This is a genomic window from Paenibacillus sp. FSL H7-0716, from assembly GCF_038002705.1.
Taxonomy (GTDB): Bacteria; Bacillota; Bacilli; order Paenibacillales; family Paenibacillaceae; genus Paenibacillus_AQ; species Paenibacillus_AQ odorifer.
Map to the genome: position 1 here is coordinate 57,672 of NZ_JBBODA010000010.1, position 57,671 is coordinate 115,342.

General features: G+C 43.0%; 40 protein-coding genes and 1 pseudogene (2 of these 41 cut by a window edge). 15 read left to right on the forward strand and 26 right to left on the reverse strand.

Going from position 1 to position 57,671, the window contains the following annotated elements:
* A protein-coding gene (gene zwf / locus MHH60_RS15170; protein WP_076133824.1) for a glucose-6-phosphate dehydrogenase crosses the window boundary here: on the reverse strand, positions 1-1,174 show its 5' portion. Its footprint begins 362 nt before the window's first position; the window shows 1,174 of its 1,536 coding nt (coding positions 1-1,174); the start codon lies at positions 1,172-1,174; its stop codon lies beyond the left edge, outside the window.
* Between the two features lie 1,512 nt (positions 1,175-2,686).
* Between zwf and MHH60_RS15175 the strand changes: the two genes are divergently transcribed.
* Entirely contained in the window at positions 2,687-3,574 is an 888-nt protein-coding gene (locus tag MHH60_RS15175; protein WP_076133825.1) for a fructose bisphosphate aldolase, read from the forward strand.
* A 385-nt stretch (positions 3,575-3,959) separates the two neighbouring features.
* Here the strand turns inward: MHH60_RS15175 and MHH60_RS15180 are convergent, their stop codons facing one another.
* The 3 genes from MHH60_RS15180 to MHH60_RS15190 form a co-directional block, all read right to left on the reverse strand.
* Positions 3,960-4,322, reverse strand: a complete 363-nt coding sequence (locus MHH60_RS15180; RefSeq protein ID WP_076133826.1) for a DUF1304 domain-containing protein — start codon at positions 4,320-4,322, stop codon at positions 3,960-3,962.
* A 162-nt stretch (positions 4,323-4,484) separates the two neighbouring features.
* Entirely contained in the window at positions 4,485-5,318 is an 834-nt protein-coding gene (locus MHH60_RS15185) for a hypothetical protein (protein WP_143766637.1), read from the reverse strand.
* A 92-nt stretch (positions 5,319-5,410) separates the two neighbouring features.
* Positions 5,411-6,994, reverse strand: a complete 1,584-nt coding sequence (locus MHH60_RS15190; RefSeq protein WP_076133828.1) for a glycoside hydrolase family 43 protein — start codon at positions 6,992-6,994, stop codon at positions 5,411-5,413.
* 121 nt (positions 6,995-7,115) lie between these two features.
* Between MHH60_RS15190 and MHH60_RS15195 the strand changes: the two genes are divergently transcribed.
* A complete protein-coding gene (locus MHH60_RS15195; RefSeq protein ID WP_076133829.1) occupies positions 7,116-7,973 on the forward strand; it encodes an AraC family transcriptional regulator in 858 nt (285 codons plus the stop codon).
* A gap of 7 nt (positions 7,974-7,980) precedes the next feature.
* On the opposite strand, the gene MHH60_RS15200 is transcribed toward MHH60_RS15195, so the two are convergent.
* Positions 7,981-9,435: a glycosyl hydrolase family 28 protein gene (locus tag MHH60_RS15200; protein WP_076133830.1), complete on the reverse strand. Its 1,455-nt coding sequence runs from the start codon at positions 9,433-9,435 to the stop codon at positions 7,981-7,983.
* A 212-nt stretch (positions 9,436-9,647) separates the two neighbouring features.
* Between MHH60_RS15200 and MHH60_RS15205 the strand changes: the two genes are divergently transcribed.
* Complete coding sequence (locus MHH60_RS15205) at positions 9,648-10,754, forward strand: glycoside hydrolase family 88 protein (RefSeq protein WP_076133831.1); 1,107 nt, start codon at positions 9,648-9,650, stop codon at positions 10,752-10,754.
* Between the two features lie 64 nt (positions 10,755-10,818).
* Here the strand turns inward: MHH60_RS15205 and MHH60_RS15210 are convergent, their stop codons facing one another.
* From MHH60_RS15210 to MHH60_RS15245, 8 genes and pseudogenes are all read right to left on the reverse strand, one after another.
* Positions 10,819-11,880: a glycoside hydrolase family 76 protein gene (locus tag MHH60_RS15210; protein ID WP_256715065.1), complete on the reverse strand. Its 1,062-nt coding sequence runs from the start codon at positions 11,878-11,880 to the stop codon at positions 10,819-10,821.
* 12 nt (positions 11,881-11,892) lie between these two features.
* On the reverse strand, positions 11,893-12,948 hold the full coding sequence (locus tag MHH60_RS15215; RefSeq protein WP_232061389.1) for a glycoside hydrolase family 76 protein: 1,056 nt from the start codon (positions 12,946-12,948) through the stop codon (positions 11,893-11,895).
* A gap of 33 nt (positions 12,949-12,981) precedes the next feature.
* Positions 12,982-13,869, reverse strand: coding sequence for a carbohydrate ABC transporter permease (locus tag MHH60_RS15220; protein ID WP_076133832.1), 888 nt, complete (start codon positions 13,867-13,869; stop codon positions 12,982-12,984).
* Positions 13,870-13,902: 33 nt separating this feature from the next.
* Complete coding sequence (locus MHH60_RS15225) at positions 13,903-14,790, reverse strand: carbohydrate ABC transporter permease (RefSeq protein ID WP_076133833.1); 888 nt, start codon at positions 14,788-14,790, stop codon at positions 13,903-13,905.
* 64 nt (positions 14,791-14,854) lie between these two features.
* Positions 14,855-16,159 (reverse strand): ABC transporter substrate-binding protein, encoded by a 1,305-nt coding sequence (locus tag MHH60_RS15230; protein WP_076133834.1) that lies wholly within the window; start codon positions 16,157-16,159, stop codon positions 14,855-14,857.
* Positions 16,160-16,203: 44 nt separating this feature from the next.
* The gene (locus tag MHH60_RS15235) at positions 16,204-17,469 is read right to left on the reverse strand and encodes a glycoside hydrolase family 125 protein (RefSeq protein ID WP_076133835.1); all 1,266 of its coding nucleotides are present in this window, start codon (positions 17,467-17,469) and stop codon (positions 16,204-16,206) included.
* Between the two features lie 245 nt (positions 17,470-17,714).
* Complete coding sequence (locus MHH60_RS15240; protein ID WP_076133836.1) at positions 17,715-18,899, reverse strand: GntR family transcriptional regulator; 1,185 nt, start codon at positions 18,897-18,899, stop codon at positions 17,715-17,717.
* Between the two features lie 202 nt (positions 18,900-19,101).
* A pseudogene (locus tag MHH60_RS15245) lies at positions 19,102-19,245 on the reverse strand (VOC family protein); the annotation flags it as partial.
* A 230-nt stretch (positions 19,246-19,475) separates the two neighbouring features.
* On the opposite strand from MHH60_RS15245, the gene MHH60_RS15250 reads away from it, so the two are divergent.
* A complete protein-coding gene (locus MHH60_RS15250) occupies positions 19,476-21,170 on the forward strand; it encodes a M3 family oligoendopeptidase (RefSeq protein ID WP_076133837.1) in 1,695 nt (564 codons plus the stop codon).
* Between the two features lie 76 nt (positions 21,171-21,246).
* Here MHH60_RS15250 and MHH60_RS15255 read toward each other — a convergent pair whose 3' ends face one another.
* Positions 21,247-24,000: a glycoside hydrolase family 2 protein gene (locus MHH60_RS15255; protein WP_076133838.1), complete on the reverse strand. Its 2,754-nt coding sequence runs from the start codon at positions 23,998-24,000 to the stop codon at positions 21,247-21,249.
* A 143-nt stretch (positions 24,001-24,143) separates the two neighbouring features.
* Here MHH60_RS15255 and MHH60_RS15260 point away from each other — a divergent pair, with 143 nt between their 5' ends.
* A complete protein-coding gene (locus MHH60_RS15260; protein ID WP_239498748.1) occupies positions 24,144-25,076 on the forward strand; it encodes an ArsR/SmtB family transcription factor in 933 nt (310 codons plus the stop codon).
* A gap of 127 nt (positions 25,077-25,203) precedes the next feature.
* On the opposite strand, the gene MHH60_RS15265 is transcribed toward MHH60_RS15260, so the two are convergent.
* From MHH60_RS15265 to MHH60_RS15290, 6 genes are all read right to left on the reverse strand, one after another.
* The gene (locus tag MHH60_RS15265; protein ID WP_076133839.1) at positions 25,204-25,578 is read right to left on the reverse strand and encodes an iron chaperone; all 375 of its coding nucleotides are present in this window, start codon (positions 25,576-25,578) and stop codon (positions 25,204-25,206) included.
* 19 nt (positions 25,579-25,597) lie between these two features.
* On the reverse strand, positions 25,598-25,972 hold the full coding sequence (locus tag MHH60_RS15270) for a DUF4180 domain-containing protein (protein WP_076133840.1): 375 nt from the start codon (positions 25,970-25,972) through the stop codon (positions 25,598-25,600).
* Positions 25,953-26,183 (reverse strand): ankyrin repeat domain-containing protein, encoded by a 231-nt coding sequence (locus MHH60_RS15275; RefSeq protein WP_076133841.1) that lies wholly within the window; start codon positions 26,181-26,183, stop codon positions 25,953-25,955. The genes MHH60_RS15270 and MHH60_RS15275 overlap by 20 nt, the downstream gene beginning before the upstream one ends.
* A gap of 261 nt (positions 26,184-26,444) precedes the next feature.
* Positions 26,445-30,839, reverse strand: coding sequence for an Ig-like domain-containing protein (locus MHH60_RS15280; protein WP_341161141.1), 4,395 nt, complete (start codon positions 30,837-30,839; stop codon positions 26,445-26,447).
* Between the two features lie 133 nt (positions 30,840-30,972).
* On the reverse strand, positions 30,973-32,064 hold the full coding sequence (locus MHH60_RS15285) for a response regulator (protein WP_076133843.1): 1,092 nt from the start codon (positions 32,062-32,064) through the stop codon (positions 30,973-30,975).
* Between the two features lie 3 nt (positions 32,065-32,067).
* Entirely contained in the window at positions 32,068-35,178 is a 3,111-nt protein-coding gene (locus tag MHH60_RS15290) for an ATP-binding protein (RefSeq protein WP_143766638.1), read from the reverse strand.
* An 897-nt stretch (positions 35,179-36,075) separates the two neighbouring features.
* On the opposite strand from MHH60_RS15290, the gene MHH60_RS15295 reads away from it, so the two are divergent.
* The 6 genes from MHH60_RS15295 to MHH60_RS15320 all read left to right on the forward strand — a co-directional run bounded on the left by MHH60_RS15295 (position 36,076) and on the right by MHH60_RS15320 (position 46,134).
* Positions 36,076-36,723, forward strand: a complete 648-nt coding sequence (locus MHH60_RS15295) for a transcriptional regulator (protein WP_076133845.1) — start codon at positions 36,076-36,078, stop codon at positions 36,721-36,723.
* A gap of 470 nt (positions 36,724-37,193) precedes the next feature.
* Positions 37,194-37,982 carry a MerR family transcriptional regulator gene (locus tag MHH60_RS15300; protein WP_076133846.1) on the forward strand — a complete coding sequence of 263 codons (789 nt, stop codon included), beginning with the start codon at positions 37,194-37,196 and terminating at the stop codon, positions 37,980-37,982.
* Positions 37,979-38,656 (forward strand): GNAT family N-acetyltransferase, encoded by a 678-nt coding sequence (locus tag MHH60_RS15305; RefSeq protein WP_076133847.1) that lies wholly within the window; start codon positions 37,979-37,981, stop codon positions 38,654-38,656. The genes MHH60_RS15300 and MHH60_RS15305 overlap by 4 nt, the downstream gene beginning before the upstream one ends.
* Positions 38,640-39,647 carry an alpha/beta hydrolase family protein gene (locus MHH60_RS15310; RefSeq protein WP_076133848.1) on the forward strand — a complete coding sequence of 336 codons (1,008 nt, stop codon included), beginning with the start codon at positions 38,640-38,642 and terminating at the stop codon, positions 39,645-39,647. The genes MHH60_RS15305 and MHH60_RS15310 overlap by 17 nt, the downstream gene beginning before the upstream one ends.
* Before the next feature lie 542 nt (positions 39,648-40,189).
* A complete protein-coding gene (locus MHH60_RS15315; protein ID WP_076133849.1) occupies positions 40,190-42,658 on the forward strand; it encodes a bacterial Ig-like domain-containing protein in 2,469 nt (822 codons plus the stop codon).
* 44 nt (positions 42,659-42,702) lie between these two features.
* Positions 42,703-46,134: an S-layer homology domain-containing protein gene (locus tag MHH60_RS15320; RefSeq protein WP_076133850.1), complete on the forward strand. Its 3,432-nt coding sequence runs from the start codon at positions 42,703-42,705 to the stop codon at positions 46,132-46,134.
* An 80-nt stretch (positions 46,135-46,214) separates the two neighbouring features.
* Here MHH60_RS15320 and MHH60_RS15325 read toward each other — a convergent pair whose 3' ends face one another.
* Complete coding sequence (locus tag MHH60_RS15325; RefSeq protein ID WP_076133851.1) at positions 46,215-46,994, reverse strand: helix-turn-helix domain-containing protein; 780 nt, start codon at positions 46,992-46,994, stop codon at positions 46,215-46,217.
* 120 nt (positions 46,995-47,114) lie between these two features.
* On the opposite strand from MHH60_RS15325, the gene MHH60_RS15330 reads away from it, so the two are divergent.
* Complete coding sequence (locus tag MHH60_RS15330) at positions 47,115-49,031, forward strand: right-handed parallel beta-helix repeat-containing protein (protein WP_076133852.1); 1,917 nt, start codon at positions 47,115-47,117, stop codon at positions 49,029-49,031.
* 54 nt (positions 49,032-49,085) lie between these two features.
* Here the strand turns inward: MHH60_RS15330 and MHH60_RS15335 are convergent, their stop codons facing one another.
* Positions 49,086-49,505, reverse strand: coding sequence for a hypothetical protein (locus MHH60_RS15335; protein WP_076133853.1), 420 nt, complete (start codon positions 49,503-49,505; stop codon positions 49,086-49,088).
* Positions 49,506-49,769: 264 nt separating this feature from the next.
* Between MHH60_RS15335 and MHH60_RS15340 the strand changes: the two genes are divergently transcribed.
* Both MHH60_RS15340 and MHH60_RS15345 read left to right on the forward strand, forming a co-directional pair.
* Complete coding sequence (locus MHH60_RS15340; RefSeq protein WP_076133854.1) at positions 49,770-50,600, forward strand: MerR family transcriptional regulator; 831 nt, start codon at positions 49,770-49,772, stop codon at positions 50,598-50,600.
* 13 nt (positions 50,601-50,613) lie between these two features.
* On the forward strand, positions 50,614-51,639 hold the full coding sequence (locus MHH60_RS15345) for a serine hydrolase domain-containing protein (RefSeq protein ID WP_076133855.1): 1,026 nt from the start codon (positions 50,614-50,616) through the stop codon (positions 51,637-51,639).
* Between the two features lie 82 nt (positions 51,640-51,721).
* Here MHH60_RS15345 and MHH60_RS15350 read toward each other — a convergent pair whose 3' ends face one another.
* Both MHH60_RS15350 and MHH60_RS15355 read right to left on the reverse strand, forming a co-directional pair.
* Positions 51,722-52,111 (reverse strand): hypothetical protein, encoded by a 390-nt coding sequence (locus MHH60_RS15350; protein WP_076133856.1) that lies wholly within the window; start codon positions 52,109-52,111, stop codon positions 51,722-51,724.
* A 131-nt stretch (positions 52,112-52,242) separates the two neighbouring features.
* A complete protein-coding gene (locus MHH60_RS15355; protein WP_076133857.1) occupies positions 52,243-53,988 on the reverse strand; it encodes a glycoside hydrolase family 35 protein in 1,746 nt (581 codons plus the stop codon).
* A gap of 154 nt (positions 53,989-54,142) precedes the next feature.
* Between MHH60_RS15355 and MHH60_RS15360 the strand changes: the two genes are divergently transcribed.
* Positions 54,143-55,597, forward strand: a complete 1,455-nt coding sequence (locus MHH60_RS15360; protein WP_076133858.1) for a sulfatase family protein — start codon at positions 54,143-54,145, stop codon at positions 55,595-55,597.
* 72 nt (positions 55,598-55,669) lie between these two features.
* On the opposite strand, the gene MHH60_RS15365 is transcribed toward MHH60_RS15360, so the two are convergent.
* Positions 55,670-57,169 (reverse strand): arylsulfatase, encoded by a 1,500-nt coding sequence (locus MHH60_RS15365; protein ID WP_076133859.1) that lies wholly within the window; start codon positions 57,167-57,169, stop codon positions 55,670-55,672.
* 15 nt (positions 57,170-57,184) lie between these two features.
* Positions 57,185-57,671, reverse strand: the 3' portion of a protein-coding gene (locus MHH60_RS15370; RefSeq protein ID WP_076133860.1) for a family 20 glycosylhydrolase. It continues 1,409 nt past the right edge of the window; the window shows 487 of its 1,896 coding nt (coding positions 1,410-1,896); its start codon lies beyond the right edge, outside the window — the gene reads right to left on this strand; it ends in the stop codon at positions 57,185-57,187.

Consider the following 57,671-nt stretch of genomic DNA (forward strand, 5'->3'; position numbering starts at 1 on the left):
TCGTATTCAACTGAAGCGTAATGGCTTCATTCGGACCGATCTCGATAATGAGTAGATTTGGAACGTCATTCCCTTTATTTTTGTTATTGTTATCATTAAACGGTTCTTTAAATTCTATAACAATTCTTGTTGATTTCTCTTTCATTCTCTTGCCGGTACGGATATAGAACGGAACTTCATTCCACAATGGATCATCTATAAACAATCGCGCTGCAATAAACGTCTCATTTTGTGAGGATTGGCTAATTCCTGGTTCATCTAAGTATCCTGCAACAGATTTACCTTTAATTTCACCTTCAGCATATTGTCCGCGGACAACATATTGATTAACTTCGTCTTTACTTAGCGGAATGAGGCGCTCCATGACATATCTTTTCTTCCCACGGATCTCTTCAGGTGTACTGCCTTTTGGAAGCTGCATCGCCATCATCATGAGCAATTGCAGCATATGGTTCTGGAACATATCACGAAGTGCCCCAGCTTTATCATAATAGCCTGCCCGTTCTTCAACGCCAACAATCTCACTCGCCGTAATTTGCACATTTGCGATATATCGATTTTTCCACAGTGCTCTAAGCACAGGATTTGAATATTTTAGGACTTCCAGATTCTGAACCATCGGTTTACCCAAGAAGTGGTCAATTCGGAAAATCTCCTCTTCAGTAAATACGGCATTCAAGCTGTCATTTAACTCTCTTGCTGTTTGCAAATCTGTACCAAAAGGCTTCTCAATAATCAGACGCTTCCAGCCCTTCGTAGATCCCAGACCACTGGAGTGAATATTGGCGGCAATTTCCTTGAAAAACTCAGGACCCACCGATAAATAGAACATCCGATTCTCCGGAATGTTAAAAAATTGCTCACGACGTTTAACATGCTCCAGTAGCTTCAAATAATCCTCTGTATTACCTACATCTAGAACGCTATATTCAAAAGCTTCCAAGAAAACCTGCAACTGTGGAGATTCTACTGCCGGCTGTCTAGAAAATGTCTGCAAAGATTGCAGGACTTGCTTACGGAAAGCTTCGGTTGAAACTTCTCTTCTTCCTAATCCAATCACTGAGAGAGGACCTGAAATTTGACCATCTAAAAAGAGGTTATATAGTGCAGGATAGATTTTACGTTTTGCTAAATCTCCTGTAGCGCCAAAAAGCACAAATGTTGATGATTCCACTTTCATTCCTCCCGCTGTTATATATTATTTATTAACTTACTTTTAATTACTAGCATACTCAGTAGAATCAATCATACGACTGATATTTTTATTCGTCAACCTCATTTCGACATTTACGAAAAGTTATTATTTTCACAAAGCTTCAAATTGGTAATTATGATTAATGTCACATCAATTATCTTATTGGATTATTCGTATTAAATTACTGGGAAATAATCCACAAATAACTTAACAACCCGCTCCCAGCATGGGTTTAGGCGCTCTGACTTAACACACTCTGATTTAAAATTGTTCATACAAAGCTGTTTACAACATAAACAAAATTCCCAGTCGCCTAAATATGCTCATCCTTCCACTGTGTTTAAACTAACTTTAAGTAATGAAGTGGTTTGGTCTGGCGTGCCTTGATGAAGACTATGCGCTTTGATTCCAAGTTTGGGAATTAAGCATAAAAAGTGACTGCTTCGAGGAATATTATTTGAGAATACTTCGAAGGATTTTTCGCTGAGCACATTGGAGTGGCTTGGAGTCTGCGAAGAGAACGATTGGGGATGAGATGACGTTGCAAAGAAGCCCATTGGGGATAGGTTGAAGTTTGCTAATAGTACCATTGGGAACGAGTTGAGGTGTGCTAGGTGAACCTTGAGAAATGAAGTGAACCCTGTGGATGACTTGAAGTTTGCTAGGTGAACCCTGTGGATGTCTTGAAGTTTGCTAGGTGAACCATTGGGATTGTTCTGAAGTTTGCTAGGAGTACCCTGTGAGTGTAGTTTGCTAAGTGTGCGCTTTGGGGGATCACTTTAAAGTTCGCATCGAGCGTCTTTAGTTTCTGCTTGGAGTAACATTATGTTTACCCGCATCTCCGCTGCGGCGAGATCGGATCTTGGAGACCTTAGCCGTCGATTCGTACACGTCAGTTGAGGCTTTATGTCCACACTAACTATGGGTTCGGACTCAGGTGACATTCTACTTCGATACTTATTCGTTTGCGGAGGCTACACGTCCTCGCCATCGACGGTCCGGACTCAGGAGGCGCTATTTCACAGATTTTGGTCATTTCGCCATGCTATCGGACTCAGCTGCAGCTATTCGACCAAATCCACTCCTCTTTGGAGCAAAAACTTGGCAATAAGAGCTATGCGGTCCGATACTTCTGAATAATGCTCCAAAAACACCAAATAGCTGCGATACAGTCCGAACGATGCTGTAGTATCTTCAATCTTGGCTAGTCCGGACTCAGGTGACCTCAGACGTCGATTCGTTCTCGTATGCGGACGCTGCAAGTCCTCGCCATCGATAGTCCGGACTCAGGAGACCTTACACGTAGATACCTATTCATCCTCATAGAACAGCCGGACCCAGAAGTCCTTATATCGCAGATTCAAACCCCCTCACAATAGACTAGTTACCAGCCGAGTTTACAATACCATTTGTTTAGAGCCGCTACATTAAGTGTTATAGTTAATGAACATAAGAATTTTCATTCAGTTCACGAAAGGAAGAAGAATTTTCATGAATATGGAGCAATGGGAACGAATTCGGACGGGACAGGGATTTATAGCTGCCTTGGATCAAAGTGGTGGCAGTACACCTAAAGCGCTGTTGCAATATGGTGTTGCAGAGGACAGTTACACTAATGAAGATCAAATGTATGGGTTGGTTCACGAGATGAGAACGCGCATTATCAAGAGCCCTGCATTTGATTCTAAGCATATACTGGGTGCAATCTTATTTGAGAACACAATGGATCGTTCCATAGACGGGCAATATACTGCCGATTTTCTATGGGAGAAAAAAGGGATTGTGCCTTTCCTGAAAATTGATAAAGGGCTTGCCGACCCTGAAGACGGAGTACAACTAATGAAGCCTATTCCAGGCTTGAGTGATCTTCTGAAGCGGGCCAACGAACGTAAGATCTTTGGTACAAAAATGCGCTCGGTGATTAAAGAGGCTAACCCTGCTGGTATCAAAAAAGTGGTTGAACAGCAGTTTGAAATCGGTAAGCAAATTTTAGCAGCGGGACTCGTTCCTATTATCGAACCGGAAGTTGATATCCACAGTGCTGATAAAACAGCTTCAGAGAAGCTGCTAAAAGAAGAACTATCGGCCCAATTGTCTACGCTGGGCAAAGACGTGAAGGTCATGCTTAAGCTCTCCATCCCAACGGAGAATAATTTCTACCGCGAATTAATGGATGACCCTCATGTTTTGCGAATTGTCGCTTTGTCCGGCGGTTACACACAAGCGGAGGCCAACGATAAGCTCGCCCATAATCAAGGACTGATCGCCAGCTTCTCACGTGCGTTATCACAGGGACTAAGCGCTGTGCAGTCAGAAGAAGAGTTTAACGCGCTCCTCTCCAAATCTGTAGAAGCGATTTATGCAGCCTCTATTAAATAAGATCCTCATTTAAACCAGCACATAAAAAGAGCTGTTTCCCTGACAGGTGATCCCTGCTGGGTAGCAGCTCTTTTTTTATGATGAGAATTTACTTTTAAAGTCTAGAACTTTCAGATTAAACGCCATTCTGTCTACTCATTCAGCCCACACAAGCATGTAATGGGTTTGAAAAAGTCCCTTAAATCTTATCTAAGGACCACACCTGTACCTATAACACATTAATCAACCACTTCTCTACTGTTTTTTGGTACACCTGTTCATAATTCCTGTCCTGTTTTTAATCCAGCGCATTTCCTTACCCGATAATTTCTTGATCTTACGCAAAAAAGGCTTCCACCACGCATGTACGCGAGGTAGAAACCTAATCGATTACTTCTATGTTATCTTAAATCGAAACCACGAGGATTAATGCAATTAAAGCTGGAAGACCTTGCATAAACAAAATAGACTTTTTCACCGTCAGTCCACCATATAATGCCGCCACAATAACTGTTGCCAAGAAGAAGATTTCAATTTGATGGCCGAAATTTACATTCGGATGAACCAATCCCCAAATTAAACCTGCCGCCAAAAATCCATTGTATAACCCTTGGTTCGCTGCCAGTGTTTTAGAAGCATCCGCAACTTCCTGTGTCATTCCAAAGACTCGAAGCCCTTTTGGCTTTGACCAAGCGAACATTTCTAAATAAACAATATAGATATGTATTAACGCAACAACACCGACCATAATATTAGCTACCCATACCATCAAAATAACCACCTTCATTTAATTTGTGTACAATTTAATTGTATCACATGAAATCTAAAAAGTGTATACAAAATCCCATAAACAATTCGACACTAAAAAAAGAATAGCCATAATCTTCAAAAAAAGACTATCGCTATTCCATACGTAATGTTTTATGAAATTCTAAAATACTTTTGCAGCAATATAAACGGTTACGCTATTGTAAAAACCATAAAGAGAGCCATTGCTCCAGACGAAATTGCTAGGATCTGTAATTGCCGTATTTTGAGACGCTTGATGTCCATGTTTCTCTGACCATAAACCTGAGCTATTTTGAAGCATGAAGTGGTAATCAACGTTATCCTCAGGAATATCGACTTTACCATTGCCATTTGAGTCGATCCACCCCACTCTAAGTGCAATTCGATGTTCATCGGAATTAATCGCTGCAGTTCGGCCCGGAAGTATCCGCCAACCCGGCTTAAAGTATAAAGGATTCGTATTGCCATCTTGAACTACAAGACCAGCAGTATAATACACATTAGTAAAATAGGCAGGATCTCTGACATTCGAGACCCCGTCTCCATCACCAGGATTGATTGCTCCTGGAAATCTTAAGGCATAACCATAACAGTTAATCCCATAACTATTTTCGGCTGTATACGGCCACGCATGACCATATGCGGAAGATAGAGTGGCTTGCGGAGAATCTGGTTCAAAAGTAGGTGTTATCAGCTCCGGTGCCAGCAATTCATTATTTATAAGATTGTCATCTGCCGGAGGTACAAAGCTTGAAGACTCTTTGAGTTCTCCAACTGTAGTAACATTTCCTTGTGTGTCCACAATAATCGTATCGTCGCCCTTCCATTCTCCAACCCAAACCTTTTCCGGTCCAGAAGTCTGGACTTCTTTCAAATTACTCACGTCGACGTCGATGGGTGCGGCCATTGCAGCAGAGGACAGGGCCAGATTCAGCAAGAGCGTGCAGGTTATTGCGGCTTTATAAGTCTTTTTCAAAATCATAAACATCCCTTTCTATGTAAGATAAGTAAAAATTAACATTTTATCCTAAAATAGAATATGAAGAATGTTATGGTTTTTCCGAACCCCTATAAAGCTTTATATTCAAAATAGTCAAAATAAGCTGGCTTCGCTTGCTGATCCAAATCCTGAGCACATACCCCGACATAGGAACCGGTAAAGCCAAGCTTGCCGCCATATTCATCCGAAAGCGTACCAAAATCTAAGGGAGTACAGACAGCTGTCCAATTCACCCCGTCTGATGAAGCATAAAACAACAGATCACGTCCATGAATTTCCGCCTTTAGATAATAACGATCCCAATTCTTCACAGAGAGTTGCATAGAGGAAATCTCATCGTATTTACCACCTTTACACAGCACAACGCCCAAACTAGTTCCACGAATCTCATCAGCGGTAACACGCAAATAATAGTAATCACTGTCATCATAATAGAGGACTAATCCAGCCATTTGCTGGAAGCTATCCGGCTCGAATTCCAGACAGGTTGTCGCTGAGCATTCAAAATGTTGAATCGGCCGGGCAATTAAACTCTGATCATGCAGTGAAGCTAACGACTCTCTGCCGCGCAGACGAAGAAAACCCGGACGTTCCTTCAAGCTAACCCAAGATTCATCAAAGGGCACACGCAAGCTTTGGTATGGAAATCCAAGAACCTCTCCATCAAATTCATCTCTGTTTGGCAGCTCCTCAAAAGTGAATATCGGCAGTTCAGGAGCCACGGTCTCCAATGCAGGTAGCTTCCCTCCGTGGGCCAATCGCAACCAGCCATCCTCTGTCCATTCACAGCGTTGAATAGCAGTTTCCCGGCCTAACGGATTCATCGTTAACGTTCCCGGAATCGGACGTGTGCATAAATGCGCCATGTACCAGTCCCCATTCTGAGTCTCTACGAGCGATCCGTGCCCTGCTTGCTGAAACGGGTAGGTCAGATCATGTGCCGTGGTCATAATCGGGAAATCCGGATCAGTCTCATAAGGACCTGTGAGGCTTCGGCTTCTAGCTAAAGTAACCATATGGTTGATGCCAGTGCCCCCTTCAGCTGTCAGTAAGTAATAGTACCCATCCTTCTGGTACAATTGCGGACCTTCGGTCACTCCGATAGGTGTCCCTTTATAAATTTCATGAATAGGTCCCGTTAATTTGCCAGTCTCCGGATCATATTGCTGCATAATGATGCCAGAGAAGTTATTGTGATTTTTACGGAAATCCCAACGCATATTAAGCAGCCATTTGGTCCCGTCCAGATCATGGAATAAAAATGGATCAAATCCGCTGCCATTAAGTCTAATCGGCTCACTCCACGGGCCCATGATATCCGTCGCTATAATTAAATAATTATGCAGATCTTTATATACACTTTTGCGAGATTTCACATCTGTAAATAGCAGATAAAATACGCCTTGATCATAAGAAAGCGCTGGTGCCCAAATGGAACCAGAGCTTAAGTTACCACGCAGATCTATTTGTGAGGCTTCAGTCAGAACACGTGAAATGGAATGCCAATGAACTAGATCCTTGGAATGATGGATTTCTACACCTGGAAACCATTCAAAAGTAGATGTTGCGATATAATAATCATCCCCTACTCTAATAAAAGACGGATCTGGATGAAAACCTGCCAACACCGGATTAACAATTTTTCGCGTCATAATGTTACCCTCCACTACCGGATTTTTCATAGTTTAACGTATTTATTGTATCGCTTTCATAACGATTAAAGTTATAATGGAATATAAGAAAATGTTTGTATTTTGTCATCTTGGAGGGCCTATGAAGCAGCTGTTCGAACCTGTTGTTTTTGAAGAACATAAGACCTTGATTTGGGATTATAAAATATATACCGACGACTATTACAAAGGTTATTATCACTGGCATCAATGCTGTGAAGTCATGTTCGTGTATGGCGGACAGGGAAACGTTGTTGTGAATCAGCAGATGTACGATATTCGCAGGGGAATGTTATTCTTTTTCCAGCCCTATCAGCTGCACCGGATCTATTCTGAGGTTTCTCCCGAGTGTCCTTTTGAACGAACCATCTTCTACATTGATCCACATGTTGCTGAGCACCTGCTGGAGGGTTTTGCGAAAAGAAAGGCTTTATTCACAGCGCTTTGGCAAGGGAAAAATACACATTGTGCCTTTGATCTTAAGGATCACGTTGAGTCTGCGGAGTGGATTCTGGAGCAATATAACCACAATAAAAAAGTCAGTCTGACTGAGGATACCGAAGACATTTCACTGTTAATTCTTCAATTATTGAGCAGTATAGGAACTGAAGATCAGCATGTATTCCAATCCGGAGAACGGCGAACCTTGCGCTATTCTGAGAAAATCATGAGTTTTATCGAAGAGCATTATCATGAGGAGGTTAATCTGGATCAGTTAGCTGAGGAGATTCATCTGTCCAAATCCTATATCTCCAGAATCTTTCATCAGGAAACCGGAGGAAGGCTTGTTGATTATCTGACTGCCCGCCGGATCAAACAGGCCTGCCGCTTGTTAGGAACGACAGACCTGCCTGTGGAGCAAATCGGAATCACAGTTGGTTTTCCAAATGCCTCTTATTTCAATCAACTGTTCAAAAGAGTCTTAGGGACGACGCCGTTAAAATATAGAAAAAGTAATTAGATCTAATCTACACAACCGTATTTTTTTCAGTAACGAAGAGTATATTCTCAGCAAAATGATTAATATCTATCAGCTCTGGGCGGGGGGCGTCCATCAGTTCACCATTGATCCTTAAATTGACAAAGGTCACATTTGAAACAGCTCTCTCTTCGTCATATCCATAAATTCGTGAAGGGTTGGCCGTCCCGCTATAGCTGATGTCGCGAAATGTAATGTCCCGGATACTTGTCCCCGGCTCTGGATTGTAGTCCTTGTTATAGACCACCCGCACATCAATTAGCTGCCCCTGCTCAATACGCTCCACACGTATATTCTCATAAAGAACATTACATACCTTATTTCGATCCCCGGCATTAATCGCCAGTGCCCCCCAATAGTTCTCTTGCGGTTCGTGATGATTCAAGATATCAAGATTTGCAAAAACAATAGACTCGATGGTGTCCCCGTTCCGTTCATGGTCCCCATGTGTACCAATCATTAATGGATGAGCGACATCCGCCCACAAAATGGAATCACGAACGCTAATATTGCGGGTATCTCCATAAAAATCCCATCTCGAGCCATAGATAGCAATACAATCATCCGAATTACGCATAAAAACATCCCGGATTCTAACCTCGGAACTAGACATAATATCAATGCCATCAGACCACCCCCGAGTGCTAAACGATTTGAAATTATCAATCACAATCTGCTCAGACTGCCCGATGAAAATGCTGTAATGTGGCGGATCAATCACGGTAATACCTTCCACATTTATAGATCGTGAAAAAACAATTCGTATCCCTCGAAAGGCCGAGAATCGATGAAAATCCGCAAGATAAATTATACCGCGACCACGAATGGATACATCATGAACTCCCTCGCATACCAAGGAACCTACAAGCACTGAACCTCCGGCAAGATACACCGTGGTTTTCGAAGGGACCGGCAATACTGTTTCTTCTATATAATGTGTGCCCGGAGCGAAATAAAGCACCTTCCTCTTTTCACGAGGATCAGCAGCGGCATTATCCAGCAGACGTAAAAGATCAGGTTTCCGGTGTATACCCGGTTGGACTACTAAGACATTAGCATCCTCTGGTTGAGGGGCATCCTTCTCCTTAGGGTTAGCAAATAAATGCAGATTCCGAAAAATATCACCGTTGATCTCAATCGATAACTTTTGCGGACCCGTTAGCTTAAACAAAAGGGTATTTCCATGATGTTCGTAAGTGATCCCACGCGAAGCCGGAGCAATGTTCACACAATCAATCTCCGTATAAAGACAGGTGACTTCAACTTCTACTGTACCTTCCAGATCAAAATAAGCCATGGATGCAGGACGTACCTCATGCATATCTACCTTAACCTCGTAAATAAACAAGCTCTGCCATTCTCCTTCAGGCTGCCGTACTCTGACCTTATAATCCTCACGTCCCGGGATATCTTTAGGTGCTTTATATACTTGTAAGTCATCCACTTTACCATCCTCCTGTTCATGTAGATTGTATCGCTTCCAACTCCGATAAAGTTTTAATGTGTTATGCAGAAATGTTTGTATTTTGTCAGTTATAAATTAAAAGCCAACTTCAACATGACAATAATTAAACATTTCCTTATATCAAAACACAACTTTCCTGAGCTTTAGAAAGCTATACTCATAACATTCTAAATACACTGGAGGCAGTAAAAATGACAAACCCTTATTGGCAAGAGATCATGGGTAGACTCGATACAAAAGTAGAACGTATGATAGAGCAGATCGGTGATAAGTGCCCGCATTTCGCCGGAAAAGATGGCAAATTTGATGATATCGGTTCAGATTGGTGGACTACAGGGTTCTGGCCTGGACTCCTCTGGATCATGCATGATATGACCGGAAAAGATCTATACAAGGAGGCCGCTTGGCATTGGGACGGTACCTTGGAGGAATGGTTTATTAAACCAACAGTTGAGATGCATCACGATGTGGGATTCCAATTCCTACCGACAGCTGTAATCAAACATACAATTACAGGTGACGAAGATGCCCTGCGCAGAGGAATTGAAGCAGCGAACTTCCTCGCTGCCCGCTATAATCCTGTAGGCAAATTCATCCGCGCATGGAATGAAGATAAATACGGCTGGGTAATTATCGACTGTATGTTAAATATCTCCCTGCTGTTCTGGGCCAGCAAAGTGACAGGTGATCCCCGCTATAAGCATATTGCAATTAGCCACGCCGAGACGACGATGCAATATGGCATACGTGAGGATGGATCCACCAAACATATTATTTCTTTTGACGCAGAGACAGGTGCTTATCTTGAGAATTTTGGTGGCCAAGGATATTCGGCTGAATCCTCTTGGAGCCGAGGAACGGCTTGGGGACTGTACGGCTTCATCAATACTTATCGCCACACTGGAGATGAACGTTTCCTGAACACTGCTAAACGGATCGCACATCATTTCATCTCTGCTTTGCCTGAGGATCAAGTCCCTTATTGGGATTTCCGCCTAGAGGATGATACCCGAATGTTCCGAGATAGCTCCGCAGCCTCTATAGCCGCTTCAGGATTATTAGAGCTTGCAGATATCGTACCCTTAGGCGAAAAAAGTCTATATGCAAATGCAGCGGAGCGAATTCTGCGCTCACTGACGGAAAATTACGCAACCTGGGAGCTGCCGGAGCATGAAGCGATTTTATTGCACGGAACTGGCAGTGGCAATTCCTTCATTGATGTATCCCTGATCTATGGAGACTACTATTATATTGAGGCTATCGCTAAATTAAATGGCTGGAAACATCGGATTTTCTAATTGCAGATAGTTAATTTAAACAACAAAAAGACACCTCTCTTGAGGTGTCTTTATATATTTCAGGCTATTCGTTCACCAGTGCCGCAGCACCCTCCAGTAGCATCAAGCCGCTGAGTTGAATACTCAGCTGAACCGGAAGCTCCGGTTTCACTTCCCACGATGAACTGCACAGTCCCAGTTGTTTATCCAGACCTTTTTCCCACAACTGTATTGCATTGGCCATGATAACTTCACGAATCCTGCTAACCTCAGGAACCTCTTTACAGAGCTGAACCAAATAACGAATCAGAATGCCCTTAAACAATCCAGTATCATCAACACCTTCATCAGGTAACATCAGATTAATTGGATCGCATAACCGATCAATACATGTATTAGCCGTTCGATTCGCATCTTCTAAGTAATGAACATCACCCGTATTCTTGTAAAGCTCTAGGCCAGCGCCTAGAAACACTCCCTGACAGTAAGTAAACTCCCAATCGTAATCGATTTGGCCATCCCCGAGTCTATTCATCCCATCCCACACAAAACCAGTCGTAGAATCCATCAAATATGTTTTGTTCCATTCATAGATACGGAGCGCCCACTCCAAATCCTCTTGCTTATGAAAAAGTTCATATAACCGGGCTGCAAGGATGACGGCAGGTGCATTGGCAGGTGTGTTTTTATAATCGAGCTGATCCTTCTTCCACGCCAGACCTCCACCCAACTGTTCATTCCAAGCCGTCTTAATATCCTCCCATAGATCAAGCACAGCATTTAAATAGACTTCATGTCCTGTAACCCGATAAGCACGCAGCAACGCCAATGCTGTCCATTCCATATCATCATAGTAATTATGCCTGAAAGTCTCCCCGTTATAAGCTTGCAGACTCTGACTTAGCTCCTTAATTCTCAAGGAATACACAGGATCTCCACTACGCTCATTACCATCTACTAAAATATCAATGACATGAGCCTGCCACCAATAATAAAAGTTTTCCCCCGCAACGTTGTACTCTCTGGGATACCATTGGTTCATGATCCCCGTCTCAGCATTATAATAATTACGTAGTAGACATTGTTGGAACCACTCGGACTTTTCCCGCCAACTGACTGCTTCTATGGCTTCCTTTGCTTGTGTCATTAAGAACTCACCTCAACCCTGTTCCTTAGTTAATTCAGCCATCTTCTCCAGCAGCTTGATCGCACTAAGCTGGGAGCTGAGCTGAATTACACCAGCAGAGGACGAAGTCCAATCTGTGCCAAACAACACTGTGTCCTCTGACTTTCCTTGTTCCCAGAGACATTCTGCATTCGCACGTAGGAAATCAACAGCATCAACTGCTGCAGAATCAGCTTTGACCCATTCAGCTGTATAGCGAATCAGGATCCCTTTAAACAGTCCCGCATCACCATTCCCTTCATCTGGCAGCACACCTCCCTGAGAGTCAGCAAGTTCATGGGCTGCGGCGGCAAAGGTTAGGTGAGCATCCTCTAAATATTCCTGCTCTTTAGTGATACGGTACAGTTCAACTGCTGCGCCAATGAAAATACCTTGGTTGTAGGAGTATTTCCAATCTTTATCGATCTTTCCATCACCAGTGCGATTCATGCCATCCCATACAAAACCCGTTGCCGGATCTACTAGATGCTCTTTTTGCCATCTGTATATTTTTAACGCCCATTCAAGATTGCTGGCTTCACCAAAAGCTTGATACAAGCGTGCCGCAAGTATAGCTGCCGGTGCGTTGGCTGGTGTATTTTTATAATCCAACTGTGACTTCTGCCAAGCAATCCCACCGCCCATATGCTCGTTCCAGCCTGTCTGAATGTCATTCCATAAAAGAAGGGCTGTATCTTTATAACCTTCCACTCCTGTTGCATGATAAGCACGAAGCCACGCGAGAGCCATCCATTCCATATCATCATACAACTCGTTTGGCCATACTCCACCATTTCGCTGAAGCAGACCTTCATGAAGTGCGGAAAGCCTTTCGGCATACCAGTTCTCTCTAGTCCGCTGTAGTCCATCTACCAATACATCCACAGCATGAGCCATCCACCAATAATGAAAAATCGTGTTGCATTCTCCATTTGGACAAGGTGTTTCTATATTGTACATTTTGATCGCTTCATTCCAGAATAATGAATCCAATGCAGCTTGTGCTTGATTCGCCCGTTCCTCCCAAATCCCTGTCTCCAATTGGTTCATATAGACTCTCTCCCTGGTTCGATTTTTATTGCATTAACCCTTAATACCACTGAAGGCTATCCCCTGTACAAAATAACGCTGAAGCGCTAAAAACAACACCAATATCGGCAAGATTGCTACCAGCGCTCCAGCCATCATTGGACCGTAGTCTGTTTGAAAATTATACGAGAAAGCTTGAAGTCCCATCTGAATCGTTGCTTTGTCGGGATCATTCAGCACAATCATTGGCCATAAGAAACTGTTCCAGCCCGCTTGGAAGGTAAAGATACTTAAAGTAGCCAGCGCCGGTTTAGTCAGCGGCAAATATATCCGCCAAAATATTTTAAACTCTCCACAGCCTTCAATCCGGGCCATTTCCATCATGTCACTAGGTAAGGTGAGAAAGAATTGCCGCATAAAGAACACAGCAAAGGTTCCAGAAGCGCCCGGAAGAATAATCCCCCAAAATGAGTTCATCAGCCCGTTACCCCCGCTACCAAAAATATCATTGCCTCCAAAAAGAGGAATATGGCGCATGACATAAACCGTGGGGATCATCGTCACAATGCCTGGTATCATCATCGCCGCAAGCAGCACGCGGAATATTGGCTTATTGAGCTTAAAATTCAGCTTTGCGAACGCGTATCCACTGATGGAACCAAAGAACAGATTCGCCAGTACACCCGCTACTGCAAGTACAAGCGAATTCCAGAAATAGAGCGCAAACGGAACCGTAGTAAATGCCTTACGATAGTGTTCTAAGGTCAAATGTGAAGGAAACCAACGGATGGGCATGGCGAATATCTCTTCGTCAGGCTTCAAGGATGTAAGAACACTCCAATAAAAAGGTAGAAACATTACGATGGCAATAACAATGCACACTATATAATAGATAGATTTACTTAAGCTTCTTTTTAATAACGAACTTTCGCTAGTATCCATACCTCTATCCCCCTTCTGCATGGCAAGCCCGGCTTATACAATGGACTCCTCCGCCTTTGTGATCCGCATGTTTATAAGTGAGAATATGAGAATCGCCACAGCAAGCACAAATGCTTGTGCAGACGCATACCCCATTTGCAATTGATTAAAGCCCTGCTGATAGATCAGATAAACTGGAGTCTTTGTCATATTCGCCGGACCCCCCTGCGTCAGCACAAAAGCTTGGTCGAACAACTGCAACGCACCAATGATTGACATCGTACTGACAAGAAAGGTCGTTGGTCGCAGCTGCGGCCAAGTAATAAACCGGAAACAAGCCAGCTTATTAGCACCGTCCAGCCGTGCAGATTCATACAAATAGTCAGGCACGCCTTGCAGACCTGCCAAGTAGATAATCATATTAGAACCTACCGATTGCCAGAGGGTAAGCATAATAATGGACAACATCGCCGTTCGTGTCTCGGATAACCAAGCTGGACCCGTAATCCCAATATAGGACAACAACCCGTTAACCAAACCAAATTCAGGATGTAAAAGCCAGATCCATACCGTAGCTGCAGCAACAGCGGATGTAAGGGTAGGCAGATAATTCAATGTGCGGAACAACTTTACCCCACGCCAGGATCGACTAAGCAGAATCCCGAGGAGAAGCGAGATCAGAATATTAAGTGGAACGAAAATGATGGAATACAGAAATACATTTCGGAATGTTTTCCATAACAAACTGTCCTCTATCAAACGGCGATAGTTATCAAAACCGATCCAATCGTTTCTACTAAGTACGTCGTAGTTGGTAAAGCTTAAATATAGCGCCATTACCACGGGGATGACCGTGAATACTGTAAACAGCAATACCGTGGGTGTAATAAACAGATAAGCCGTCCGCGCCTGATGTTTCTCTAGCTTTCTGATGGAAGCCATTTCAGCTACCCCCTCCTAAGCAAAAGGGAGGCGAAACCTCCCTTCACTTCAATTGTCTTACTTATTACTTCACTACTTCATTATCCTTCAGCATTTTGTCGCCCTCTTCTTGCGATTTCTTCAAGGTCTCATCAATGCTCATCTTGTTTTGCTGGTTAAGCTGCAAATTAGGGGCCAAAGCATCAGTCTCCATTACGGAATATCCAGGGTGGTTCGGACGAACCTTGGCGAAATCCAACGTTTCCAGAAACGGCTGCCACTTTGGATCATCCTTGAAAAATGGATCTTCCATCGATGGCTTATAACCCGGCAGGTTTAGACTCGTCTTTGCCCAGAGCAACGCGTTATCCTTGTTCGCTGTCCACCATTTGATGAACTCCCATGCCTCTTCCTTATGTTTGGAGCCTTCTGGAATCACTAGCCCAAATCCCCCCATGACACTGCCTTTATCACCATTTGGTCCGGCCGGAGGAGGAACGATTCCATAATCCAGATCTTTACCATATTTGTTATAGGTGCTGAGCATCCATGGACCGGAATACAGCATAGCCACTTTACCTGTGACAAAAGCATCTTGCCCTTCACCAAGTCCAAGTTCGAACCCTACTTTATACACTTTGTCCTTGTTCATTAGGCGATCCCAGAACTCAAGCACTTGCTTGCCCTGCTCATTATTAAAATTGGTCTTTCCATCCTCTGTAAGCATGGTGCCGCCAGCCTGTTGGAGATACATATTAAAAAGTCCCAAATCTCCCATGGAAAAACCTGCAGTCTCCAGTTTATTGCCATTCCATTTCGTTAGCTTCGTAGCCGCTGCCTCTAGCTCATCCCAAGTTGTTGGAGGCTGAAGTCCTGCCTCTGCGAGCAGCTTCTTATTATAGAAAAGAGCACGTGCATCTACTGTAAGCGGCAGCCCATATAATTTGTCATCGTATGAAAGCTCCCGTAGGGATTCACTGTAGAAATCATCTTCGGAAATGCCGTCACGCGTTAAGTATTCATCCACCGGATGCAGTACATTTTTCGGGGCATACAGCGAAGTTCTCCAACGGTCCCAAAACAGTACATCAGGAGTGCCGCCATTGGTCGCAGAAGTTAGGAATTTCGTGATCATATCCTGTTGCAGCACATATTTTACGTGAATTTTATCCTGCGATTTATTAAAAGCATCCACCATGGTCTCGAATTGCTTCTGCCCCTCACCGCCCCAATCTCCCCAGAACGTAAGCTCTGTCTTTTTCCCGGTACTGCTCCCAGCTTTGCTTGTGTTTCCGGTCTCTTTGTCCGCAGATCCGTTATTACCACCGCAGCCCGCAGCAAGAGCAGTAGTCATTACCAAAACAATTGAGGTAACCAGCCATTTTTTCATGTTCTCTATCCCCTTTAGAGTCGATTATAAAAACCTTGTTGGTCTCAACCGCGCTTAATTTGCCTACCACAGCGCATGAGTACAAGCTCACAGAACATCATGTTTGCCCAAGAGAACCATGGACGTGTAAATTCATCAGGATTATCCACATGAAACCCTTCATGCATAAATCCAGTTCCAGCATCCGTCTTCTCCAGCAGCTGAAGTAAGGCTTCCTGTTCCTCAAAGCGGGTAGATGTCATTCCCTGCATCGCTAAAGCTATGGGCCAGATGTACCGATTTGGCGTATGCGGACTTCCAATGCCAGCAGCCGCTTTTCCTGCGAAAAAATAGGGATTAGTGCTACTTAAAATAAGTTCACGGGTATTATTATAGATAGGATCATCAGCAGTCACATAACCCAAATAAGGGATGGAGAGAAGACTCGGTACATTTGCATCATCCATAATATTCACCTGTCCCAGACCATCTACTTCATAGGCATAGACCGTCCCAAACTCTGGATGTTCTACAATTCCATACTCACTTATTCCCTTATTGAGCTGGTCAGATAGTTTTCTAGCTTTCTTTTCCAGCTCCTGATCACCTAAAATCTCACTGGCAATTTCACACACATATCGTAAAACAACCACCGCGAACATATTGGCTGGAACCAAATACCCATATTCACAGGCATCGTCACTAGGACGAAATCCAGACCAAGTCATTCCGGTATAAGCCGTCAACGTCCCTTTGCCTTCTCGAGCTAACGTATCCGTGGGCGGACAGTTCATCCGTTGAAAAAGATATTTTGAATCGCGCTCATGGTTCTGTTCGGTAGTCCATAATGTTATGATTCTTTCTACGCCTGTTACAAACGACTCATTAAACTGACTAGTACGGCCCGAATTCTTCCAGAGCAGATAACTCAGTTGGATTGGATAACATAACGAATCAATTTCATATTTTCTTTCCCAGACTCCCGGGCTCATCTCCGTCAGATCCTCTTGGTGGCCATGCCCACTTTCTTCTTCATTGAATGCGTTAGCATATGGATCAAGCTGGATGTAAGTAAATTGTCTACGTACAAGTCCCTCAATCATGTCTGCGATTTCTTCATCTTCGGAGGCAAGGATTAGGAAAGGTCTGACCTGTGCGGCGGAATCCCGTAGCCACATCGCTGGAATATCTCCGGTAATAACAAAAGTGCTTCCGTTTGGCATTCGTTTTAAGGTTGTGTTCCAGGTGTTAGCCATACATTTCTCGAACATTTCGGCTAATTCCGGGCGATCACTCAGCTGTGCTTTTACGCTAGATGCCAGTTTATGCATCGACTCGGGTATTTCTCTAGTTGCTTTCAGTTATAATACCCCCTTTTTCTTTTTAACTTTGAAGCGCTTTCATTGATTAGTATATTGTCATGTAATTAGTATGTCAATATGTTTATTTTATTATAATAATATATCAACACATCTGTAATGATAAATATATATCTAAAACAAATAAAAAACCCATCCAAAAGGATAGGTTTTTATAACAACTAATATATGTTTAATTTGGAGAATAAGCCAAAAATCTATTCAGAGATGGATTGTTTAGCGGAGCTTGTGGATTCACCAGAAATCAACTCAGCTTCCAGCATTATCTTATTGGACACACTCTGCCCGTTCATAATTCGCAATACATTTTCTACTGCGAGCCGCCCCATCTCTTCTTCATTTTGCCGTAAATGGGTAAATGCATAACCCGAACCGAGTGGAGTTGGCGGACTATCAAAGCAAATGATCGAAATATCTTCTGGAATCCATAACCCAAGTCGTTGGACCGCTGTTCTAGCCAGCAGCGCTATATTATATTCCACAGCAAAAAGCGCCGTTATTGTTGGATTCTTTTGCAAATGAGAAATTAGCCGTGAAATGTCATGTTCAATATTCTCATCGTTGAAGGAATCCGGTAGTGTTGAGGTCAAATCGCTGACCCACAATCCCTTGTCTACAGCTATTCCCCGTTCCGCATGCGCTTGAATAAATCCTTCTACCCGCTCTTCAAGAGCTGTGGTATCCGCTGGAGGTGGAGAGAGAAAGGAGATGTGAGTATGCCCGAGATCAAATAAATACTCCGTACCCTTGAGTGCAGCCTGCATATTATCAGTACTGATCGATGCTGCTGCCACTCCTTTTAAATGGCGATCTACCAGAACTAGCGGGAAGCGCCCTATCACCAATTTTAGAATCTCAGCATTAAAAAATTCGCCTTGAGCCGGAAAAATGATCAGACCATCTACACCTAAGCTGAGCAACTTCTGAATAGACTTCTCTTCGTTCTCCGGGACCCCAAAGGTTCTTCTTAAAACCAGAAAACAATCATTATCACGTGAAGCCTGCTCCATGCCATAAATCAAGCCTGTGCCATAGCTGTTGCCAAAGTCGGTAATAACCAGACCGATCGTCTTTTCCTCATGGTTAAAGGAATTGAAAACAGTTCCGTCGGAGACCGTCCCCGGAGATATCGCTGATTCCATGTAATCGACTGCTGGATCAGCCACAAATGAACCTCTCCCCGGTTTTCTCACAATTAATTGTTCCGCAGCGAGCATTTCCAGAGCTTTTTTACTCGTAATCCGACTAACATTATAGGCTTCAGCCAGTTCTTTCTCTGAGGGAACCCGTTCCCCTTGTCCATAGGATTTATTAACGATAAGCTGCTTCACTTCATCAAATATTTTTTCATACATCGGTTTGGATGATGTTGTCTCACTCATGACTTTCGTTATCTCCTGACTCTAATTTTTTCACCTTATACATAATAATATATCATGATATATTAAGTTTGTCGACAGTTGTGCTGCTACAGCAAAAAAAGAGGGAGGAAGGGTGTAAAGTGGAAAAATACAAAACTTCGTATATAAACAGAGATAACCCGTATTCAGCGAATGCGGGTTAAATAAAGGCTAGGTAATCGATAAGCTGTTGAAAGGCAACTGCTCCATGTTCAAATTCGTTCCCAATGATCCCTTTGGTCGGGAATCCTAATCCATCCCTGTAAAAAATCAAAGCCCTCTCCAGATCGTCCACACCTAGTGTTATTACTGTAATCCGGGGTTTCATCTATATCGAGCCTCCTATTTTCGCTTCATTACATTGTACGGATGCGCTCATAAATTGCATTTCTACTATATTCTTAGATAATATCAAACCGTATTTCATCTAACAAGTTTTTACACTTTTGTCCATTTGTTCTTTTTTTATTCAAAAACAGCTAACACAGGTCTATCGTAAATTGCTGTTCAGAATATATAATAGAGACTATCTGGTATAGAAAGGAAGTTGAATAGTTAATGAAATTTAATGATTATCGCTATGAGCGCCCGGATGTAGAGAAGTTCAAACAGGATTTTAACAACCTGCTTAAAGATCTCAATGACACCGAGCCATTAGAAGTGCAAAAGGCTTCCGTTACCGCTATTAACAAGCTTCGCAATGAGTTTGACACGCTGCAGACATTGGTTAGCGTTCGCCATTCGATCAATACAACAGATGAATTCTACAAGGCTGAACAGGAATTCATGGACGAAATTGGGCCTATCGTTCAGGAATACATAACGGACTATTACAAAGCACTCGTCAATTCCAAATACAGAGCCGAATTCGAACAAGAATGGGGCACACAGCTGCTTCAGCTTGCAGAAGTAGCTCTGCGTACTTTTAGTCCAGAAATCATCGAAGATTTACAATTGGAGAACAAACTCTCTACAGAATACGCTCAGCTTATCGCGTCCGCTAAGATTCCATTCGAAGGCGAAGAACGCACACTGACTCAGCTTACTCCTTTTGAATTGTCCACGGACCGTGATATGCGTAAACGTGCTTCACAAGCCAGATATGATTTTATGTCTGAACATGAGAGTGACTTTGATCGAATCTATGACGAGCTAGTTAAAGTCCGTGACCGCATTGCTAAAAAGCTTGGTTACAGCAACTTTGTGGAGCTAGGTTATGACCGGATGATGCGGACCGATTATAACGCCGACATGGTAGCCAACTTCCGCAAACAAGTTCTGGAGCATATCGTACCCGTCTCCCAACAGCTTAAGAAACGGCAGACTGAACGCCTAGGTCTGGATGCTTTGAAGTTTTATGACGAGAACTTCAGCTTCAAGACTGGCAATGCCACTCCTAAAGGAGATCCTGACTGGATTGTAGCTAACGGATCAAAGATGTACAAAGAGCTCTCTCCAGAAACTGATGAATTTTTTACTTTTATGTTGGATAACAATCTAGTGGATTTAGTAAGTAAAAAAGGAAAGCAAGGCGGCGGCTATTGTACGTACTTCAGCCAATACCAAGCACCTTTTATCTTCTCCAATTTCAACGGAACCTCAGGGGATATTGATGTCTTGACCCATGAAGTGGGGCATGCCTTCCAGGTGTATGAAAGCCGAAATATTAATGTACCTGAATATGCTTTTCCTACTTATGAAGCCTGTGAGATCCATTCCATGAGCATGGAGTTTTTTGCTTGGCCATGGATGGAATTGTTCTTTGAAGAGGATGCAGACAAATACCGTTTCAATCATTTGGCAGATAGCCTTCAGTTTATTCCTTACGGAGTTACTGTAGATGAATTCCAGCATTTTGTTTACAGCAATCCTGAAGCAACCCCTGCTGAACGTAAGCAAGCATGGCGAGAAATCGAGAAAAAATATTTGCCGCACCGCAATTATGAAGGTAATGCTTATCTGGAACAGGGTGGATTTTGGCATAAGCAAGGCCATATCTTCGCTTCCCCGTTCTATTACATTGACTATACACTAGCACAGCTATGTGCCTTCCAGTTCTGGAAACGCTCAAATGAAGATTTTAAATCCGCTTGGAGTGATTATTTGGAGTTATGTCAAGCTGGAGGAAGCAAATCCTTTATCAAGCTGGTTGAACTTGCGGGCCTGACTTCACCTTTTGAAGATGGCTGCATTAGTTCGGTCATCGGGGAGATTGAAAGCTGGTTAAACAGCATTCATGATAAAGAACTTTAATAATACCTTGCAGTACCGATAAAAAAGCAATCCCTGCTTCTTAGCAGGGATTGCTTTTTTTGCACATCGAGGTTATTTAGCGATAACGAATCAACAAGTCCAATGGATAACGACCTGCATTACGGCCATACAAAGCTAATCCGCCCTCCTCTGCTTGCAGCTCCAAACGAAAAACACGATTGCGATCCAGCTTCGCTGCTAACTGCCCCGGTACACTTGCCTTGCATAGGTAGCCGTAAGATCCAGCCTCATCCAGCTTATTCGCTATTGGCTGATAATGCCAAGACAAAATCCCTCTGCTATCAGCCGGATCATCCGGTAAATAGAAAGAACCAATCCGCTGCCCATCCACCAGAACGTTCACTCGCGAAGGATGACGCTCTTCATCCGTCATATAATACGTATTCGGATTATATTCCACCCTCGCATCTGCCCCATGCATAAGATCAAGGCCCATATCATTAAGCTTCACACCTTCAACATGCCGCGCCAGCAATCGTTTAGCACTTGCTTCGAACATGATCTCGATCTCACCAATCATTGATTTATCTGCTGCATCTGGCAGTGTAACCTCGTATACATACTGACCTTGCCCAGCACCATTGACCTTAGATCCTTGGATAGCATCCCATTGATGCTTAAAGTTATGTTCGGTATGTGCTCCCACTGGAATTTGAATAAATTCTCCTTCACCTTTAAGCAATACAGATTTATTACCGGCTCTTACATCGAAAGTAATGAAATTCCGCGTGATCGCTTCACCCTTCTCATTAATCAGAGAAACAGCAAGTATTGCAGCCGCCTCCTGACCAGGCATTGTTATGTTCAAAGAAGGAAGTATAGTGTTTCCAAAGTGATCCCATTTCACAGACATATGTCCACTTTGCGCAGTGACCCGAGTCCCTAAATTGTCGTACCACAGTTCCCATTTCAGCTTCAAATTATGACCGTGATAGCTGTCTGCGAAGCTGGAACCTAGCAAAGGTACTTTAACACTCTGCCCTGCTTCTACTGTCTGGCATGGAGGAGCATCTATCACGATAAAATCTGGGGAATGCAGATCCGCAATCGTCATCCCGGGAACAAAATCCCCATATCCAAAATCCTTATCGCTCCCGTCTAGCCGGTAATAACCATTGAACTCATTCGTAACATCACGGAATTCAGTAAATACGAATCCACATAGCTTATCATGCCGCCGGAATTCATTCATCATATAGCGGTAATGCCATGCCAAATCACTGTCCCCCGCACCACCTTCTATCCCCCACACGTTACCGCATTCGCTGTTCATTAGAGGTGCATCAGACTGTACGTTGCCGCCAATACAGTTAAACTCCGACCCTGGGAATGTTTTATCTACAACCTCATTTAAGTGGGCTTGCAGCTGCTCGTAACCATTAATGTAAAAGTGCCATGTATTAATATCCGATTCCACATGATCATAATTACACGGCGAGTTATCCTCAACAATTCTAGTCGGATCAAGCTGCTTCGCCCAGCGATATTTCTCCCGCACCCATTCCTGTGTCTCTTTAAGATAACTACTCTGCTGCGTTACATCACTTGTGAGGCTAGCCTCCTGAGCATCTGTCATCAAACCCCAGGTCTCATTGAACATAACCCACGAAAAAATAGATGGATGATTATAATCTCGTTCAATCACCTCAAGGGCTTCACTCTCATAGGAGGCTCTGGCCTTGTCATCCGGATTACCCCAGAAACAAGGCATATCTTCCATAACAAGAATGCCAAGCTTATCCGCCCAATACAGCTTACGGGGTTCTTCGGGCTTGATATGAATTCGCACCATGTTTAGTCCTAAACGTTTCATTAAATAAATTTCATCCCGCATGTCTTCATCCGTTGGATAGGTGAAAAACCCTGTCTTGTGATAGGACTGATCAAGAGTACCGTTCAAATATATCGGCTTGCCATTTAAGGTGATCCACCGATAATCACGATTGTCAAAGCGAGCAGTCTGAATTTCGCGAATTCCGAAATAAGTGCTGACTGTATCTGTACCAAACGATCCACTAAGCTGCAGTTCACCTTCATATAAATAAGGATTTTCTGGACTCCACAAATGCGGATTGGGAATATCGATAGACAGCTTACATTCGTTCACCCCTGCTATAAGCTGCAGCTTCTCAGTATGAACAACAGAATGATCAGCGAATTGCAGCGTAAACTCTGCCGAACCCTTTTCATGCGCAATTATTCTTGTAGTTACCTTCACCTGTCCATCTTTACGGGTCACAAATTTTGCATCTTTCATATAAGTTTCGGGACGTGCTTCAAGCCATACAGGCTGCCAAATTCCACGGATTTCTCCATATCCTTGTTTGCCCCGCGCTTGATAAGCATGATCGAAATCCTCAGCTCTTACGACAATATTATTCTCACAATTAGCTTCCCAGTAAGGTGTAATATCAAATTCAAACGAACCATATCCACCTTGATGTGAACCTACATGTTCTCCATTTATCCACACATCACATGAATAATCTACTGCCCCAAAACGTAAAAACAATCGTGTTTGTTGGTCAACAGCCTGCCCATTCACGGTGCGGCGATACCAGCCTATTCCTTGTTGATCGCAGCCAATTCCGGATAAGGGACTTACCCAAGAAAAAGGTACAGTGATCATTGAGTCGTAAGCGATTTCAGGATTGGAGTACCATAATGCCTTCATACCTTCATTGTTCGGATCAAACTTAAACGACCATTGCCCATTCAAATTCATCCATTCATGACGTTGCCAATGTGGATGAGGGTGTTCAGAACGAGGAATCGCAAGTGTCTCAGAAGCTAATATAGAAGTTGTCATATGGCGAGCACAGCCTTTCAAAATAAGAAGTTGAGCTCATTTTAGCACCAGTATATTATTTTCGCAATGTTTATTATGATTTTACAATACTCGTTCTTCATTGTACAATAACCTCAACCCATCCTATACGAAAAGGAACAAATATGATGAATGATATTTCACAAGAAATGATACGTTATCCCGCGTCACGCATTTTAGATGTAGCTAAAGCACTGTCTGGTGACGTCCGCGTCCGCATTCTTGAAGCCCTTGGAGAGAAGCCTATGAGTGTCAGTCAATTAGCTGAGACGTTAGGTGTAGCTCAGCCAACGATATCTATCAATGTACAGACGTTAGAACAGGTTAATCTTATCTCGTCTACACAAGGAGCAAATCGCGAAAAAATCTGTGCGGTCACCTGTCGCTCTATTCAACTCGATCTCCCTTCAAAGCTAGGGGATGGTCTGCATCAAACTGAGGAAATACATATGCCCATCGGAATGTTCTCCCACTGCTCCATACAACCATCCTGCGGGATGGCCGGAAAAGATGGTGGTGTCATTGGCTCCCAGGATGATCCAAGAGCATTCTACATGCCTGAACGAGTCGATGCCTCACTCTTATGGTTCGCGGAAGCCGGTTATGTCGAATACTATTTTGCCAACCCCCTGCCTCCAGGCGTCGAGTTGGACGAAATCCGCATTTCGGCAGAAGTATGCTCAGAAGCCCCTTCGTTCCGAGAGGATTGGGCTAGTGATATCAGCTTATCCATCAATGACCAGTTAGTCGGGACTTGGACCTGTCCCTCCGATTTCGGGAACCGCAAAGGGAAACTGACCCCTGAACGTTGGAGAAGCGGAACTGAATATGGAGCTCTTACTACATGGAGTGTCTCGGAATCGGGCAGCAGCTGTAATGGTTCTCTCTCATCTTCCACTACAATCAGCTCTTTAAAGCTGGCGTTTAATGAACCAATTCGTGTACGTTTTGAAATTCGGGAGGATGCACTCAATAAACGAGGACTAAATCTGTTCGGAAGTGGATTCGGGGACTATGCCCAGGATATCATACTGGCGTTTGTACGACGTCCGAAATGAGCAAAAAGAGGCAGGAGTGCCTCGGAAGTGGATCCAATGTTCAGCAGCATCAAAAAGAACATCACCAATGGATACACACTTCCAGCCCTGACCAGATGGACAACTCTATTTCATACCAGTAGAGACCTTATTTTGCTTTAACTTTTTTTAGATTTTCAGCGACTCTGAAGGTTACAATCTTGCTAATTAATTCATAAGGCATAGGCTTATCAATGGGGAATTGAACAGACCCTTTAGCACCTTTATAGCCTGATAATTCATCTTTAAAAGCATTAATTCCACTTGGAGTGGGATAGAATCCAATATGTTTGGGATAAGCAGCGAAATGCACCAAATTTCCGTGTAATGCAAAAGTAGGCATCTGATAGCTTATTTTTTCCTCTGCTTCCGGTGCCGCCTCTTTTATTACCTTTCTTAACGTATTAAGGATTTCCTGAACCTCAAGCGAAAACCCGGAAATATAGGCATCGATCGATTCAAATGTGATTTTACTTTCATCCATGATATAACTCCTCTCTGGATCATCTCCACGATTTGCATAAATGTAGGGCCGCTAAAGCCTCAGCTTCAGTACTTTTGAACAACATTTTATCGCCTTGGTTGCATTCGTAAATAAAATCATTCAGACTTTTGCTGTTATAGCTTGTAAATTCTCCTACGATAGCAACTCTCATCTGATAATTTGTATATTTTTGAGCAATCTCACCAGCAATTCCAGACTTTAGCTCGAAAAAATCAGCCGTAATCTGCTCCTTCCTCAGAAGCATTTTATCGCATCCTTGGTATTTCACATTCATCATTAAGTCTAAGGCATCCCTTACATTATTGATAACGATCCCCTCACCAGAGATTATAGCTACCGTTGAATCATTCTTATCATCCACTGTGATTTTCATTCAAGACTACTCCTTTTCCGCGGAGAAATTCTACAACATTATAATTACTCTGCTTAATCGCAACCGACCATGCAGATTCACCACTTTTAATTTTAGCAGAAATGTCGGTACAATGTTCGATTAACAACTCTATTAGTTCAACATTATCCATATGAAAAGCAGCAGAATCTAAGGAAGTATAACCATCACTATCGAATATATTATTTTCCATATTCGGCAAGGTGCGGATGGGCTTCCTGGATTTCTTTTAGCCGTTCTGCAAGGCCTGATTGTGCTGCCTGAAATACATCATTAATGATTGGGTTTATTTCCATAGATATCGCCTCTTTTCTAATTATCGTATAAACGAGCTAAGTTATTTTTTCTGGATAATTTGCCATTCTCCTGCTTGGCTAACCATAAAAAAAAAGAGAACTCGTTCAATGTTCTTTGAACGAATCCTCTAATTATCACGATTCTGGAGCTCAGTAAATTAGATTAAATCCGACTTTTCAAGTAGCCGCTTCACAATCTCTGCAACCTCAGCTCTGGTCATATCATCTTTTGGAGCAAGCCCTTTACTGCTTCTTCCCATGATAATGCCTGCCTGCAAAGTGTCAGCAACTCCACTGATCGCCCAGTTAGAAACATCACTGCCATCTGTAAATGGAGCTAACAAAACGTCAGCCGATTGAACAGAAAGCTTAGTCTGTAGCGCTGTAATTTTCATCGCTTTGGCGATAATTAACATCGCTTGTTCACGGGTAATATGTTCATCAGGGCGGAACATTCCATCTTCAAAACCATTGATTAATTGATAAGCAAATGCTGTGTTGATCGCACTGTTATACCAATCCGTGGTCTTTACATCTGAGAATGGTGTTGCAGCTTGTTCCATCTCAAGTCCCAGACCGCGTACAACAATCGCCGCAAACTCTGCACGGGTAATGGCTTGATCCGGAGTAAATTGACCATTACCTGTTCCCTCAATGACTAATCGGGAGCCCATATCGTTCACTGCCTCTTTTGCCCAGTGATTAGCCACATCACTAAATTCAAGCGGATGCCAGATTACGGAGTAAGTACCTCCGCTTAGGCTGTTAATGGTAGCAAAATATTTGCCATCAATTACAACCACTTTAGTAGGAACATGGTGTACCAAACCTTCGGAATCAACGTACACTCCAGTTGTAATCTTGTTCGGGTCCATCCCTTCAGGAATGGCTATGGTACGTTTAACATACGTATTGAATTGGGAAAGTTCAATACTCTTATCTCCGTAGATACCTCTAGCCGTAAAATTAACTGGCGCGGAAACTAATGAAAAGGATCCTTTTTGCGCAGCTGCTTCTAAAGCTTTAACTTTATCAGCTGTAGGAGCGCTAATTTCAATCTGTATCTTAATATCTTGCAAAGCTACCGACTTGCCGATTTGCTCGTTCAAAGCGTCAATATTAATTTGCTGAGCAGGAAGTGTAAATGTCGCATTTCCCGCTTTAATCTCAAGAATCGCTTGATTACCCTGCATATTTTTAACCATTTGTCCGTTTAGTTCGCCAACTATAACATCAGATTTACTATTCGCACCGATAGAAACTACCGTACCTTTACCTTCAGTGGCGAGCTTGTCCTCTAGCTTCTTCTGATCTAACACAATGGTAGTTAACGTTTGCTCATTCCGTTTACCATTCGTTGCGGTTCCCACTGTTTCCGCTTTACCATTGATTAGAATGGAAGCATCATTTACCACAGGTGCCGGAGTTGCTGATGGGGTTGGTTGCGACGGAACTACAATATCACCACCAGATGGAGTGCTTGGAACGACTGCATTGGACTCAGCAGAGGATTCGCTGATGCCAGCTTTATTGATAGCCTGTACCGTGAAGGTATAGCTTGTTCCATTCGTCAAACCACTGATTGTCAGTGGACTTCCAGTTCCCGTAACCGTCAAACCTCCCGGATTAGCAGTTACAATATATCCTGTAATTTCGCTGCCTCCATCGTTCACCGGCGGGATAAAGGTGATGATTGCTTGACCATTCTCTGCAGTTGCAGTTACGGATGTTGGAATTCCAGGTGCTGTAACTGGCTTAACAGGAGCCTTCACAGTAACGGTTGTAGAAGCCGTATAACTACCATCTTTCGTCGTTACCGTAATGATGGCTGTTCCCTCACCAATCGGAGTTACTACTCCATAAACAACCTTAGCTACTGTCTCATCGCTTGAGCTCCAGATTACACCTTTATTTGTCGCATTAGCAGGTGCTACTGTAACTTGTAGATTCCCGTCGCCTTCACCCACCGTTAAGTTAAGTTCTGTCTGGTCTAAAGTCACCCCAGTTACGATAACGTCAGGCGGCTTAGGAGCGGCTACTTTAACTGTGGTTGTAGCTGTAAAACTTCCATCTTTGGTCGTTACCGTAATAACTGCTGTCCCCTCACCAACCGGAGTTACTACTCCATTCACTACGGTCGCTACAGTTTCATCGCTCGAGCTCCAGATCACGTCTTTATCCGTTGCACTGGCAGGCTCTATTGTTGCTTTTAGGAGTCCCTCAGCTTCACCAGCTGTTAAATTCAGTGTCTCCTGATCTAGCTTCACACCAGTTACGTCCACAACGGGCGGAATTGGTGCACTCACATTTACTGTGGTTGTAGCAGTAAAACTTCCATCTTTGGTCGTTACCGTAATAACTGCTGTCCCCTCACCAACCGGAGTTACTACTCCGTTCACTACGGTCGCAACTGTCTCATCGCTTGAGCTCCAGATCACGTCTTTATCCGTTGCATTAGCAGGCTCTATTGTTGCTTTTAGAATTCCATTAGCTTCACCAGCTGTTAAATTCAGTGTTTCCTGATCTAGCTTCACACCAGTTACGTTCACAACCGGCGGGATTGGGGCACTCACATTTACTACAGACGAAGCAGTAAAACTTCCATCAGTAGTCGTTACCGTGATGATCGCTGTTCCAACGCCAACTGGAGTTACTACTCCGTTCACTACGGTCGCAACTGTCTCATCGCTTGAGCTCCAGATCACGTCTTTATCCGTTGCATTAGCAGGCTCTATTGTTGCTTTTAGAATTCCATTAGCTTCACCAGCTGTTAAATTCAGTGTTTCCTGATCTAGCTTCACACCAGTTACGTTCACAACCGGCGGGATTGGGGCACTCACATTTACTACAGACGAAGCAGTAAAACTTCCATCAGTAGTCGTTACCGTGATGATCGCTGTTCCAACACCAACTGGAGTTACCACCCCGTTTACAACGGTTGCAACAGTCTCATCACTAGAGCTCCAATTTACTGTTTTGTTCGTGGCATTAGCAGGTGCTATTACGGCACTAAGCGTGTCTCCTGTTTCTCCTTCCGTTAAACTGAGTGATGGTTTATCCAGGGTCACTCCGGTTACGATTACATCCCCCGTATTGTTTACCGTCACATTAAAAGTGTATGTGTTGCTTAATGCTCCATCACTTACCTTAACAGAAATCACACTGGTGCCAAAAGCATTCGCTGCGGGTGTTATTTCTAAAGTCCGTACCTCACCACTTCCACTTACTTTCAGTCCATTATTCGGAATTAAGAGCGTATTCGAGGAAGTAGCTGACACTTGTAGGTCATCTCCATCCACATCGAGGACCTTAAAGGATCGTGAGACCGACTTGTTTTTATCGGTTGTAGTATTCCCCATAAAACCTGTGTCCTGCTTCCAGGTTGCCCCAGTAATTGTGCCGTTCTTAAGGGGAAGACCAGAGGTATTAATAGCGACATTCCCATCATTGCTATTCGCTAATTTATAGTTTAAAGCTAGATTAGGCTCCGAGCCTGTCAAATCGACATTCATTTCTCGAACAATATCACTTTGGGTCTTGGCTTTACTCCAGAACCTCACGTCTCTCATTCCACCGTTATAATCTCCGTCCTGTCTCCACGTGCTTTTTCCAAGCCAGTTATTCGGACGTGCAACGTTTCCTACTGTACTTAAATCCATGGCTCCTTCTGCCTTAAGTACACCATCCCAATAAATCCGTCCCTTTTTCTGACTGTGATCATAAACAATCGCGACATGAACCCATTTAGAAATCGGGAAATCCTCAGTGACATTAATATCTCCCTTATTAGTGTAGGCAGTGAAATTCATCCGTTTGCCATTAAAACCTACAAAAATATTGTGGTTCTGCTCTGCGATCGATGATTCAAAAAATCTCATCCATGTCTGAAAAGCATCTACCTTCAAAAATCCTTCGACTGTAAAAGAATTCCCATAAATCCGTTGATCCGGGAAGGTCACATAATCACCGTTACCGTCAAAACTAAGATAGTCCCCACCATTTAGTTCTGTCAGATAAGGTGCATCGTTCACTGGATTTACAGTAATTACGGCTATACCCGGATCTGAGCTGAACGCGGCAGATACAGTGGTATTCGCATTTTTTTGATAATTTTGATAACCGGATGCTGTTGTATCCCATAGCTTAAAGCTAATGGATGCCGTTCCGTTCCAGTCTTTCGCCGGGACAAAACGGATTTTCTCCGATTTCAGCAGCAGAAAAGCATTACTGTTTGACACCGGCTCGATATTATACCAAATTCGTCCCACCGTGTTGTAATACTGCCAGGCCCCTTTGGTATTATCTAAAGCTACTACAGCAATCCCTGTTGACGCTGGATCCGATACTTTTCCTGTCAAAAAGCTGGCTACCTCAACTCCTGCGTTGGAATAGTCATCTTCATTGATGGACGTTATTATAGCTGGGCTATTCTCGATCCAACCGAAACTAGCTTTTGCACTTATGATTGGAGTTTGCATAGGACCCACTCCCTGCACCACAAGTCCAGTACATAACGAAATACTAATGCCTATTTTCATAAATGATGGCTTCAAACTCTATTTCCCCCTCTAGCATAAATCATGTCATTAATTCGACAATAATCGAGAGTATTATACAAAATTAAGATAAACAAAAAATAAACAAAAAAAGAACCCTCGATAACCATCCATTCGAAGGTTCCTTCCATTACAATAACTTCTGTTTCATTAACGCTTTGAGTTTAGGATCGGGTGTTGTTCCGAGCTCTTGCTGCAGCATCTCTTCCAATTGACCAAATTTCCGCTGTGCTTCATTCATTCGCCCTAATTCAATTAATAAGTTGATGATTTCATGATAGATGTCCTCTCGCAAGGAATCTAATTTTAATATTTCTCCAAAATAATGCAGTGCTTGATGCTGCTGATTCTGCTCCAAATGAGATCTTGCAGCCAGCTCCAGCAATCCTATATATTCATGCTCGAGTCTGCGCGTCCTGCTACTGGCCCATTCATAGGCTTTTCCTTTGAGTAATGCTCCTGTGTATAAAACTTCTGCTTGAATCATCCATTCAACATGTCTTTCAGAGGTTTGCCTGATTTGCTTTAACAATCGCTCAAATTCATACAGATCACAATAAATGCTGCTCTCTACTACATGAATTTCGTTCCTGCTAGCTTTTATATAATTGGCTCCAATTGCTTTTCGAATATAATACAGCGTCGAGTTCAGATTCTTCCACGCTTTTTCAGGCTCCAATCCGCTCCACAACGTGTCGATAATTTCCTCCCGGCTAACAGTTCCTTTACTAACCAGAAAAGCAAATAATTCTTCTGTTTTTGGACTTCTCAGCTTGATTAGCTCTCTAGTCTGGGTTCTGTGGTACACTTTTAAACCATTAAATAAAAAAACTTCTAACATAGGCTCAGCCGTTGTTTTTCGATTCATTTTTTTGAGTTTCTCTAACGTCTTAGACAACCGCTCCGCAGTTACAGGCTTCAAAAGATAATCCACTGCACTTAGGTCAAAAGCCTGCAGCGCATACTCATCAAATCCGGTTACAAAAACCACATCTATCGATTCATCCAATTCATGCAAAAGGCTAGAAAGCTTCATCCCATTCGTATCAGGCATAGAAATATCCAAAAAAGCTACATCTATCGGTTGGGCCTTTGCAAAAGCATAGGCTTCCGCTGGATCCAAAAACGTCTCATAGACTTCAATCTCTCCGCTCTGCGATAAGATCCGCTTCAGGCGTTTTACCGATAACTCCTCATCATCTACAATAATCGCTCGCAGCATGCCTCAACCTCCCATCCGCTTAAGCTGCTGTATTGGAATTTCAAAAGATACCGTTGTGCCTAATCCTTCAGCACTTTGAATATGAATATTTTTTCCATATAACAGCTTGATGCGCTGACTGATATTCCACAGCCCCACCCCTCTTTTATCTACATCTGACTGCATTACTTCTTTCAATTTATGCTCACTCATTCCTGATCCATTATCCTCCACAATAAAGCTAATCACCGAATTCTCTAATTCTTTTACAGATATATTTACCGTGCCCCCCCGCAAATTGGACATTAGGCCATGCCTTATTGCATTTTCAACCAAAGGCTGTAGAATCAGCGGAGGAATCCGGTAATCCGTATTCACTCTCACATCATATTCCACATTTAATCTGGCACCGAAGCGTGCTTTTTCAATATTGATATAAGCCTCTACCAGCTCAAGCTCATTCTCCAGACTCGTTAGTGAATCCAGTTGTTTGAAATCAAAGCTGCTTCGCAAATACTGTGACAGCTGCAGTGTCAACTCTTCGGCCTTCTCAGGTTCTTCCACACATAGTTCAGCAATTGAATTCAGAGCATTGTATAAGAAATGAGGTTTGATCTGGGATCGTAAAAAAGCAATTTCGGCGTCTTTGGCAGTCTTCACGGAAGCTCTCAATCGGGTCAGACTTTTAACACGTGCCATTAGCTCCTCAGCTTCAAAAGGTTTTCCCACATAGTCATTTGCGCCGTTATCCATGGACATCTTCATATCGCTCACCCTGTTCTTGGCCGTCAGCATTAACACAGGCAGCTCAAAAGGAGTAAATCTCTCTCTAATCTTTTGCAGAACCTCGTAACCCGAAATGTCCGGCATGGTAATATCCAGTACCACCAGAAAAAAGTCTGTGTTTTTCGCTAGCTCCTCAAGTGCCATCTGCCCGCGATTGACGACCACTATAGAATATTTCTCTAGCTTAAACAGGTTGATCATAGATTGCAGATTGGCAAAATCATCGTCCACTACTAAAATAGGCTCATCGATTTCGCCTTTGATATAAAGGGGATAACCCGCATGGGAGAAACTTAATTCTTTATAAGAATGTGCCGCCTTAAGGGTTGGTCTCGTGATTGGCTTAAACGCTTTATCCCACCGTGGAAGTGTAAAAATAAACACCGAACCTTTTTCCACTGTAGATTCTACAGCTATGTTCCCACCATGCAGTTCTACTAGCTTCTTAGTAATACTTAATCCGAGCCCTGTTCCACCATGACTATGAATCTCCGCCTCATCCACCTGCTCAAAAGCTTTGAAAATACGCTCCTGCATATCCGGGGAGATTCCCAAACCTGTGTCTGCCACACGTACTTCCACCCACTCCTGAATAACTCTGGCACTAATCTCTATTTCACCCTGCTCCGTAAATTTAATCGCATTATCAACCAAGTTGTGGAAAATCTGAATCAGCCGATTGCCATCTGCATTCACCATAGGGAAATTCGAAGCGACTCTGTTAACGAGCAGGATCGACTTTTCTCCGAGCAGAAAAGAATGAATGCCAATGACGGAATCAACAACGGCTTTCAAATCCAGGTTGCTTTTGTATAATGTGATGTCTCCGTACTTCATTTTGGAATAATCAAGTAGTTCATTTACCATATGTGTTAATCTTCTGCCGCTCCCGATTACGATCGCTAGATTCTGCGCTTGTTTTTCATTAACTGGACCCTCAACCCCATCCAGCAGCGTAGCTGTAATGTTCACTATGGCATTTAGAGGTGTTTTTAGTTCATGTGAGGTGTTGAAAAGGAATTCATCTTTAATTTTATCCAGCCCGATCAGCTGGTTTTTCATCTCGTCTATGGTATGGTAGGCTTCAAAAAAACGTAGAACAATCAGTACGATCATGATGATATTAAAAGCCACGATGTAAAACTGCCCGAGCCAAAGGTTCTCTTTTATAGAAAGAGCAAACAGAATAATGTCTATGGAATATAAATTAATAGCTAGAATCGCCATAAACATCAGCAGCAATTTGATTCTATTTACTTCTGTGCTTCTGATATACAATGTGGCCACTCTACATAACATCCAAATTAACATCAGCTCATATAAAATAATCACATACGGATAAATGACCGTGTAAGAACGAATCGGCAGAATGGCGACCAGAATTATAAAGCTGCCTAAAACAATCGTTATGGCTTGAGTAAATTTTAAAGATATTATGCTTTTGTGCATTTGGTAAAAAAATATTGCGAGCACAATAAAGCAGGCGATGGAGCTTATATCCTTTACTTTGTAGAGCACTATGAACGAAAGTTTAGGGAAAAAGAGTAAGAGTGAACGCTCGCCGATCAACCCATGATATATCGCAAACAGCAAACAAATAGTAGCAAACACAAGTAAAGAATAATCCTGCTTACGGTATAAGGATGCTGCCCCAAAGCAGATAAAAAAGATAAGCGCAAGTGTGCCTAAAATAGCAACGGTGCTAAATTCACGGGCCGTACTCTTCTGCTGGACCTCCATCATTGCTGCTTCCTCACCAAAGGATAAAGAAACCGGAATGCCCCCATTTACATAATCGAAGTTGGAGACTTGTATTATGATTTCTACATCTCCCTTATCAGACGAAAAAAGCCCAATCAGCGGGATATTCCCTGACCGATAATCAGCTTCATTAGCAGCAGGATTACCATCCTCAATAACGGACTGTCCATTAACAAAAATCCTGCTTGAAAAGCGGATATTTGTTTTTTTCAAGGCAAATACCCCACTTACGGGCAGGTTTTTTAGCACCATCCGATAGGTGGCAGAACCGAAGGCGGGTAAAGGGCTTCCATTAACGATGTTGCCGTTCCACCGGGAGGGTACCTCCATCCAAGCTGAAGAAGCAGGTATATCTGCGCTACCCGCCCTAAAATGCTCAGAAGTTAATAGCTGGTTCCAATAAAACTCCCATTCACCGTCTAACTTGATAATCTTATCCTGTTCGTAATCCCAATCCGCGAGATCCATGACTCCATGCTGCACTTGCAGGTGACTCCCTTGTTTATCGTGACCCATAAGAATGGATAGAGGAATCGCAGATAATAAAATTAAACCAATCAGATAGATAAGTAATGTCCTTTTGAGCATCGTATCGGCCCCTTTTATGGAAGAGTAAAGCTGCAGCAATCACCAGGGCCATCCTGCAACACGTGATGTAGCGTAAAAAGTTTAGATGAACATAGATAATTCTATAAAATTTTCTAATTTCCTTCACAATTCGACAAAGTAATGGGCCTTTATTAGGATTTTTTTCTGAAAAAGCGGGACTTGTATGAAAAGAGGGCCTGATATGGCCATGATGAGTAGGACGACGAAATGAACGGACCAGTTGGGCGACTTGTGCTACTTTGGCAACTCGAATGCAACTGCCGGGCACTTGCGGACTCAGGAGTTCTTGCGACTCTGGATACTTACACCGCGCGCATGCGGACTCAGGAGACGTTATTTGCTGAAAAACGAGGGTTTTGCCATGCTATCGGACTCAGTTGCAACTATTCGCACATAACTACCTCATTTTGAGTCGATTTGCAGCTAATAAGAGCTATGCAGTCCGTAACTTTTGGAATACGAGCGAAAATGTACGAATAGCTGCAATACGGTCCGCAACGTTCGAAAATGAATAATGATAGATATTGCGTAGAGCACGTAATCCATTTTTGCAGATCAGTAATTACATGATGGTCGTCCTGGAAAAGCCATGCGGACCGCGCGAGGGGGAAGAATCCGCTTTTAGAGTAACTATTAACTTCAGCAAATTTAGCTCGTTCACCATGCTAGCTTCCTTCATCTAAAACCTATTAGAATTCGTCATCTTTATACACAGTAACTCATTGAAGAAATCCTCAGCACTCGTTATAATAGCAACTATAGGTCGTGAAGAACACGCCGCTTTTATACAATCTCTATCCTGGGTTAAGCTCAGGAGGAATTGTATGGGAGCGGCTTTTTCTTTTTTCAAAAAATTACTTAAGGAGGATATACAAAATGTCCAGATTCGAACAGCTACTAGAGGAATGGTTACAGATCAACTTGGATAAGGAGAACAATCCCCGCAGACAGGAGCTTCTTGCAAAAGGGTTGGGCTATGGAACAGTCGAATTTTTGCGTGCGGTATGGTTTCCTGCTGTAGGAAACTTCAACTACTTGTTCCCCGAATGGGAAGTGCGCGATTTCAACAATGGTTATCGTTATCTTGATCTGGCCTATATGCCAGGTGGAGCTAAGGGTGGAATAGAGATTCAAGGCTACGGTCCGCATGCTAGAGATCTTGATGTACGACGATTCAAAGATTTATGTAGACGCCATTCCTTATTATCGCTAGACGGTTGGACCTTCCTATCCATCGCCTATCCCTCAATCACGGACGAGCCTCAGCTATGTCAACAACTAGTACTCGCCTTCATCGGCAAATTCATGGCTTCAGACGTGCCCTCTTCATTAACTTGGTTAGAAGCTGAAACACTTCGTTTCGCAAGACGTCTTCTGCGTCCTTTCACACCTGTTGAACTCACCCATCATCTTAGAGTCACTAATCGTCATGCCCGACGTGTTTTACACGCGTTAGCTGAACAGCAGCTACTAGAGATCGTTGGTGGAAAAGAACGCAATCGAACCTATCAGCTTAGAATGTGAAGATTTGATTTGATTTGATTTGTTTGGTTTGATTAAAAGTTACGTTCGGACCGTATAGCCCTAATTTGCCAATTTCTCTCGTTTTCGCCACGCTATCGGACTCAGTTGCAGCTATTTACTCAAAAGCACTGCTCTGACCCATTTTTTCAGCTCAATAAGAGCTATGCAGTCCGAAACCCAGAGAAAATGAGCAAATTAGCTGAAATAGCTGCATTACGGTCCGTAAAGGCAACTCAAGGGTCATACCAGCAAGGCTCATACAAAAAAATGATCATGAATCTAATCCGTTGCACCCCCGCATTGTCCCTCCAAAATCTAAGTCTTTTTCATTACCACCCATTACTATTACTAATCATTATTTAGAAAAAAAGTGCTCTGCTTATCCCGTATTTTAATCGACGCTTGACCTTAGGTCTGACCTAAGGTTTATAGTTGTTTTATCAAATAACTTACAGTTAGGAGCACCGCCCTTGAATCCGTACCTTACAATTGGCGAACTATCAAAACTTATGAATGTATCTATCCACCAGATTCGATATTTTGAAGAAAAAGAAATCCTGTTTCCATCCTATATAGACAATAATCAGTACCGGATGTACGGCATCGATGAGATCTATCAATTGGCTCATATCTTGTTGCTCCGCAAATTAAACATCCCTGTCAGCACCATTAACCAAAGTATGAATAAATCCGCAACGAATGACTACCAACTGCTGTTAGAGAAATCGTTAAACAAAATCAACTCAGAAATAAACCAATTAATAATGCTGCAACAATTTATACAAAAGGTACTAAAAGAGCATGCAGATTATGGCAACATGGAGGGGGAGTATCAAATTAAACATGTGGACAATCGTTATCTCAAAAAGTGGTTGGTGCTAGAGGATGACGAAACACTAACTGCACGAAGTTTATATGAAAAAAGACCGCAGAACCATCATTTATTTGAAACAGATTTACATTATGTATACGATTCTGAACAAGTAACCTTATGCTTCGAAACCATTGAAAGCACTCCCGCCCCTGACATTGTTTTAGAAAAAGGGTGTTATCTCTATAAAGCATTTTTTGTAACAGACGATCAGGATGTAGATCATGAGATTGCCAAGCTGGAACACTTTTTAAATGGGCATCACTATATGGTATTGGGACCAATCATCATTTTGGAGAAATCATACCTATCCATGTTTAACAACGACAAGCTTCATTATGAGCTTCAAATTCAAATCGAGCATGCCTTAGATGATACCACTAAATGAGTACAAACGAGGTTATCATCGCCCATTACCAGGAACAAGATCGTGAGGCTGTAAGCAGGCTTTTGGTAGAGGCATTTCAGGGGAAATTTCACTCTCTCCTCTCTCTCGAGGACAATGAAATTGCTGATCTACTTATAAGACTTTGGGAACAAGATTCTTCTTCCTTATCATCTAAACAAATAATCGCTTATGAAAACGGAGAAGTGGTTGGCACTATCTACTTAAAATGGCAGGATACGCTCACCCTTAAAAAAGGATCAATTAAACCACTGAATCGGGCTCCCTTTTTGCAGCTATTCAAGAAATTTGGATACTTAAATGTTGGTAAGTTAATCCTTGGGTTATATTTTTTGGATTATCAACCTAGTGCAAAAGAGTGTTATGTGGCTCATTTGGCTGTTCGGTCCAGTCACCGTAATAAGGGAATTGGCAAAAAGTTGCTGGGTTGGGCGGCGGATTTTGTAAACAGTCATTCTGAGGTTGAAAAATTAACGCTACATGTTGCTAACAAGAATAAACGAGCCCTTAATATGTACCAGCAGTTGAACTTTGAGATCCATAAATCTGACTATAGCGCGGTAAGACATTTACTTTTTAAAGAGCCTATTTGGCATTACATGATAAGAACAACATCGCTACAATTTGGGGGATCAATGAATGAAAAAGAAAATTAAGTTAACTGTCTGGATGATTACCATTTTGTTGTTGATTGCAGCGGTCCTGTTCGTACTACAGCAACATTCTTTTTCAATGACTGAGCAAAAAATTGAAATTGATACGCCTCAAGGTCAACTAACAGGAACCTTAGTTCTGCCCGAAAGTTACTCTGGAACCGTCGGACTGGTAGTTTTTGTTCATGGGGATGGCCCAGTTAATGATACTTACGATGATGGATATAAACCTTTGTGGGAAAAGCTCGCCTCTGCCGGATATGCTTCCTTATCTCTTAACAAACCGGGTATCGGGGGTTCCTCAGGGAACTGGCTAGAACAAAGCATGGAGGATAGAGCGCAAGAAACTATATATGCGATTAACTGGGCTAAATCCTTACCTATGATTAATACTCAAGCTATTGGTTTGTGGGGAGCAAGTCAGGCGGGCTGGGTGATTCCCAAGATTGTTAAAAAAGTGCCTGATCTCGCCTTCAGTATTCTTGTATCCCCCGCCATTCAATGGATTTCTCAAGGACAATACAATACCAGACAAGAGATGATTTTAGAAGGTTTTTCAGAACAGGAGATACAAAAGAGAGAAGATTATAACGCGCAAATCCTACTGCTACTTAAAGAACAGGCGTCGTATGAAAGTTACTTGCGAATTGCACAATCGGACGATTTAATTTCCAAAGAAAAATGGGGGTTTTTCGCTAAAAATTATCAGTCAGATGCGAGCGAGGATTTAAAAAACTTCACTACACCTGTCCACTTAGTTCTTGGCGGGCAAGATATAAATGTAGATGTTGAGGAATCCGAACGTGTTTACCGTGAAAAAATTCCTGAAAACCTACTCTCCGTCTTCTATATTCCTGATGCTGATCACTCTATGCTCTCAAAAAAGAATGCCTCATCACCCTTAAGAACATATTTGACCGCTGTCTTTTTTCCGCGACATATTGTTGTTGAGCAATATTTAGATGATTTGGTTCACTTTGTAAGCCAGTTTTAATCTGTTTGCCATCCATTATGCACTCTCACCAGCTGAACTCCCTACATTCGGACCGTATAGCCCTTATTTGCTGAATTTCCTCGTTTTCGCCACGCTATCGGACTCAGTTGCAGCTATTTACTCAAAAAGATTGCTCTGACCCACTTTTTTAGCTCATTAAGAGCTATACAGTCCGAAACTCAGGGAAAAGGAGCAAATTTGGCGAAATAGCTGCACTACAGTCCCTAACTCCAATCACGGGCGTAATTTTTGCTCATGGAGTCTCGGACTTCCACTGCAAGCGTACTTATCGGCAGTTTCGGCGCCCGTAACACCCACGCGGGAGTACTAACCACCAGCACCAAACTCCGGAAACTCCACGTAAGTAGCAGAAGCAAAGGCATAAACCGGGTGTCATTAACTCAGATTCTCCCTCTCCTGCTGCATAAACAGCGTTATATGGCGTATTGATTATAGCTGTACGCTTTAGTGATAACGTATAATTTCGGATGATCAAGCTTAGCTTTGGTCAAAATCGATCATATAAGGAGAGGTTTTAATCATTGAGAAAACAACAACGTTTGTTAGCCATGTTCGTAACCTTCCTGCTTTTGTGTTCCTCTTTTCCGTTATCGATGTTTGCAGAGGAAGCACCAGATCCTTATGAAGGAATGATTAACATTCAAAGTGAATGGCAAGGCAGTGTATTTGGTGATGTTGGGGGGCAAGACAAGATTACTGCGGCCAACTTTGGCATTACGGAGAACACGGATGGATCAGCAATACTGCGAAGCTCGAACGACAGAGGCAAAGTATCGGGCAGCACGGAAGGTATCGCTTATTACTTTAAAGAGGTTGATCCAAGTGTTAATTTTGAGTTGAAGGCAACGGCTCATGTGGATGCTTGGACAGCCAATAACCAAGTTTCCTTCGGAATAATGCTGCGCGGCAATGTGTGGGATAACCAATTTGGAGCCTACTCTGGAGATTATGTCGCCGTGGGTGCTTTGGATCAAGAAATGAAAGCGTTTCACAAATTGCAAAATACAAGCCTACAGAAACTTGGGTACGTGTTTGATAACGCTAATCGCCCTGCCCAAGGAGAGAATTACGAATTAAGCATCAAAAAGACCGGAAATCTGTATATTGTCCGCATCGGTAATGAAACCAAAACGATCGAAAGCTTTGACGGCTCCATTCAATATGCGGGTCTTTATACCGCTAGAAATACTACGGTTACGTTCCGAAATATTCAATTCAGTCAAGAAGGTCAAATCGCGCTAGGACCTTGGGGCTTCAGCGCCTTCGGAGGCAATACTAGTCCAGCTAAGAACCCCGAACCTATAATTGAAAGTCCAACCTCTGTAACGATGACGACTTACGGCGGCAAAATCTCCAGTAGCGATGAGGGATTATCTTTTTATTCGAAAGAGATTCCGGTGGATGCGAACTTTGAACTGAAAGCGACCGCTTCAGTGATTGCTTTTAATAGCAATGGCACTGTCAGCACACCTAACCAGAAATCCTTCGGTCTTATGCTCCGCGACAGTATTGGGACGAACGGAGATACAAGCACAACCACTTCTGACTATGCGGCGGTAGGTGCTTTGGATCAGGTAATGAAAGGCTTTTATAAAAAAGACACCCAAGTGAAGTTAAATCCTTTTAGCGATAGCCAGGCCCCGTCCGCAGGAGCTGTATATTCGCTAAGTATTAAAAAATCAGGAGATACTTATCGATTTAGTGTGGGTGATCAGACCGAAATCATAACACTGGACGATACGTTCACAGATACTCTTTTTGCCGGAATCTATGTAGCTAGAGATGCAACTGTTACTTTCAGTGACATAGACATCCAGCTTGAATCCAAAATCGTAACCAGCTTAACCGCTGATACGAGCGCAATGACGAAAACCACTTATCTGGTTGGTGAATTCCTAGATTTGACTGGATTAGTCGTTAAGGCTATTTTTTCTGATGAGAGTGAGGCAGTTTTGTCTTCTACGGACTATATTGTTACAGGCTTTGATAGCAGCAAGGTTGGAGAAAATATCATAACCATTAACTACAATGGTGCTTTCGTGAGTATTCCATTGCAAATCGTTCCATTATCTATGACCTCATTATCAGTGAAGTATTATCCAGCTAAAACCGTATATTACCCAGGGGATACCTTCGATCCAGAAGGTCTTGTTCTTGTTGCCAATTATAACGACGGCTTCCTGACCAAAGAGCTGACCAGTGATCTTTATTCCCTCTCCATTAACGGACAACCAGTCAGCGATTTATTACCGTATCTATTTACGCAATCAGGCTCCACAGCGGTATCCGTTACTTCAACAGAGGCGCCGGCAATCACAACAACCTTTAATGTGGAAGTAAAAGCAGCGACGTTATCTGCTTTAGAAATTCGAAATGAACCTAAACAAACACTCTACTATATCGGTGACTCCCTCAAACTAGAAGGACTTGTGGTTTATGCTCATTACAGTGATGGTACACAGATTCGGCTGTTGAACAATGAATACAAAGTCTCTCCTCTCGACACCACGACATCTGGCGATAAAAAAATCACAATTACGCATAAAGGTTTAACAACCTCTTTTCAAGTTAAGGTCAACGTAAAAAAACTACTTGGCATCGAAGTCACCAGCTATCCTAAAACTACCTTTTTTATTGACGACAACTTTGACAGCAACAACCTGTTCGTATCCAAAGTGTATGATAATTCAGATAGAGAGAAGCTAAACAGCTATACGCTCGACACTTCCAAGTTCGACAATCAGGCAGCTGGAGTGTATGAAATTGGCATACTCCCTATCGATTCTTCTATTAAGCCCATTACGTATTCGGTTACAGTAAAAGAAAAGATGGATTCCATTTGGAAAAGTATTCAATTCGGTCAGTCCACTTCAGCAGCTAACAATCAGACGATTGTCAACGAGGATGGATCCGCCCAACTGATCGCTTTGGAAGGCGGCGGTAAAGTCACCGAAGATCATGACGCATTACCTTCTATTACACCGAGCTAGATGCTGCGGAAGATAATTTCGTACTATCTGCGGATATCCAAGTGTTGGCTTTTGCAAAAAATCCATATGACGGGCAAGAATCTTTTGGCATTATGGCACGTGACGTCATCGGCACACAAGGAAATTCTAGCGTCTTTGCATCCAATATAGCTGCCCTCGGTGGTTATAGCGGCGGTACGAAAAGCGATCTGGGCACACAGCTTTTTGTCCGCACTGGAGTTGAAAAAACGGATGGGACTGGCAGTAAAGGGATTCAAACCACCATGCTTCAAAAAGAACGTCCGGCACCTGCCAATACTGTTCCTGCAGCACCTTACCATTTAACGTTAGCAAAGACGAATAGTGGTTTTACAGGACAGCTCAATAATGGCCAGCAAGCTATTCATTTCACACCAGACATTCTTAGCGTACAGGATTCAAAAATGTACGTCGGATTCTATGCCGCTCGTTTAGCCACAATTAATGTAAGCAATATTCAATTAACAGTCACTTCAGCAGCTACAGATCCTCCTAAAATAGAACCACCTGCGACTCCCGTCACACCTAGCTTAAATATACTTTCACTAAGTAAAACCTCAGATCCAGCTTACCAAATGATTGTGCGCTCTAATGTCAACGGAACGGTGACGTTGAAGCAAGGTTCTACGATCATCGCTCAGGATATCGAGGCAATAGCTGGTAAACGTCTTTCTATTCCCACGAGACTTCTTGATCAAGGAGATACGAACTTCAGCATTACTTTTTTACCAGATGATACTCAGTATTTGACCTCTTATGAGAAGATCATCAGCAACTATACCGTCACCCTAAAAAGTTATAACGAAGATGATGAGATCTACGTATCGCCCACCGGATCAAGCTCCGGAGATGGAACGATCAATCTCCCACTTGATATCGATACTGCGATTGATTTCGTTAAACCAGGTCAGCATATTATTGTGCTTGAGGGTCGTTATGTGCGGAAATCACCACTTGAGATTAAAAAGTACAATGATGGTAAAGCCTCCGCCAAAAAGTATATAGAAGCAGCACCAGGAGCAAGACCCATCTTTGATTTTGACAAAAAAACAGAAGGCGTTCTCTTGAGCGGAAACTATTGGCATGTGAAGGGACTTGATTTCACTCGCTCAGCTGGGAATACCAAGGGTTTTACGGTGGGAGGAAATTATAACGTCGTCGAAAATAGCCGTTTCTATGCGAATGGTGACACTGGTTTACAAATCAGCCGAACTGATGGTACCGCGATAGAAATCAGTGAATGGCCTTCTTACAACTTAATTCTCAACAGTACCTCCTTCGACAACCGTGATCCATCCGACAATAATGCCGATGGCTTTGCGGCAAAATTGACTGCGGGTGTTGGTAATATTTTCAGAGGTTGTCTGGCGCATAACAATATCGACGATGGTTGGGACTTATATACGAAAGCAGGCTCAGGTGCAATAGGTTCAGTGCTGATTGAGCACAGCGCTGCCTTCAACAATGGGTTCTTAACAGACGGAACCGTAGGTGCCGGTGATAAAAATGGCTTCAAGCTTGGTGGCGAAGGCATTCATGTCACACATACCATCCGCGATTCCATCGCCTTTGGTAATGGCGCTTATGGTTTTACAAGCAATAGTAATCCAGGTGTGATCGCCATCAACAACCTCGGATTTAACAATACGCGTGGTAATATAAGCTTCACCACTTATGATCACATTACTCCAGACTTTACGATTGACGGTTTCTTATCTTACCGAACTGCCAACATTGCAAAAGACCAATATCCAGCTTCTTTAGCTGCGGACAATAATTTCATGTTTGACGGCACGCGATCGGCGAATAATTCAGGAAAAGAACTGAGCGATTCTAACTTTGTCAGCTTAAATCCTGTAGTCAATTACTCTCGGGATGCTGACGGGAATATAATCTGGGGCGATTTCTTGAAGTTCATTCCTTTGGATGGGCCGGAACCAAGTCCGACGGCTTCTCCGAGTCCCACTGCTTCTCCGAGTCCCACGGCTTCTCCGAGTCCGACGGCTTCTCCAAGTCCGACTGCCTCACCGAGTCCGACTGTTTCTCCGAGTCCGACGGCTTCTCCGAGTCCGACGGCTTCTCCGAGTCCAACGGCCTCACCGAGTCCGACTGTTTCTCCGAGTCCGACGGCTTCTCCGAGTCCAACGGCCTCACCGAGTCCGACTGCCTCACCGAGTCCAACGGCTTCTCTGAGTCCGACGGCTTCTCCGAGTCCGACGGCTGCCGTGAGCTCAGGCAGTTCCGGATCATCGGTTGGAGATTCGGCCACTACTATACTCCATTTGGACGGTAGCGTAAGGATTGAGATACCTACTACTATGAATGGAGAAAAAGCTAGCGCAATATTGACTGAATCTTCCTTACAAAAGATTATCAATTTAGCCAAACCTAATTCCGCAGGCCACAAAATCCTAAGAATTCAGCTCGCAGAGGAACAATTCTCAAATGTTGGCTCATTTGAAGTCACTCTCCCTGCCGCAGCATTTCTTTTTGGAACTTCCAAATTGCAGCTTGAGATCAATACATCACTAGCTACCTTTGTACTTCCGGATAATCTATTCCCGGTGAAGACACTGGACAATGTGAAGTCGGTTACCTTGCTCCTCAAACCTGTCGATACAACAGGAAGTTTAAAGAAGCGATTGGGTGACAATTTGCTTATTGATTACGAGCTACTTTTGGATGGTACAACTGTTCAATTAGAGAGTTTAAATTCAGCCATTCAAATTGGGCTTCCATATCCAGCAGCTGTACCTCCATTGAACAACGCATTTATTGTTGCGTGGAACGTCAATGAACACGGAGTCATCCAACCGGTATTAGGCGGAAATTATGATGCAGATAAGAAGCAAGTTATTTTCTCAACAACAAACTCATCTGGACAATACGCCGCCGTTTACAATCACAAAACGTTCAGGGATATAACTGATTCTCATTGGGCGAAGTTTATTGTAGAAGTACTTTCATCAAAAGGTATCATTAATGGTGTAACAGAAACAGAGTTCAGGTCCGACCAGACTGTTACACGTGCAGATTTCGCACTTTTATTAGTTAGAGCTTTAGGTCTGTCCGCAGCAGAAGGAAATAGCTTTGCAGATGTGTCACCTAACGATTATTTTTATGAGGGGCTTATGACAGCTCAGAAATTAGGGATCGTTACGGGCCAATCCGACGGCCTTTACCACCCTCATGACTCCATCTCCAGACAAGAAATGTTTGTTATGGCAGCTAGGGCATTGAAGGCTGCAGAGGTATGGAAATCGAATACGTCCTCTTCCTCTGCCTTAGACGGCTACACTGACCATAATCAAATTTCTAATTATGCGGCAAATGATATTACGGCGCTGGTATCAGCAGGTCTCATTAAAGGAGACTCTCAGCAGCAGCTTACACCAACTGCCCATTCCACACGTGCCGAAGCAGCCATGCTGATTTACAGAATTATGATGCAAAAATAAAAAAAAAGAAGAACTCCAAGACCACTATACTCGTGGTTTTGGAGTTCTTTTTATCCTCTTCCCTACCCCCTTTAAGCATCCTAGTTCATTTCCTTATCAGGAGGATTGGAAACCCGATACCCTTTCGGCGATTGATGGGTGATTTTCTGGAAATTCCGATGAAATGACCGTAAGTTACTGTAGCCGCAAAGGTTGGCAACTTCACCAATAGTAAGATTCGAGTTTTTTAATATATAACATGCTTGTGAGATCCGATAGTGATTCAAGTAATCTGTGAAGGGCATTTTCATCAGCTGGACAAACAGCTTTGATAAATACGGGTAATCATATTGCAGATGTTTTGCTACAGCTTTTAATGTGCAATCGGTAGAATAATTTTGTTCTACAAAAAGCAGGATTTTATAGAGCACCTTTGTTTGCGGGGACTGTTTGACTGGAGCAAATGATGTCTGATAGATCAACTGCGCGCATACACCATACAGAAAACTTTTCTGGCTATAAATTGAATCCAGCTTTGTACAATCAGGTTCATTCACAGCATGGAGAATATTATCATTGGGTATAAAGCTTTTATAATTCATGTGAAAATCACCTATCAATTCTGTGGAGAAGAGGATTACCATAATCTCCGAAAAATCAATCGTCTCAAATTCATGCATCTGATTTGGAAAAATAAAAACCAGATCATTTTTCTGCACCTGATAGCTTTTCCCATCAATGGTGATAGATAACTGCCCGTCTTTGACATAAATAATCTCAAATGCCCGATGAAAATGAAGTGGAAAATGATAGTTTTTCAATGGAATGAGTTTAAAGTAATCTTCTTCGCCGACACCATGTTTTTCAAAAAAGGGCCACAAGTAGATTCTCCTTCACGAAAACACTAATTTTGTCTTAAAGTGTACTATATAAAGTATAGAACTAACAATGTTAAATCCTATAATATTGGATAAAGTCAACCAAGCGGAGGTTATAGGACAATGGAATATCACGTATCAAAAACCGGTTCAGATCAAGATCAAGGCACTCAACATGATCCCTTTTTAACCATCAATAAAGCGGCTTCAGTAGCTGTGGCTGGGGATAAGGTTATCGTTCATGAAGGGATATATCGCGAGTGGGTAAAACCGAGATACAAAGGATTAAGCGAACAAAGAAGAATTATTTATCAAGCCGCTGAAGACGAGCAGGTTGTCATAAAAGGCTCTGAGCATATACAAGATTGGCAGCAGGTTGAGAACCAAATATGGAAAGTGATCTTGCCGAACACGTTTTTTGGCAGCTTTAATCCGTATGTTGAGGAAGTGTCTGGCGATTGGCTCGTCACTATAGAGGAGACAAGACACTTAGGGGATGTATATCTAAATGGCATGTCTTTTTATGAGGTCAGTCAGTATGATCAACTGGCAGCTCCTGTCGAAAAGCTGATGTTAAAGGATCTCTGGACACAAGAGATGGTTCCGGTCCAAAATCCAAAACAGACGACCTATGTTTGGTTTGCCGAAGTAAGCCCTGACCACACCACGATTTACGCTAATTTCCAAGGTGCCAACCCGAACAAAGAACTGGTAGAAATCAATGTACGCAGATCTTGTTTCTACCCTGAAGAAACCGGGATTGATTATATTACTGTAAAAGGTTTTGAAATGGCACATGCGGCAACACCTTGGGCACCTCCAACCGCAGACCAGCCCGGACTGCTGGGCACTAACTGGAGTAAAGGCTGGATTATTGAAAATAATATCATTCACGATGCCAAATGCAGCGCTATCAGTATCGGCAAAGAAGCTTCCACAGGCCATAATTACCGTACCCTTCGAAAAGACAAACCCGGATATCAATACCAGCTTGAATCCGTCTTTACTGCTGAGCGTCAGGGCTGGAGCAAAGAATCGATCGGTTCACATCTTATCCGCCATAATACCATTTATGATTGCGGCCAAAATGCCATCGTCGGCCACTTAGGTTGTATTTTCAGCGAAATTCATCATAACCATATTTACAACATTGCGATAAAACGGGAATTCTGGGGCCACGAAATTGCCGGAATCAAGCTTCACGCACCGATCGATACTCACATCCACCATAACCGGATTCACGATTGTACTTTAGGTTTATGGCTGGATTGGCAGACCCAAGGGACAAGAATCAGCAAAAATCTGTTCTATCAAAATCACCGGGATTTGTTTATAGAAGTAAGCCATGGCCCTTACATTGTTGACCATAATATCTTGACAGCTAAACATGCTTTAGAGAATGTAGCCCAAGGTGGAGCCTATATCAACAATCTGATCGGCGGCAGGATGGTTCATCGAAAGGTACTAAACCGGTCCACGCAATATCATCTTCCGCATAGTACAAAAATTGCCGGTTTCTCACTTATTTATGGTGGGGACGATCGGTTCTATAACAATATCATTATTGGAAAAGACGGATGGACAGGCGTGGGAACATCACATTTCAATAACTACACCACCTCTTTGGCGGAGTATATCGAGAATGTCCATAAGTTACACGGTGATCTTGAGGAGTTTGAACTCGTTGAACAGCCTATGTTCATTAATAACAACGCTTACTTAAACAGTGCTGAGCCTTTCGAAAGAGAGAATGTAAAGCTGGTTGAGGAAAGCTTTGATCCAGACTTCTTTATTGTAGATCAAGGAGATGAGGGATTCCTTTCCATTGATCTGCCTGAAAGCTTCGTTAACTTCTTAGGTGAGGTACATTCCACTGAGACTTTGCCGCGGGTGCGCATCGTGGATGCCGAGTTTGAGAATCCGGATGGTAGCAATATAATTCTGGATACAGATTTTCTGGATAAAAAGAAAGAACATAAAAGCACTTTAGGACCTCTTACACTTTTGAATAAGGGCAAAAATTATATTAAAGTGTGGTGATCGGTAAAGCAGGTGGCAAGTCCACCTGCTTTTTCATTGCTATAATTGAGTCTGCTATTTAATAGCCTTAATCTTTTGAATAGATACTTCGTTTTGTTCTATTAGGATCTGATATTCAACAATCTCTCCTGCTTTAAATTCTTCCTTAAATTCTTTACTGACCGAGTAATTATCTTTCGGATTGAGTGTAACCTTAAATAAATGCTTTCCATTGTCTATGGGGAACTTCGCAACGCCACCTAACTTAATATTACTATCGATCAAAGAATTGATCTGAACGTCGTTTCCTTCATCAACAGTAACGACTACACTTTTTAAAAATAACGGACTATTATTCGTAATCAGCAAATTATATTCTTGATCATCAGTTACATCTACATCTGTATTATTGGATATATCGGCATTGTTTTTTTCGCAACCCGATAACAGGACTATTAACAACACGAATAAAGATACGTATTTGTTTCTAGACAAAATGTTCACCTCTCCATTCCTATAATCTTTTCTTGTGAAAATATTAACATGTTCTAGGCGTTTTATGGGAAATATTTGAAGGCTTTAGCTAAAATGATACACTCTAATAAATAAGGGTAGCCCCATTGGCCACGTAACCAAAGAATCGGTTCACTATTTCGCTGTTGACTTTGACCTTAGGGTAAGGTGTTAAGTAGAGCTAGAACCAAACATCGTTGTTTTGGCTTTGGAAGCTTAATTCAAACGAAAAAAGGAGATGACTTTTTGCTGTCGATTGGAGAATTCTCGAAGATATGCGAAGTTTCTACGAAGACGCTTCGATATTATGATGAGATCGGATTAATTCATCCCAATGAGATTAACCCTGAGAACGGTTATAGGTATTACTCCATCAAACAACTTAAAAAAATGCTTTTTATCAATCGTCTGAAAGGTTATTGTTTCTCGCTGGAAGAAATCAGAGACATTTTACAATGGGAACAGGATCATTCAGAAGAGAAGCTCTACTCAGCCCTTAATCTGAAGAAAAAAGAAATCCAGGAGAAAATAAGCGCTTATGAATACACCTTACAACAAATCAATAGTGATGTTTTAAATCTGGAGAAAGGTATTCCCATGATGTCCTACCTGAATGAGATAAAAGTAGAGCTTGTTGAAACTCAGCCTATGAATATTCTTTTTACACGTCAGATGTTGAGCAGTGATGACTATGCGCTAGGTTATGGACATTATTTTAGCGGGCTATATGAAAAAATCGCCACTGAAAAACTCACTTTGCTCGGTACGCCAATAACGATATATCACAGCCATGAATATAACCCAGCCGGAAATGATACAGAGTTTGCTCTCCCCATAAAAGAGGGTGTAAAAGGTACAAGAGATTTGCCTGCTGCTCTTTGTGCGAGATCTGTTCTTAAAGGCGCCTATTCGGAATTGACCTCGGTCTATGCTCAGCTGAGAGAATGGATAGAAAATGAAGGTTATGAAATGGTGAATTCGCCCTATGAAATATATGTAACGGACCCGATACAAGCCGCTGTGCCTGAGGATCTGGTTACCGAGGTCTATTTTCCAGTAAAGAAAAAAAATTCATAAAGGAGTTACTTTCATGCTCAAAAACAATTATCCAACTTCAGATTGGCAAATCTCAGCCCCCGCAAACTTGGGAATGGATGCTGATATGCTTTCAGAACTAGAATCAAGGATCAAATCCGAGTATAGCAATATCAACGGGATTGTTGTGGTAAGAAGTGGAGCTATCGCTTATGAAAAATATTATAATGGCGCTGGCCCGAATGACACACATCATGTGGCCTCTGTAACAAAAAGTATCATATCCGCACTCATAGGCATTGCCATAGAGGCTGGCTTTATTAACAATGCAGATCAAAAGGTACTGGAGTTTTTCCCGGACTACGTTCCAAATGCTGCTCAAGATCCGCAAAAACAAGAAATCACCTTACGCCATCTTCTGACGATGACCGCACCCTATGCTTTTGCAGATTGGCACGAACCGCTGGAGCAAATGTGTATGCAGCCTGACTGGGTAAAATATACGCTGGATATGCTAGGCCAACAAGGAACAATTGGGGATTTCAAATATTCTACCGCTGGAGCACATCTGCTTTCTGCTATCATCACGCGCAGCACTGGACAAAGTGCCCGTGAGTTCGCCAACGAACGGTTATTTAAACCTATCGGAATGAATGAGATCCCGGATTATGAGATGAGCTCATTTGGGTTCGATGATTTGTTTGGGGTAAATGTGAAGGGGTGGGTGGAAGACCCCAATCGTATCACCACAGGAGGATGGGGACTTACGTTGTCTCCACGCGATATGGCGCGTTTTGGTTTATTATATTTGAACCGTGGACAATGGGGGCATAATCAGATCATTTCGGAGACATGGATTGAGGAATCAACCGCGATGAACCCTAATCATTACGGTTACTTGTGGTGGCTACGCGAAGAAGACGGGGTTTACACCTACTCAGCGTTAGGTGATGGTGGTAATGTCATTTGCTGCATTCCAGAAAAGGATCTTGTCGTAACCATCGCCTCAGAATTCACACTTCAGCCTCGTGACCGCTGGCCTCTGATTAAGGATTGTATTATTCCGTCTGTAGTAGAGTAAAGAAGATAAAAAAACATGCTGGTTGCCCCTTCATTCACAACTAGGAGAGCAACCAGCTGTCTACACTCTAAATCATATTGCTTCAAGGAAAAATAATATCACCTTCGTTGCTGCTTACATCAAAAAATCCAACTTTATGTTTTATAGCCAACTCCCGCATCGCCGTATAAGCTTCCTCAGCTACAGAATAAGCGAAAGCTGCATAGATGACGGATGAGCCAAGCGAGTAGTCAGTTAACCGGTTATCCGTTCCGGCTTCCTCCATCGCCTCAAAAATCTCGTCCTCTACATTCATATTAGGAAATTGCTCAGACAACTCACTATAAAAGCGTTGCAACGCCTCCGATAAAACTGATGGATCATTATAGGCATGGTCTTCCGACCACTGCACTTGCTGTTCATACCACTCCATAAACGCTGCTCTCTCTTGCGGCGCTTTAGACGTTTCGAATGCCATCAAATCATAGCTCATTTAAAATCCTCCTCTACCCCACCCTAATTGTGCATTTTCAGTTCCTATAAATTGTTGGGCTGTTTTGATTATATATTAAAAATCAGCAGACCCATACTATAGAATCATGATACTTCCTCACCTGTTAAATATCATGTGAGCTCCGGTGTATCTACAAAAGTAACCACTGGTTCCATTACGCTATGTAGTTCAAATAAGATTAGCTCGTTTTCACCTTTACGCAGAAGCGGTGCTGGTAAGTAGAGTGTTTTAGTTGGACCCTGCTCCCAGTAGCGCCCTAAATTAAAGCCGTTTATAAAAACTTGACCTTTACTCCATCCGTCCAGCCGCAAAAAAGTATCCTCAGGCTTACTGACTTGAAAGCTCCCCCGGTAAAAAGTGGGCTGCTGACGTTGCTCGCAATCTATCGGTGTGAATGATAATCCCTTAAGATTGGTTAAAGGCAAAGAACGTATGGTCCAATCATGCAGGAATTGATAGCCGAGTCTAACGCCACAGGTTATGCCTTTGGGATCACGAAGCAGCGGGCCATAATTTACACGCCCCATATTCTCCACAAGGATGTCGATCTGCAGTCCCTCCGTTGGAACCTCTAATGAAATTCCTCGCGGATCCCAGCGTTCAACTGTACCGACAAAGGCTCCATTCGCGAATACAAGCGCACGATCACGTACTTCTTGAAGGACGAGCTCCGTACTGCTGCGGGGTCCACTGATCCTCGTCGAATATAAGATGAACCCATAATTCTGACCCAGTTTCTCCATTGGCTCGGGACATGCTCTATGTTCTGGGGTAGACAAAACGTCTAACTGAGTGAATAGTGGTGCCGCTTCTGTCATCAACACTTTACCATAAGCTTGTGACTTTATTAACGGCGGTAATTCCAGGGGCGGCAACGTTACGTATTTCTCAATTATTTTTCGTGCTGCATAGAATTTTGCAGTTGGCTTACCGGATTCGTCCAGCAACGTATCATAATCGTAGCTGGTTACGACGGGCTCATATTTGTCAAAAAGATTTGCCCCATTCATAAATCCAAAATTCGTCCCCCCATGGAACATATAGAAGTTAATAGAGGCTCCTAAAGCCAGCATTTCATCCAAAGTCTCCGCTACTTCAGATTCGGGGCGTGTATTATGCGGTTTCATCCAGTGGTCAAACCATCCATTCCAGAATTCCATACACATCAACGGTCCCGTAAGCTGATATTCACGTAGTTTAGCAAAGGCTTCCTTTGCCCGTGAACCGAAATTTACAGTGGCGAACACTCCGTCAATCATACCGCCTTGGAGCATATGATCTTCAGCTCCATCTGAAGTAAACAGCAGAACGTCCATGCCGCGGGCGATCATTCCTGCTTTTAGATCATTCAGGTAAGCCTTATCACTACCAAAGCTTCCATATTCATTCTCTACCTGAAGGGCAAGCACAGGCCCACCGTTAGTGCTTAACAAAGGCCGCAGACGTGGAAGCAACTCATCGAAATAGGCATCCAACTTAGATAAATAGACGTTATCATTACAACGCAGCTGTATGTTATTGTCCGCAAGTAACCAAGCTGGCAATCCACCGAATTCCCATTCCGCACAAATATAAGGACTTGGCCGCAATATCACGTGCAACCCAAGCTTTCCAGCAAGTCTAACGAAAGCCTCGATGTCAGCAAATCCAGCAAAATTGAAGCTCCCCTCCTCTGGTTCGTGTAAATTCCAAGGAATATAGGTTTCAACCGTATTCAATCCACAAGCCTTCAGCTTCAGCAAACGATCCTGCCAATATTCCGGAATGATCCGAAAATAATGAAGCGCACCAGAAAGCAGCCGGATGGGCTGTTCATCTAATATAAATTGATCCCCTGATATGGATAACTTCCGCATATAATTTCTCCTCCAACATTGAGATAGACTATTCAATTATAGGTAATAAAAATATCAACCCATATGGACGATTCTAATGAAATATATGGAGAATTCATTGGTTGCTAGAGGCTTTTGTGATGCTATACACTATATTCATAGGGGGTTGTTACGGATGTCCAAAAGAACTCATATTTGGTTAATTACCACAGATCAAATGCGTGCGGACGCACTAGGTATCGAAAACGCTTCCGTACGGACACCTGAGCTTGACCAGCTTGCTTCGGAAGGCACACTCTTCACTGGCGCTTACTGCGCTAGTCCCGTTTGCACGCCTTCACGTTCTTCCATTTTTACAGGCAGGTATCCGCATGTTCACGGTGCCTGGAACATCGGTACCACACTCAGAGAAGACGAACTTACCTTATGCGATCATTTAAAGAAAGCGGATTATAAAACCATCGGTATAGGAAAGATGCATTTCCGCCCTCAGATGAAAGGGGACTTTTCACAAGAATATGAAGAGCCTGCTTATCGTGACCGCGGAAGAGCTTCCGATGGAACGTACTACGGATTTGATGAACATCATATTACGGAAGACAATTGTATCGGAGAATATATGGAGTGGCTTAGAGAGCACAACCCTGAAGTGGCAGAACGTTTCAGCAAGGACCATTACAGAGCTTCTAATGCTCAAAACGATGTGTGGGAGAGCGAAATCCCTCCGGAGCTGCATCAGACTTATTGGATTGCTGAACGGAGTATCGATGCTATCCTCGCCCACAAAACCGAGCAACCGCTATTTTTATGGACCAGTTTCGTCGATCCACATCACCCCTTTGACCCTCCAAAAGCTTACGCGGATATGTACGCTGACACTGACATTCCATCTCCAGCCAGAGAAGCAGACGACTTGCATCTTCGTCCTCCACATCTGCTGAGTCAGAGTCAGGGAGGATATTGGCCTGGTGGCGGTGAGGAACATTCTCTTGATGAAGCGCATATGAAACGGCTCATCCGAAATTATTATGCGATGATTACCTTCATTGATGAACAAATCGGACGTATTATAAATGCTTGGCGTCAAAAAGAAATGTACGATGATGTAGTCATCCTCTTTACCAGCGATCATGGAGAACTGCTCGGTGATCATAGACTAATTTACAAGGGACCGTGGTTTTATGAAGGGTTAACACGAATCCCGATGATCGTACGTGGTCCTGGGATTGCTTCCGGGCAACGTGTCCCTGCTTTGATGGAACATGTTGATATTGTCCCCACACTGCTTGCAGCCGCAGGTCTCAAAACTCCCTACGGAACTCAAGGTATGTCACAGATGGAGGTGCTGGCTGGAAGAGAGTCCCATGTGCGCAATTCTGCCCTAACCGCTTATATTGCTCATGATCGCGGCATTAACGCTAAGTGTTTGCGTACAACACGCTATAAGCTGGTGATCTTCGGAGGTGAGACCTACGGTGAATTGTATGATTTGAGAGAGGATCCTCATGAAAACTCCAATCGTTTTGAAGATCCCAATTATAGTGATATTCGCCATTCAATGGTTGAATTGCTCGTCCATCGAATGATTCAAGATCAGGACCCTTTGCCAGAACGCCAGAGTAGCTGGTAAATTCACTAACCTTTCTTTATATCCTTAACAGACGTAGGGCAACCTGAAAGTTCAAGTTGCCCTACATTATGATTATTTTCCCAATTCGGATGCCTTTAGAATATGAGAAATTGGGCGTCCGGCAATCCATTCGCCGTTGTTTACAAACCCTTCCTCTCGTCCCTCCAGCTCGTGAATAAGACGTTCTCTCCATTCATTTATGCGCTCGAATTTATCAATACAGCCTATCGCATTAACCTTCTCTGAGGGGTCTGCCACTAAATCAAAATACTGTTCTTCCCCTGTCTGAGAATACCAAATAAACTTCTCTCTTCCATCCGTTAAGAAGTGGTGGGACTTTTCTCCATAAGCTTGTTCCCCATGAATATATGATCGCCACAATGTCTGATCTCCCCTGCACAGCGGCAACACACTTTGCCCTTCTACTGCAACTGGTATATGGACGCCAGCAGCTTCAAGAAATGTGGGCATAATATCGCGAAGCTCTACAATAGAATCAAGCCGGGAGCCGGCAAGAAGTCCAAGCGTTTCTCCCGGATCAAACACTATGAAAGGAATCTTAGCACTTCCTTCATAAGGAAGAGATTTGCGGAAGTAATGGTGATCTCCCATCATTTCACCATGATCAGAAGTAAATAGAATCAAAGTTTCATTTAAAACTCCATACTCCTGCAGCCCATTGATCAACCTTCCAATTTGGTCGTCAAGATGCGTAATTAGCGCGTAATACGCGGCACGGGCACGATCCAATCTGCGCTTTGGCAAATGAGTAAACGAAGAAGTTGGATCCTTAGCTCCGTTTAAGGCCGTACTCTCGTCCACCCAGTCTCCGACTGGAGGATCGGGAAATTCCAAGTCCTTATACATATCCAGATAACATTGTGGCGGATCCAAGGGGGAATGCGGGCGAACGAAGGAAGACCATAAGAAAAATGGTTTCCCAGGATCTCTTCTTCGCAAAAAGTCTAGCGACTCGGTTACGCACCAATTCGTTGGATGCATCGCTTCTGGCAAGTGCCAGGGGCGGGCAACCGTTGAGGCGTTGCAATCGAGGCCTAAGTCAGTGATATCCGAATTGGCATCAGTTTGTCTTCGCAGCCACTGCAAATAATCGTCCACTTGATCATAGTGTTCATCATGAAACGTTTTGCTCTTATCCCGATTGTAGTGAAGATATCCATCATGAAGCACCACATTATGGAATCCACATAGATTACGTGCAGGATACACATGCATCTTGCCAACACACTGCGTATGATAACCAGCTTGAGCAAGCTCTCCGGCAATCGTATGGGCGTAATTCCATTCAACCTTATCCTGATAACCAACCCGCCCATGTGATCTCTGCCCCATTCCTGTCATGATAGCAGCCCTGGCGGGAATACAACTGGGGGTAGCCGAATAAGCGTGCTCAAATAAGATCCCCCTTGATGCCAGAGCGTCCAGGTTGGGTGTTTCAACGACGGGATGTCCCATAATGCTTAGGCAATCAAAACGCATCTGATCTACGGTGATAAGCAGAAGGTTAGGCTGATTTGTGCCCTTTTGATTGTCCAGATTAGTATCAATCATAACCTCACCCCCTTCTTAAACCCCAGCGATCACGGATGGTGTTGCAATCGTGTGCCATAAATTCGCACTTATCGCCCTGGGGTCACCCTCGTCAACAAAACCGTCGAACGTCAGAAGCTCCTCTTCTAATTCAGCAATCTGGTCCACGTTCCCTTCGACATAACGATTGATTCGATGAATCGCCGTTCTGATTCTCTCAAGCATTCCTCCCATACGAAGATCAAAGACATCAAGACCAAATACCTTATTTTCCAGCTCCCATTGCACTCGATAGTCGTCCATGAATTGTCGGGCCAAATCAGATAATTGTGGCAAAGTCACCTTGGCAAAGTGAGCCAATTCCTCAACATTCCCTCGATGATAAGCGCCGCGTATAGAAATTCCGATTTCGCTCTTTATTTCGAGCAAGCGACACAAGCTGGCTTGTACAGAGAATAAGGATTGCCAAGGCGAATTGCGTGTGATCGCCTGTTCGAGCTTTTGTGCACTTTGCTGATAATGC

Bases quoted from the DNA above. Each gene is read 5' to 3' on its own strand.
- MHH60_RS15295 (WP_076133845.1), top strand. From the start codon at position 36,076: ATGTCCAGATTCGAACAGCTACTAGAGGAATGGTTACAGATCAACTTG.
- MHH60_RS15205 (WP_076133831.1), top strand. From the start codon at position 9,648: ATGACAAACCCTTATTGGCAAGAGATCATGGGTAGACTCGATACAAAA.
- MHH60_RS15175 (WP_076133825.1), top strand. From the start codon at position 2,687: ATGAATATGGAGCAATGGGAACGAATTCGGACGGGACAGGGATTTATA.
- MHH60_RS15265 (WP_076133839.1), bottom strand. From the start codon at position 25,578: ATGGATGAAAGTAAAATCACATTTGAATCGATCGATGCCTATATTTCC.
- MHH60_RS15360 (WP_076133858.1), top strand. From the start codon at position 54,143: ATGTCCAAAAGAACTCATATTTGGTTAATTACCACAGATCAAATGCGT.
- MHH60_RS15255 (WP_076133838.1), bottom strand. From the start codon at position 24,000: ATGACAACTTCTATATTAGCTTCTGAGACACTTGCGATTCCTCGTTCT.
- MHH60_RS15190 (WP_076133828.1), bottom strand. From the start codon at position 6,994: ATGACGCGAAAAATTGTTAATCCGGTGTTGGCAGGTTTTCATCCAGAT.
- MHH60_RS15225 (WP_076133833.1), bottom strand. From the start codon at position 14,790: ATGGCTTCCATCAGAAAGCTAGAGAAACATCAGGCGCGGACGGCTTAT.
- MHH60_RS15275 (WP_076133841.1), bottom strand. From the start codon at position 26,183: ATGGAAAATAATATATTCGATAGTGATGGTTATACTTCCTTAGATTCT.
- MHH60_RS15305 (WP_076133847.1), top strand. From the start codon at position 37,979: ATGAGTACAAACGAGGTTATCATCGCCCATTACCAGGAACAAGATCGT.
- MHH60_RS15240 (WP_076133836.1), bottom strand. From the start codon at position 18,899: ATGAGTGAGACAACATCATCCAAACCGATGTATGAAAAAATATTTGAT.
- MHH60_RS15310 (WP_076133848.1), top strand. From the start codon at position 38,640: ATGAAAAAGAAAATTAAGTTAACTGTCTGGATGATTACCATTTTGTTG.
- MHH60_RS15235 (WP_076133835.1), bottom strand. From the start codon at position 17,469: ATGCATAAACTGGCATCTAGCGTAAAAGCACAGCTGAGTGATCGCCCG.
- MHH60_RS15180 (WP_076133826.1), bottom strand. From the start codon at position 4,322: ATGGTATGGGTAGCTAATATTATGGTCGGTGTTGTTGCGTTAATACAT.
- MHH60_RS15250 (WP_076133837.1), top strand. From the start codon at position 19,476: ATGAAATTTAATGATTATCGCTATGAGCGCCCGGATGTAGAGAAGTTC.
- MHH60_RS15355 (WP_076133857.1), bottom strand. From the start codon at position 53,988: ATGCGGAAGTTATCCATATCAGGGGATCAATTTATATTAGATGAACAG.
- MHH60_RS15230 (WP_076133834.1), bottom strand. From the start codon at position 16,159: ATGAAAAAATGGCTGGTTACCTCAATTGTTTTGGTAATGACTACTGCT.
- MHH60_RS15345 (WP_076133855.1), top strand. From the start codon at position 50,614: ATGCTCAAAAACAATTATCCAACTTCAGATTGGCAAATCTCAGCCCCC.
- MHH60_RS15285 (WP_076133843.1), bottom strand. From the start codon at position 32,064: ATGCTGCGAGCGATTATTGTAGATGATGAGGAGTTATCGGTAAAACGC.
- MHH60_RS15330 (WP_076133852.1), top strand. From the start codon at position 47,115: ATGGAATATCACGTATCAAAAACCGGTTCAGATCAAGATCAAGGCACT.
- MHH60_RS15210 (WP_256715065.1), bottom strand. From the start codon at position 11,880: ATGACACAAGCAAAGGAAGCCATAGAAGCAGTCAGTTGGCGGGAAAAG.
- MHH60_RS15195 (WP_076133829.1), top strand. From the start codon at position 7,116: ATGAAGCAGCTGTTCGAACCTGTTGTTTTTGAAGAACATAAGACCTTG.
- MHH60_RS15290 (WP_143766638.1), bottom strand. From the start codon at position 35,178: ATGCTCAAAAGGACATTACTTATCTATCTGATTGGTTTAATTTTATTA.
- MHH60_RS15365 (WP_076133859.1), bottom strand. From the start codon at position 57,169: ATGATTGATACTAATCTGGACAATCAAAAGGGCACAAATCAGCCTAAC.
- MHH60_RS15260 (WP_239498748.1), top strand. From the start codon at position 24,144: ATGATGAATGATATTTCACAAGAAATGATACGTTATCCCGCGTCACGC.
- MHH60_RS15215 (WP_232061389.1), bottom strand. From the start codon at position 12,948: ATGAACCAATTGGAGACAGGGATTTGGGAGGAACGGGCGAATCAAGCA.
- MHH60_RS15270 (WP_076133840.1), bottom strand. From the start codon at position 25,972: ATGAAAATCACAGTGGATGATAAGAATGATTCAACGGTAGCTATAATC.
- MHH60_RS15220 (WP_076133832.1), bottom strand. From the start codon at position 13,869: ATGGATACTAGCGAAAGTTCGTTATTAAAAAGAAGCTTAAGTAAATCT.
- MHH60_RS15350 (WP_076133856.1), bottom strand. From the start codon at position 52,111: ATGAGCTATGATTTGATGGCATTCGAAACGTCTAAAGCGCCGCAAGAG.